The 42,944-nt window shown below is 63.5% G+C and carries 43 protein-coding genes and 9 tRNA genes; 31 read left to right on the forward strand and 21 right to left on the reverse strand.

Annotated elements, in window-relative coordinates:
- Positions 1-83 precede the first annotated feature (83 nt).
- Positions 84-1,385, forward strand: coding sequence for a rhodanese-like domain-containing protein (locus BN1134_RS02000; RefSeq protein ID WP_042044961.1), 1,302 nt, complete (start codon positions 84-86; stop codon positions 1,383-1,385).
- Positions 1,386-1,440: 55 nt separating this feature from the next.
- Here BN1134_RS02000 and BN1134_RS02005 read toward each other — a convergent pair whose 3' ends face one another.
- The 4 genes from BN1134_RS02005 to BN1134_RS02020 form a co-directional block, all read right to left on the reverse strand.
- Positions 1,441-4,323: an HD domain-containing phosphohydrolase gene (locus BN1134_RS02005; RefSeq protein WP_042044962.1), complete on the reverse strand. Its 2,883-nt coding sequence runs from the start codon at positions 4,321-4,323 to the stop codon at positions 1,441-1,443.
- 132 nt (positions 4,324-4,455) lie between these two features.
- Positions 4,456-5,721 carry an alpha/beta fold hydrolase gene (locus tag BN1134_RS02010; protein WP_415857794.1) on the reverse strand — a complete coding sequence of 422 codons (1,266 nt, stop codon included), beginning with the start codon at positions 5,719-5,721 and terminating at the stop codon, positions 4,456-4,458.
- Between the two features lie 141 nt (positions 5,722-5,862).
- Positions 5,863-5,938, reverse strand: a tRNA-Asn gene (locus BN1134_RS02015).
- A 7-nt stretch (positions 5,939-5,945) separates the two neighbouring features.
- Positions 5,946-6,021 (reverse strand) — tRNA-Phe (locus tag BN1134_RS02020).
- Between the two features lie 187 nt (positions 6,022-6,208).
- Here BN1134_RS02020 and rraB point away from each other — a divergent pair.
- Positions 6,209-6,556 (forward strand): ribonuclease E inhibitor RraB, encoded by a 348-nt coding sequence (gene rraB, locus BN1134_RS02025; protein ID WP_042044963.1) that lies wholly within the window; start codon positions 6,209-6,211, stop codon positions 6,554-6,556.
- Between the two features lie 47 nt (positions 6,557-6,603).
- Here the strand turns inward: rraB and BN1134_RS02030 are convergent, their stop codons facing one another.
- The gene (locus BN1134_RS02030; protein ID WP_042045002.1) at positions 6,604-8,568 is read right to left on the reverse strand and encodes a putative bifunctional diguanylate cyclase/phosphodiesterase; all 1,965 of its coding nucleotides are present in this window, start codon (positions 8,566-8,568) and stop codon (positions 6,604-6,606) included.
- A 168-nt stretch (positions 8,569-8,736) separates the two neighbouring features.
- Between BN1134_RS02030 and BN1134_RS02035 the strand changes: the two genes are divergently transcribed.
- Positions 8,737-9,234, forward strand: coding sequence for a hypothetical protein (locus tag BN1134_RS02035; RefSeq protein ID WP_042044964.1), 498 nt, complete (start codon positions 8,737-8,739; stop codon positions 9,232-9,234).
- A 68-nt stretch (positions 9,235-9,302) separates the two neighbouring features.
- On the opposite strand, the gene BN1134_RS02040 is transcribed toward BN1134_RS02035, so the two are convergent.
- From BN1134_RS02040 to rsgA, 5 genes are read right to left on the reverse strand one after another with little or no spacing between them, the layout of a single operon-like run.
- Positions 9,303-9,707: a hypothetical protein gene (locus BN1134_RS02040; protein ID WP_042044965.1), complete on the reverse strand. Its 405-nt coding sequence runs from the start codon at positions 9,705-9,707 to the stop codon at positions 9,303-9,305.
- 3 nt (positions 9,708-9,710) lie between these two features.
- On the reverse strand, positions 9,711-9,962 hold the full coding sequence (locus BN1134_RS02045) for a DUF2960 family protein (RefSeq protein ID WP_042044966.1): 252 nt from the start codon (positions 9,960-9,962) through the stop codon (positions 9,711-9,713).
- 14 nt (positions 9,963-9,976) lie between these two features.
- Positions 9,977-10,213 carry a VF530 family protein gene (locus tag BN1134_RS02050; protein ID WP_042044967.1) on the reverse strand — a complete coding sequence of 79 codons (237 nt, stop codon included), beginning with the start codon at positions 10,211-10,213 and terminating at the stop codon, positions 9,977-9,979.
- Between the two features lie 3 nt (positions 10,214-10,216).
- Positions 10,217-11,083: an archaetidylserine decarboxylase gene (gene asd / locus BN1134_RS02055; protein ID WP_042044968.1), complete on the reverse strand. Its 867-nt coding sequence runs from the start codon at positions 11,081-11,083 to the stop codon at positions 10,217-10,219.
- A 23-nt stretch (positions 11,084-11,106) separates the two neighbouring features.
- On the reverse strand, positions 11,107-12,147 hold the full coding sequence (gene rsgA, locus BN1134_RS02060) for a small ribosomal subunit biogenesis GTPase RsgA (RefSeq protein ID WP_042044969.1): 1,041 nt from the start codon (positions 12,145-12,147) through the stop codon (positions 11,107-11,109).
- Between the two features lie 80 nt (positions 12,148-12,227).
- On the opposite strand from rsgA, the gene orn reads away from it, so the two are divergent.
- From orn to BN1134_RS02105, 9 genes are all read left to right on the forward strand, one after another.
- Positions 12,228-12,773 (forward strand): oligoribonuclease, encoded by a 546-nt coding sequence (orn, locus tag BN1134_RS02065; RefSeq protein WP_042044970.1) that lies wholly within the window; start codon positions 12,228-12,230, stop codon positions 12,771-12,773.
- Between the two features lie 141 nt (positions 12,774-12,914).
- Positions 12,915-12,990 (forward strand) — tRNA-Gly (locus BN1134_RS02070).
- 24 nt (positions 12,991-13,014) lie between these two features.
- Positions 13,015-13,090 (forward strand) — tRNA-Gly (locus BN1134_RS02075).
- Between the two features lie 22 nt (positions 13,091-13,112).
- Positions 13,113-13,188 (forward strand) — tRNA-Gly (locus tag BN1134_RS02080).
- 23 nt (positions 13,189-13,211) lie between these two features.
- Positions 13,212-13,287 (forward strand) — tRNA-Gly (locus BN1134_RS02085).
- A gap of 25 nt (positions 13,288-13,312) precedes the next feature.
- Positions 13,313-13,388 (forward strand) — tRNA-Gly (locus BN1134_RS02090).
- 25 nt (positions 13,389-13,413) lie between these two features.
- Positions 13,414-13,489 (forward strand) — tRNA-Gly (locus BN1134_RS02095).
- A 25-nt stretch (positions 13,490-13,514) separates the two neighbouring features.
- Positions 13,515-13,590 (forward strand) — tRNA-Gly (locus BN1134_RS02100).
- A 173-nt stretch (positions 13,591-13,763) separates the two neighbouring features.
- A complete protein-coding gene (locus tag BN1134_RS02105) occupies positions 13,764-14,219 on the forward strand; it encodes a hypothetical protein (protein WP_042044971.1) in 456 nt (151 codons plus the stop codon).
- A gap of 51 nt (positions 14,220-14,270) precedes the next feature.
- Here BN1134_RS02105 and ppgK read toward each other — a convergent pair whose 3' ends face one another.
- On the reverse strand, positions 14,271-15,029 hold the full coding sequence (ppgK, locus tag BN1134_RS02110) for a polyphosphate--glucose phosphotransferase (protein WP_042044972.1): 759 nt from the start codon (positions 15,027-15,029) through the stop codon (positions 14,271-14,273).
- 73 nt (positions 15,030-15,102) lie between these two features.
- Entirely contained in the window at positions 15,103-16,251 is a 1,149-nt protein-coding gene (gene queG / locus BN1134_RS02115) for a tRNA epoxyqueuosine(34) reductase QueG (protein WP_042044973.1), read from the reverse strand.
- Between queG and BN1134_RS02120 the strand changes: the two genes are divergently transcribed.
- The 10 genes from BN1134_RS02120 (at position 16,250) to BN1134_RS02165 (ending at position 26,672) form a co-directional block, all read left to right on the forward strand.
- Positions 16,250-17,758, forward strand: coding sequence for a bifunctional ADP-dependent NAD(P)H-hydrate dehydratase/NAD(P)H-hydrate epimerase (locus tag BN1134_RS02120; RefSeq protein ID WP_042044974.1), 1,509 nt, complete (start codon positions 16,250-16,252; stop codon positions 17,756-17,758). The genes queG and BN1134_RS02120 overlap by 2 nt on opposite strands.
- A 5-nt stretch (positions 17,759-17,763) precedes the next feature.
- Complete coding sequence (gene tsaE / locus BN1134_RS02125) at positions 17,764-18,222, forward strand: tRNA (adenosine(37)-N6)-threonylcarbamoyltransferase complex ATPase subunit type 1 TsaE (protein WP_042044975.1); 459 nt, start codon at positions 17,764-17,766, stop codon at positions 18,220-18,222.
- A 3-nt stretch (positions 18,223-18,225) separates the two neighbouring features.
- On the forward strand, positions 18,226-19,884 hold the full coding sequence (locus BN1134_RS02130; RefSeq protein ID WP_042044977.1) for an N-acetylmuramoyl-L-alanine amidase: 1,659 nt from the start codon (positions 18,226-18,228) through the stop codon (positions 19,882-19,884).
- A 3-nt stretch (positions 19,885-19,887) separates the two neighbouring features.
- Entirely contained in the window at positions 19,888-21,738 is a 1,851-nt protein-coding gene (gene mutL, locus BN1134_RS02135) for a DNA mismatch repair endonuclease MutL (RefSeq protein ID WP_042044978.1), read from the forward strand.
- A 1-nt stretch (position 21,739) separates the two neighbouring features.
- Positions 21,740-22,657, forward strand: coding sequence for a tRNA (adenosine(37)-N6)-dimethylallyltransferase MiaA (miaA, locus tag BN1134_RS02140; RefSeq protein WP_084214680.1), 918 nt, complete (start codon positions 21,740-21,742; stop codon positions 22,655-22,657).
- 74 nt (positions 22,658-22,731) lie between these two features.
- Entirely contained in the window at positions 22,732-23,001 is a 270-nt protein-coding gene (gene hfq / locus BN1134_RS02145; protein WP_042044979.1) for an RNA chaperone Hfq, read from the forward strand.
- Positions 23,002-23,054: 53 nt separating this feature from the next.
- Complete coding sequence (gene hflX, locus BN1134_RS02150) at positions 23,055-24,341, forward strand: ribosome rescue GTPase HflX (protein ID WP_042044980.1); 1,287 nt, start codon at positions 23,055-23,057, stop codon at positions 24,339-24,341.
- A gap of 47 nt (positions 24,342-24,388) precedes the next feature.
- A complete protein-coding gene (gene hflK / locus BN1134_RS02155) occupies positions 24,389-25,543 on the forward strand; it encodes an FtsH protease activity modulator HflK (RefSeq protein WP_042044981.1) in 1,155 nt (384 codons plus the stop codon).
- A gap of 4 nt (positions 25,544-25,547) precedes the next feature.
- The gene (gene hflC / locus BN1134_RS02160; RefSeq protein ID WP_042044983.1) at positions 25,548-26,429 is read left to right on the forward strand and encodes a protease modulator HflC; all 882 of its coding nucleotides are present in this window, start codon (positions 25,548-25,550) and stop codon (positions 26,427-26,429) included.
- Positions 26,430-26,483: 54 nt separating this feature from the next.
- Positions 26,484-26,672: a DUF2065 domain-containing protein gene (locus BN1134_RS02165; protein ID WP_042044984.1), complete on the forward strand. Its 189-nt coding sequence runs from the start codon at positions 26,484-26,486 to the stop codon at positions 26,670-26,672.
- A 44-nt stretch (positions 26,673-26,716) separates the two neighbouring features.
- On the opposite strand, the gene ispB is transcribed toward BN1134_RS02165, so the two are convergent.
- On the reverse strand, positions 26,717-27,688 hold the full coding sequence (ispB, locus tag BN1134_RS02170; protein ID WP_042044985.1) for an octaprenyl diphosphate synthase: 972 nt from the start codon (positions 27,686-27,688) through the stop codon (positions 26,717-26,719).
- Positions 27,689-27,930: 242 nt separating this feature from the next.
- On the opposite strand from ispB, the gene rplU reads away from it, so the two are divergent.
- The 6 genes from rplU to folA all read left to right on the forward strand — a co-directional run bounded on the left by rplU (position 27,931) and on the right by folA (position 31,716).
- Positions 27,931-28,242, forward strand: coding sequence for a 50S ribosomal protein L21 (gene rplU, locus BN1134_RS02175; RefSeq protein ID WP_042044986.1), 312 nt, complete (start codon positions 27,931-27,933; stop codon positions 28,240-28,242).
- A gap of 18 nt (positions 28,243-28,260) precedes the next feature.
- Positions 28,261-28,518, forward strand: a complete 258-nt coding sequence (gene rpmA, locus BN1134_RS02180; RefSeq protein WP_005345817.1) for a 50S ribosomal protein L27 — start codon at positions 28,261-28,263, stop codon at positions 28,516-28,518.
- Between the two features lie 141 nt (positions 28,519-28,659).
- A complete protein-coding gene (cgtA, locus tag BN1134_RS02185; RefSeq protein ID WP_042044987.1) occupies positions 28,660-29,844 on the forward strand; it encodes an Obg family GTPase CgtA in 1,185 nt (394 codons plus the stop codon).
- A 111-nt stretch (positions 29,845-29,955) separates the two neighbouring features.
- Positions 29,956-30,753 (forward strand): threonine/serine exporter family protein, encoded by a 798-nt coding sequence (locus tag BN1134_RS02190; RefSeq protein ID WP_042044988.1) that lies wholly within the window; start codon positions 29,956-29,958, stop codon positions 30,751-30,753.
- Positions 30,750-31,217 carry a threonine/serine exporter family protein gene (locus BN1134_RS02195; protein WP_042044989.1) on the forward strand — a complete coding sequence of 156 codons (468 nt, stop codon included), beginning with the start codon at positions 30,750-30,752 and terminating at the stop codon, positions 31,215-31,217. The genes BN1134_RS02190 and BN1134_RS02195 overlap by 4 nt, the downstream gene beginning before the upstream one ends.
- A 10-nt stretch (positions 31,218-31,227) precedes the next feature.
- Positions 31,228-31,716, forward strand: a complete 489-nt coding sequence (folA, locus tag BN1134_RS02200; protein ID WP_042044990.1) for a type 3 dihydrofolate reductase — start codon at positions 31,228-31,230, stop codon at positions 31,714-31,716.
- 57 nt (positions 31,717-31,773) lie between these two features.
- On the opposite strand, the gene BN1134_RS02205 is transcribed toward folA, so the two are convergent.
- Genes BN1134_RS02205 through lptD form a run of 6 tightly spaced genes read right to left on the reverse strand, consistent with a single transcriptional unit; the run spans position 31,774 to position 38,528 of the window.
- Positions 31,774-32,595 carry a symmetrical bis(5'-nucleosyl)-tetraphosphatase gene (locus tag BN1134_RS02205; protein WP_042044991.1) on the reverse strand — a complete coding sequence of 274 codons (822 nt, stop codon included), beginning with the start codon at positions 32,593-32,595 and terminating at the stop codon, positions 31,774-31,776.
- 6 nt (positions 32,596-32,601) lie between these two features.
- The gene (gene apaG / locus BN1134_RS02210; protein ID WP_042044992.1) at positions 32,602-32,964 is read right to left on the reverse strand and encodes a Co2+/Mg2+ efflux protein ApaG; all 363 of its coding nucleotides are present in this window, start codon (positions 32,962-32,964) and stop codon (positions 32,602-32,604) included.
- Positions 32,964-33,773, reverse strand: coding sequence for a 16S rRNA (adenine(1518)-N(6)/adenine(1519)-N(6))-dimethyltransferase RsmA (gene rsmA, locus BN1134_RS02215; protein WP_042044993.1), 810 nt, complete (start codon positions 33,771-33,773; stop codon positions 32,964-32,966). Before rsmA ends, apaG begins: the two co-directional genes overlap by 1 nt.
- Positions 33,770-34,753: a 4-hydroxythreonine-4-phosphate dehydrogenase PdxA gene (gene pdxA, locus BN1134_RS02220; protein ID WP_042044994.1), complete on the reverse strand. Its 984-nt coding sequence runs from the start codon at positions 34,751-34,753 to the stop codon at positions 33,770-33,772. The genes rsmA and pdxA overlap by 4 nt, the downstream gene beginning before the upstream one ends.
- Entirely contained in the window at positions 34,753-36,051 is a 1,299-nt protein-coding gene (gene surA, locus BN1134_RS02225) for a peptidylprolyl isomerase SurA (protein ID WP_042044995.1), read from the reverse strand. The genes pdxA and surA overlap by 1 nt, the downstream gene beginning before the upstream one ends.
- Before the next feature lie 26 nt (positions 36,052-36,077).
- Positions 36,078-38,528: an LPS assembly protein LptD gene (gene lptD, locus BN1134_RS02230; protein WP_042044996.1), complete on the reverse strand. Its 2,451-nt coding sequence runs from the start codon at positions 38,526-38,528 to the stop codon at positions 36,078-36,080.
- 174 nt (positions 38,529-38,702) lie between these two features.
- Between lptD and BN1134_RS02235 the strand changes: the two genes are divergently transcribed.
- From BN1134_RS02235 to djlA, 3 genes are read left to right on the forward strand one after another with little or no spacing between them, the layout of a single operon-like run.
- The gene (locus tag BN1134_RS02235) at positions 38,703-39,689 is read left to right on the forward strand and encodes an aminoglycoside phosphotransferase family protein (RefSeq protein WP_042044997.1); all 987 of its coding nucleotides are present in this window, start codon (positions 38,703-38,705) and stop codon (positions 39,687-39,689) included.
- A complete protein-coding gene (gene murU / locus BN1134_RS02240; protein ID WP_042044998.1) occupies positions 39,686-40,360 on the forward strand; it encodes an N-acetylmuramate alpha-1-phosphate uridylyltransferase MurU in 675 nt (224 codons plus the stop codon). Before BN1134_RS02235 ends, murU begins: the two co-directional genes overlap by 4 nt.
- A gap of 6 nt (positions 40,361-40,366) precedes the next feature.
- On the forward strand, positions 40,367-41,203 hold the full coding sequence (djlA, locus tag BN1134_RS02245) for a co-chaperone DjlA (RefSeq protein WP_042044999.1): 837 nt from the start codon (positions 40,367-40,369) through the stop codon (positions 41,201-41,203).
- Positions 41,204-41,255: 52 nt separating this feature from the next.
- Here the strand turns inward: djlA and BN1134_RS02250 are convergent, their stop codons facing one another.
- Positions 41,256-42,209, reverse strand: a complete 954-nt coding sequence (locus tag BN1134_RS02250) for a D-2-hydroxyacid dehydrogenase (RefSeq protein ID WP_042045000.1) — start codon at positions 42,207-42,209, stop codon at positions 41,256-41,258.
- 44 nt (positions 42,210-42,253) lie between these two features.
- The coding region (locus BN1134_RS02255) for a DUF3530 family protein (protein WP_042045004.1) at positions 42,254-42,944 on the reverse strand (691 nt) is incomplete at its 5' end.

Here is a 42,944-nt window from a genome sequence, read left to right on the forward strand (position 1 = left end):
GGCGGGAACCGCCGCACTGGAACGGTTTGCCGAGCGCCTCGGCCGCTCGATTTTCTGAATTGTTACGACTCAACGGGAGCATCATGTTCACTTCGCGCATCATTCGTCTGGCCACCCTGGGGTGTGCCGCCCTGCTGTGGCAGGGAGCCGTCGCCGCCGGCGAGCTGCTCACCCTCACCTTCAAGGAGGCGCAGGCCAAGCACGCCCGTCTCGTCGACGTGCGATCCAGCAACTTCTATCAGGGCTGGCCGATGGAGGGCGAGTCGCAGGGGGGCCACGTCAAGGGGGCCGTCAACCTCTCCGGTGACTGGAAGATCGATGACGATCAGTGGCCGCGCATCCTGGCCGAGAAGGACTTGGCCAAGGATAAGCCGGTCGCCCTCTACGGTGACAAGCGCCAGGTGGCCGAAGTCGCCCTGATGCTGGAGAAGCAGCACGGCTTCACCCAGCTCTATGAGCTGAGCGACTGGCAGAGCGCGCCGCGTGAGCGCCTCGCCCGCTGGCAGCAACTGGTTTACCCCCAGTGGCTCGAGGCCCTGCGTAAGGGGGAGAAGGTCGTGGCCGCTCCCAAGGGGGAGTGGAAGCTGTTTGAGGTGGGTTGGGGCGCCCCCAAGGCCTTCCTCATCGGCCACATACCGGGGGCCGGCTACATCGACACCAATCGCCTCGAATCCGAGCCGCTGTGGAACAAGGTCTCCGATCAGGATCTCGAGAAGCTGCTGCTGGAAAACGGCATTCGCCATGACACCACCGTCATCCTCTATGGCCGTAACACCATGGCGGCGGCCCGCGCCGCCCACTTCATGCTCTACGCCGGGGTGAAAGACGTGCGCCTGCTCGATGGCGGCTTCGATGCATGGACCAACCAGTATGTGCGCATGCTGCCGACCGAGACCGGCCTGCCCACGCGCTACGAGCCGGCCAAGGGCTTCGGGGTCACCCTTCCGCAGCATCCCGAGTACCTGACCGATGTACCGGGGGCCAAGAAGATCCTGGCCGAGCGGGACGGGGCGCTGGTCAGCGTGCGCAGTTGGCCTGAGTTCACCGGGGAGACCTCGGGCTACAGCTACATTGAGCCCAAGGGGGACATCAAGGGCGCCAAGTGGGGGCATGCCGGGGTGGATGCCAACGACATGAGCGATTACCACAACCCGGATGGCACCATGAAGGACGCCGCCCTACTGCTGACCATGTGGCAGCAGTGGGGCATCACGCCAGACAAGCAGACCGCCTTCTACTGCGGCACCGGCTGGCGCGCCTCCGAGGCCTTCTTCTACGCCTGGCTGATGGATTGGCAGCGGATCAGCGTCTTCGATGGTGGTTGGTACGAGTGGAGCATGGACGCCAAGAACCCGGTGGTCAGCGGCGAGCGCAAGCCGCAATAACGGGGTGAGAGAGTGAAACGAGGCCGGACAATGTCCGGCCTCGTCGTTGTTAGGGTCAGTGGGATGCTTGAGTCAGGTAGGGGCGGATGTCGACCTCGTCGATCTGCTCCGGGCGCAGGTAACGCTGGGCGTACTCGAGATAGATCCCCTTTCGCAGGAACAGCTCGAACAGATCCGGGTCGATGTGCTGCTCGCTGCGCATCATGGCCATGATACGCAGCGCCTCGGAGAGGGTCTTGCCGCGCTTGTAGGGGCGATCGACCGAGGTGAGCGCCTCAAAAATGTCGGCGATCGCCATCATCCGAGCCGGCATGCTCATCTGCTCCCGGGTCAGGCCGCGCGGGTAGCCACTGCCATCCATCTTCTCGTGGTGGCCGCCGGCTATCTCTGGCACCTGGCGCAGGTGGCGGGGGAAGGGGAGCTTCTCCAGCATGATGATGGTTTGAATGATGTGCTCGTTGATCTTGAAGCGCTCCTCCTCGCTCAGGGTGCCGCGCTGCACGCCGAGGTTGTGCAGTTCGCCGCGGTGGTAGAGCAGCTCTGGCACCGGCATGCGAAAACCCCAAGGATTGTGCTCGGGGATGCGCTCCCGCTGGCTGCGGTGGATGAGGTGCTCCGGTTTGTCGGCCAGCAGTGGCTCGCGCACCGGCAGGGTCATGGCCGGGCTTTGCAGCTTGCGGGTCAGCTCGTCGTGGGCGATGCCGATGCGATCGGAGAGGGTGCGCAGCCAGGTGCGCTGGGCGATGAGCTGTAGCCGCTCCCGCTTCTCGGGCGAGAGGTACTCGCTCCCCTCGTTGCAACTGGCGACGAAGGCGAACTCCTCGTCGAGTTGCGCCCACTGGCGATCCCGCTCCGTTTCTAGGGCTGCCCTGTGCCCCCCTTCCGCGATCCCCTGCCAGCAGGCGATCTCGGCATCGCGCTTGAGCACTTCAAAGCGCATCCGCACCTCGTGGATGCGATCGTAGAGGGTCTCGAGCTTGGTCGCCTTGTCCACCACATACTCGGGGGTGGTCACCTTGCCGCAGTCATGCAGCCAGGCGGCGATGTGCAGCGCCTCCCACTGCTCTTCATCCAATCCAAAATGGGCAAACGGCCCCTCTTGCTCGGCGCAGGCGGCCTGCGCCAGCATCTTGGTCAGCTCGGGCACCCGCTGGCAGTGACCTCCCGTGTAGGGGCTCTTGGCATCGATGGCGCCGGCAATCAGCTGGATGAAGGATTCGAGCAGCTGTTTTTGCTCCTGGATCAGGCGCTGGGTCGAGAGGGCGACGGCGGCAGAGCCGGCCAGCGCCTGGGCAAAGGCGAGCCACTCCGGGCTGATAGGCTGGCGCCGCTCGTCCAGTTGCAGCGCCAGCACACCGAGCAGCTCGCCGTCACGGTTGCGCAGTGGCAGGGTCAGCAGGGTCAGCGGTTGTGCGTATGCCGGCAGCAGGGGAAAGCTCGCCTGGCGCAGGGCGGGCTCCAGCGGACAGGTCAGGCGCTCTTCGCGCAGCAGGCGTGCCAGCAGGTGATCGCCCGCCAACGCGATCGGGGGATGGGGCTCGGCCGCCGTCGGCGGGCCTTGCCAGAAGCGCTGCGCCTCCTGCAACAGCTCCTGCTCACACAGGTAGAGGATCCCCCCCTCGGCGCGGGCCTGCGAGCCGAGCTCTCCGAGAACCCTGGCCAGCAGGGTCTCGAAGCGGGTCTCACTCGCCAGCGCAAGCGACAGCTCCATGAAGTGGTGAATGCTCTCCTTCATGCTGCCGATGGCGCTGGCCAGCCGCTCTATCTCGACGATGCGGGTATCGATGGCCAGTGGCTCACCAAACTTGAACTGCTCAATCTTGCGAACCTCCTCTTGCAGGATATTGAGGGGGCGCGATGCCAGCCGCGACAGCCAGAAGGCGACGGCCAGCCCGGCGCCGAGCAGCAATAACGAGATCTGCCAGGTCTGGCGGCTCGCCTGCATGGCGTCGGCCAGCAGCTCGGTATGGGGAGAGGCCATCAGCAGAGTGAGCGGTGGCTCCCCCTGCACGGCGATGCTCTGGCGCATCCCCTCCCAGAGGGTGCCGGCCGGAGCGTGAAAGGAGACCGGCTCACCGCTCTCCCGCTGTTGCAGCAGCGCCAGCAGTACCCCTTCCCCTAGCTCGCGCAGGGTGGGTAGGTGAGCCACTTTGTGCTCCCCTTCGGTGGCGGTGGCCAGCACCTGGCCTGTGTCACTGAGCAGGGCCAGCCGGCTGCCCGGCGTGGTGCGAGCTCGCTGCAACAGCTGACCGAACTGCTCCAGCTGGATGTCGCTGGCGGCGACCCCCATGCCATTGGCGGTGCGCTGGGCCAGGGTGATGCCGAGCAGGCCGTTGGTGGCAAAGGCGTAGGGGGCGGTCATCACGGGCGAGTGGGAGACGATGGCGGCCTGATACCAGTAGCGCTGGCGCGGATCGTAGCGGTAATCGGGCATGCTGCGCCGCTCCAGCAGCTGTAACTCGGCATCGAAGAAGAGAAACTCCCCGCGCTGCGGCGCGCCCGCCATGCTCTGGACGACCCAGGCTGAGCCGCTCGGGGCGGCCAGGCTGTGGGCCAGCGCCGTGCCGCTTTGATAGCGACGCACCAGAAAGAAGTCACCGCTGCGGTAACCGATATAGAGGGAGACCAGGGAGGGGTTGTTGGCGAGGGAGATGGTGAAAAAGCGCAGGTGCGCCAGCCGCTCTTGCAGCGAGGTGGCGGTCATGATCCCCTGCTGGGCCAGCAGCTCTGCGCTCAACTGCCCCCCTTGATAGGTATGCAACAGCTCGCGGGCCGTATTTTGGGCCACGGTTTGGTAGTGCTGGTGGGCGCTTTGCAGGGATTGGTGACTGGCTGCTCGGTACTGGTACCAGCCGCTGACGAGAGCGAAAACCAATAACAAACCGATGAAGAGATAGGAGAGGTGCAGGTAGAAGGGGATCGATCCGTGTCGTTTCATATCACTTTCCGTGGACGGCTGGCGCGTACTCACTATAGCCGGCGCCAGCCGTTTCGATCGTCACCCTATCGCGCCACGGTAAGGGGAGGTGGCGGGGCGAGCCGGCCTGCGCCCGGCTCGGGCTGCATCCGATCAGCGATCCCGGTTGAGGGTGATGAGGCGATCGAGGATACGCTCCCCGTCTGCTCGGATGCCGTTGTGCTCGTACTCGTTGGTGATCCAGACCCGGCTGCTGCCGAGCCCCTTGAGGGTGTCTCGGCTGTAGTCGAACTCCACGTACATGTCCTCGGCATAGACGGCGCAGGCGACCGGTACCGGGTTGGCTGCCAGACGCGCCCGATCGTAGAGGGGAGGCCAGTCGCGCTTCTCGGCCAGCAGGTGGGCCGATTCACGCAGGGGGCGCAGCTCCCTGAACTGCTCGAACATCCAGGGGTAGATCATCTCGCCGGTGAAGCGCAGCGCCTTGCCCGGTGCCCAGTTGAGCTCGGGGTGGCGTTGACGAACCCGCTCGGCAGCCCAACCGGTGGCAAGCCCTTCGGCATAGATGGATTCATGCAAGATGGTGAAGATGGGGTGGCTGTTAAAGGGCTGCATCCCCTGCAACTGGTAGAGGAAGGCCGGATTGAGCTGCTCACCGTCGAAGGCACCCTCCAGCAGGTAGTAGAGGGACTCGGGGCCACCGCTGGCGCCGAGATCCAGTCCCTGCTGCTGGAACTGCTCGACCGTCAGGCGTTGGCCGTTCGGCAGGCACACCTCATTGTGATGGAGGTGGGTGGCGAGGCGATCGAGCAGCCCCTGCATGGCGGGAAAGCGGGCGCAGAAAGCGTCTTGCTTGTCGGCCACCCGGCGCAGTGTCGCCTCGTAAACCTCGTCGGCCCGGCGCCCAAGCGGCGGGATGCCGCCCGTGATGTAGACCTCGCGCAGCGCCTCAGGGAACAAGGAGAGATAGGTGAGGCAGCAAAAGCCACCAAAACTTTGGCCGAGCAGGCTCCAGGGGCGCTCGGGGGAGAGCCGCGCCCGCCAGCACTCGGCGTCACGCACTATGCTGTCGGCGCGGAAATGGCGCAGGTAGTCGGCCTGCTCGGTGGGGGTGAGGTGAGCCAGCGCCTGGGCGCTGACCGGGGTGGAGTTGCCCGTGCCGCGCTGATCGAGCAGCAGGACGCGAAACTCTTGCAGAGCCCGCTTCAGCCAGCCGCTGCGCGCGGTCGGGCGCGGCGCCCCGAAGCCGGGCCCCCCTTGCAGAAACAGCAGCCAGGGCAGGTTGTCGTCCTGACGGCCCTTGTCGACCAGGGTGCGGGCAAACAGGGTGATCTGCGTCCCCTGTGGTTGCTGGTGGTCGAGGGGGACCGACAAGGTCATGGGGTGGCACAGCATGCCGTCGAGGGTATAGGGGGTCATGATTGCATCCTGACAGGAGGGGAAACCATGATAACGGGAGCCGGACGCGGGATCACCGGCTGCGTGAGGGGCCGCCAGCCGATCACGGTGCAGTGAGAGGAAAAACAAAAAGCCCGCTCGATGAGCGGGCTTTTCTAAATTTGGCTCCTCCGACTGGACTCGAACCAGTGACATACGGATTAACAGTCCGCCGTTCTACCGACTGAACTACGGAGGAAGAGTCGTGGTGCCCAGAGACGGAATCGAACCGCCGACACGGGGATTTTCAATCCCCTGCTCTACCGACTGAGCTATCTGGGCAACGGCGCGCATTAAACCCTTTCCTCCGTGTCCTGTCAACCGCAGCCACGATTTTTATCGTACAAATGGTGCGTTTGCCGGCTTTTTGCACACAGAGGCGATAAAGTGAACCGGGCCCTTCACCGCGATTGAGCGGGGGTCGTGGTTCGCGGTATGCTGGCGCGCAACTTTTTATCCTGGAGGCAACATGAGCCTGAACACGCAAGAGTGGCGCGAGGAGACCCTGGCCATCATCGACGAACTGCTGGCCGATGGCAGCAATCCGGAGGCGGAGTATGAGATTGAGCACCACTTTGCCAGCCAGGATTTTGACCAGCTCGAAAAGGCGGCGGTCGATCTCTTCAAGGCCGGTTACGAGGTGACCGACGCCGAGGAGATGGAGCTCGACGACGGCGCCACCATCCTCTGCTTCGACGCCATCACCCAGCGCCCGCTCAAGGTCGAGGCGATCATGGGCGACATCGACGCCATGCTGCCGATCGTGGCCAAGCACGGGGTGGAGTACGACGGCTGGGGCACCTACTTCCAGGAGTAAGTGCTCCCCCCTGCAAGAGGCCGCTCATCGAGCGGCCTCTTGTGTTTTCAGCGTTTGCCGAGGAAGCGGGTGGCGAATGCCTCTGCCGGCAGGGGCTGGCTGAACAGGTAGCCTTGCAGGCGCTGGCAGCCTGCGGCAATGAGCCAGTCGCGCTGGGCCTCGGTCTCGACCCCCTCGGCGGTGATCTGCATACCAATCTCGTGCGCCAAGCCGATCACGGAACGGACGATGGCGGTGGTGACCGGATTGCTTTCCAGTTCGCGGATGAAACTGCGATCGAGCTTGAGGTTGCTCACCTGCAGACGCGGCAGATAGGCCAGCGAGCAGTAGCCGGTGCCGAAGTCGTCGATGGCCAGCGGGAAGCCGGCGGCCAGCAGCTGGCGCAGGTTGTTGTCTATCTCGTCGGCATTTTCCATCAGCACGCTTTCGGTGATCTCGAGCTCGAGTGCGGCCGGCGGCAGTTGCCATGCCTGCACCGCCTGCAACAGCTCACGGCACAGGCTCGGCTGGCGGAACTGGAGCGGTGAGAGGTTGACCGACAGTCGCAGCTCGGGCTGCTGGGCACGCCACTCGGCGCACTGCTGGGCGGCCCGCTGGATCACCAGGCTGCCGAGGGCACCGATGAGGCCGAGCTGTTCGGCCAGCGGGATGAACTCGTCCGGTGGGATAGGCCCCAGTTCCTCATGGTGCCAACGGCACAGCACCTCAGCGCCGAGCAGCGCGCCGGTGCCGCTGGCGATGATGGGTTGATAGGCCAGGTGCAGCTGGCGGGCATGGATGGCCCGTGGCAGCGCCTGCTCAAGCAGGCGGCGGCGGCGGATCCGTCCCTCCAGCTCGGCATCGAAGCTAAAGAAGTGCTGACGGGTCTGCTTGGCCTCCGCCAGGGCCGCCTCGGCGTGGTGCAGCAGGCTCTCGACGGCATGGCTGGTTCCTTCGGCGATGCCGATGTGGCAGTCGATCTGGATGCGGTGCCCCGCCACCGAGTAGGGGGCAGCCAAGCGGCGGCGTAGCCACTCCCCCCATAACCGGCGCTCGGTGCCGAGCTGCTCTTGCGGCACCAGCAGGCAGAAATCATCGGCAGAGACCCGGCACAACTGGCTACCGACCGGCGCATGCAGTTGCAGGCGGGTGGCCACCTCACCGAGCAGCAGATCGGCGATGCGGATGCCGAAGCGGGCATTGATCTCGTGAAAGTGCTGCAAGTCGACCATCAGCAGGCAGACGGGGCGATCGTCGCCCTGCTGGGCGCGCTCCAAAAAGGTGGTCAGCTTGAGCAGGCCGGTCAGGCTGTCGAACTGGCGTGCCTGGCGCAGCTGTTGCTCGGCACTGCGCTGCCGGGTCACGTCGCGGCACAGGGATAGCGTGGCGGGTTCGCCCAGATTGGGCACTTCAAGGCGGGTGACTTCCAGCACATGGTGGTGGCCAAGCGCATCTTTCAGGGTGAGCTCGCTGGGGCCCTGAGTGATGTCGAACAGGGCGGGGGGCAGGCTACCCGGTTGCCGCCATGTGGCATGGCCACGGGGCAGATCGAAAAAGTCGAGCAGGGCCTGGTTGGATTCGAGCACGCTGCCATCGGCGCGAAAGAGCAGGATCAGGTCGGGAATGGCGTCGAGCAGTTTGCGTTGCAGCTGCTGGTGGGCACTGAGCGCCTCTTCCAGTCCCTTGAGGTGAGAGATCTCCTCGATGAGGCCAAACAGGCCGAGCGGGTTCCCCAGTTTGTCGTAGAAGGGCACCTTGTGGGTCTGGATCCATATCTCCCCCTCCTCTTGCTCGCAGAGCAGGTGCTGGCTGATGAGGGGGCGGCGCTCCTGCAATAGTCGGCGATCCTCCTCCCGATAGCGCTCACCCCAAGGGAGCTCGCTGTCATTGCGCCCGAGCAGGTCACGCGGGTCATCCACCCCGGCCTGACGGGCGAATTGACGGTTACAAAACAGATAGTTCCCGTGCAGATCACGGCAGAACAGGCTGAGTGGCAGGCTGTCGAGCACCTGCTGCAGCCAGTCGGGAATCATGGGGGAGGGCACGCTGTTACTCTGGCGGTGGCTTTGCGGCAATCTATGCCAGCCCTTCCTGCTTTGTAAAGAGTGCCGTTTCGATGGTGGGGGGAGCTGACAGTTTCTGACGTCCGGGTGATAATGGCCGCCTTGGCCACAGGGCCATGGATTCTGGTGAGAGAAGAGATGAAGAAGAGATATGGAGTCGGGCTGCTGGCTGCGCTGCTGGCAGGTTGTGCCGGCAATGATGGCCGCAACGAAGATTACCGCTACACCGCACCGCAGGCGCTGGCGACCAACAATACCCAGACCATGCAGATCCCGGTTGATCTGGTCTGGTCCCGTGCCGAGAAGTGGTTCCAGGAGCACGGTCTGCAAATCGAGAACAGCCAGCGTGGTGCCGGTCTGATGACCGCCAACCTGCAACAGGCCGCCGACGGCCTGAAGTGGCTCGACTGCGGCACCATGGGCGCCAAGGTGGTCGCAGGTGACCCCAATGTGCAGGTCAACCTGATCATCACCCAAAGCGGTGACAGCAGCGTGGCCACCGTCAACGTCAAGGGCAACACCCAGCTCTTCTACGTGGAAGCCTCTGGCGACCGCGTGCCGGCACCCTCCCTCACGCCGGTCTGCGTGTCGCGTGGCGAGCTGGAAAACAGCCTGTTTGCCTCGCTCGGCGACTGAGTCGGGAAGGAAAAAGAAAAGCGGGGCATTGCCCCGCTTTTCTTTTGTTGTCTGAGGCTCGCAGAGCGCTAGCGGGCTCCGTAGTTGTGAAAGCGGGCGTAGCCATCTTCGCTTAGCACGTAACCACTGCCATGCAGCAGTGACCAGTCGCCACTGCCCCAGCTGGGTTTATCCCCCTGATTCTGGCGCGGCAGCATGATGGAGTCGCGCTCCGGCAGATAGATCTCGGCCTCGCTGCGATCCCGGGCGACCAGTACCCAGGCGCTGCGCGAATCGCCGTGGTTGAGGGAGCCGAGCTTGACGGCCTGTTCGGCCGGAATGAGGCACTGCCCCATCAGTTGTGACCAACGATAGCCCTCGCTGCGCACGCAGCCGTGCCGATCGGTGATCTGAGCGCTCTCTCCCCAGCCGGGGATCAGGCTGCATCCTTGCAGTACGGTAATCAGTGCAACCATCCCTGTTGCTCGGCGCATCGCTTACTCCTGTTCGTCCCTCACGATGGCGATGTCGCTGAATCCCAGCTCGCGAAAGTAGTTCTCGCGAAACTCCTTGAGCATCTTGCGGTCGCGGCGGCTGATGTTGACCACCTGCTCCTCCATGGCGCGGTAGCGCGCCAGATCGATACCCTCGGCAGTGGCAATCGCATCGTAAATGCTGTGGTGCTTGTCATTGGCATAGCCAATCGACTTGAGCTGTTTACGATAGCGGTAGGTAATGGTGAATGCCATGATCGCTCTCTGATTTATGACTTTTGCCAGATGCCCGCCTGCTGGCGGGTTAGCAGATAGAGGGCCTCGACTTTCTCGCGGGCCCAAAGGGTGCGGCGCAGGAAGGTGAGGCTCGACTTGATGCTGGGGTCTTGAGTAAAGCAGCGGATGGGGATCTGCCGACCCAGTTCGGGCCAGCCGTAGTGCTCCACCAGTTCGGTGACCATGGTGGCGAGCGTTATCCCGTGCAACGGGTTGTTCGGCTGGCTCATGGATTACCCCTTGAGGCGGGCAAACGGGGCGCCCATGCGGGTGACCACGCCCGGTTGCAGGTGTGGTTCGAACTGTTCGAGCATGCCCGGTCCAAACAGGCAGACGACGGTGCTGCCGAGTTTGAACAGCCCCATCTCCTCGGCTTTTTTCAAGGTGATGGCCTGCTCGCCGGGGTAATCCCAGCGCTTGACCTCTTTGCGGCCACAGGGGGCGATACAGCCGGCCCAGCTGGTTTCGATGCTGGCGACGATGGTGGCGCCGACCAGCACCATGGCCAGCGGCCCGTGCTCGGTGCGGAAGGTGGCGACCACCCGCTCGTTGCGGGCAAACAGATTGGGCACGTTCTGGGCGGTCAACGGGTTGACCGAGAAGAGATCCCCCGGCACGAACACCATGCTCTCCAGCACGCCGTCCAGCGGCATGTGGATGCGGTGGTAATCCTTGGGCGCCAGGTAGATGGTGGCGAAGTCACCGTCCTTGAACGGGGCCACCAGATCGTCAAAACCACCGAGCAGTTCGCGAGCGCTGTAGTCGTGCCCCTTGGCCTGGATGACGCGCCCCTGGCGGATGGGGCCGAGCTGGCTGACGGTGCCATCGACCGGCAGGGCCAGGGTCATGGGGTCTTCTACCACGGGGCGCATCCCCTCTTTCAGCGGCCGGGTGAAGAAGTCATTGAAGCTCTTGTAGTGGGACGCCTCTTCGTGCAGCGCCTCACTCATGTTCACGCCATAGCGCTTGACGAAGGCTTCGATGATGCGGGTGGTCAGGCTGCCGGCTTCAGCGGCGGCCAGTTTGCCCACCAGGCGGGAGAGGAGATGTTTGGGCAGGCAGTACTGGCCAGCGATTTTCAGGTTGTCAGTGATGCTCATGATGCTCGTCTTCACAGGTAGATTCAGAGGCGGGCTTGCTGCCGGCCGTGGCGGGTTTCCTGCATCGATTCCAGGATCCGGTGATAGTTGCTAAAGCGCTCGCGGGTGATCTCGCCCCGCTCAACCGCCTCGCGCAGCACGCAGCCAGGGTCATCCTTGTGCGTGCAGTCGCGGAACTTGCAGCCACCCAGGTAGTCGCGAAACTCCACGAAACACCAGGTGACCCGCTCCGGCTCGAGGTGCCAGAGGGAGAATTCACGAATGCCGGGGGAGTCGATGAGATCGCCGCCGCTCGGGAAGTGGTAGAGGCGCGCCGTGGTGGTGGTGTGCTGGCCCAGCCCGGAGACCTCGGAGATCTCGCCGGTCAGCACGTCCAGCCCAGGCAGCAGGGAGTTGGTGAGCGACGACTTGCCGACCCCCGACTGGCCCACGAAGATGCTCACCTTGTCGGCCAGGGTGGCCTTGAGGGCATCGAGCCCCTCGCCGCTTTGGCTGCTCACCAGCAGCACCGGGTAACCGAGCCGGCGATAGACATCGAGTTGTCCCTCGACCGTGGCGCGCTCGGCCTCGCTCAACATGTCGACCTTATTGAGGACGATGAGGGGCGGGATCTCCACATCCTCGGCGGCCACCAGATAGCGGTCGACGATGTTGGTGGAGAACTCCGGCACCACGGCGGAGACGATGATGATCTGATCGATGTTGGCCGCGATCGGTTTGACCCCGTCATAGAAGTCGGGACGGGTCAGCACCGAGTGGCGCGGATGCACCGCCTCGATGACGCCGGGCGACCCTTCCGCGTTGCCCGGCCGCCAGATCACCTTGTCGCCGCACACCACGCTACCGAGGGTACGGCGCAGGTTGCAGCGGCGGGTGGTGCCGTCGTGCGACTCCACATCGGCATGCTGGCCGAAGCGGCTGATGACGATCCCCTCTTCGGGGGCGCCCAGCAGGCTGTCGTCGATCTGTGGCGCCCGATCCTTTTTCAAGTCGTTCAGGCGCTTGTCGCGGTTGGCTTGCACCCGCCGCTGCTGTCCCAGATTGAGTTTCGCTCTCTTTGCCACGCGATTCGCCGTTTTGCTGCTAAAAACAAAGCCAGTATGATACATGCAAATTCACAAAATGCCGCCAAAGAGTAAGCAAGATGACCGTTTCAGAGCAGAATCTGGTGTGGATCGACATGGAGATGACCGGCCTCGATCCCGAAGAGAATGTGGTGCTGGAGATCGCCTCCATCGTCACCGACAAGGATCTCAACGTGCTGGCCGAGGGGCCGGTGATTGCCATCCACCAGAGCGAAGCCGAGCTGGCCAAGATGGATGAGTGGAACCAGAACACCCACGGTGGTTCCGGCCTCATCGCGCGGGTCAAGGCCAGCCGCCATGACGAGGCGGCGGCCGTGGCCGAGACCCTCGCCTTCCTGCGCCAGTGGGTGCCCGAGCGCACCAGCCCCATGTGCGGCAACAGTATCGGCCAGGACCGCCGCTTCATGGTCAAGCACATGGCAGAGCTGGAGGCCTTCTTCCACTACCGCAACGTGGACGTCAGCACCATCAAGGAGCTGGTGCGGCGCTGGAAGCCTGAGATCCTCGGCGAGTTTACGAAGCAGGGCACCCACCAGGCGCTCGACGATATCCGCGAGTCGGTGGCCGAGCTGCGTTTCTACCGTGAGCGCGTCTTTACCATCTGAGTCGGGGTTGGCGGGGGGCTCGCCAGTTCGGCGAGCTTTTAGGCAGTCGTGCGGGGCATACCGAAAAAGCCCTTGCAATTGAAGTGCCCCCTCGTATAATTCGGCTCCCGTGCAGTAGCGCAAGTCGCGCCGCTGTGCGTTGCGGGAATAGCTCAGTTGGTAGAGCACGACCTTGCCAAGGTCGGGGTCGCGAGTTCGAGTCTCGTTTCCCGCTCCAAAATATCGTTGATGATGCCGCGTTGCGGGAATAGCTCAGTTGGTAGAGCACGACCTTGCCAAGGTCGGGGTCGCGAGTTCGAGTCTCGTTTCCCGCTCCAATCATCACGGTGACAATCTGTTGCGGGAATAGCTCAGTTGGTAGAGCACGACCTTGCCAAGGTCGGGGTCGCGAGTTCGAGTCTCGTTTCCCGCTCCAAACATCGCCGGTGGCACTCCGTTGCGGGAATAGCTCAGTTGGTAGAGCACGACCTTGCCAAGGTCGGGGTCGCGAGTTCGAGTCTCGTTTCCCGCTCCAATCCACTGCGATGACAATCTGTTTTGCGGGAATAGCTCAGTTGGTAGAGCACGACCTTGCCAAGGTCGGGGTCGCGAGTTCGAGTCTCGTTTCCCGCTCCAAATCTCTTGCAGATGCCATTCCGTTGCGGGAATAGCTCAGTTGGTAGAGCACGACCTTGCCAAGGTCGGGGTCGCGAGTTCGAGTCTCGTTTCCCGCTCCAAGCATCTTGCAGATGACCCTCCGTTGCGGGAATAGCTCAGTTGGTAGAGCACGACCTTGCCAAGGTCGGGGTCGCGAGTTCGAGTCTCGTTTCCCGCTCCAAATTTTCTTCTCAAGTCGCCCCAGTTCTGCCAAGCAGAAAACATTCCTCTTTTCCCTTTTTGTCGCTTTATTCGCCATTGCCTTGACCTGCAGCAATCGGTCAGCCCCTGCCTGTTTGGCGGCCCTCCTGGCTTTTTTATACTGGGATGGGATGAAAAAGGGAGGAGACCGTCATGCGCTTCCAACAGATCAAGGACTTGCTGCTCTATATCGAGCAGGTACACCAGATGCTTTCCCGTCTCTATGGCCGCCTCGAGCGTCAGGCCGATGCCGAACGCAGCCGGCTGTTGCTGTCCTATCTGCGGGGCAGGGAGGATGCCGCCACCGGCCAGCTGCACGAGTATGCCAGCCAGCTTGGTGAGAGCGTGGCCGAGACCTGGCTCGAGCAGGGGATCTCCCACGACATGCTGGCGACCATCAACAGCACCACCTTGCCTGCCGACATGGACGGGGAGGCCATCATTGCGCTGGTCACCGGGTTCGAGCAGCAGCTGACCGAGGAGTTGTCACGCATGGCGCGCGAGTGCCCGACCGACGGCACTGCCGCCCTGCTCGATGCCCTGGCCACCCTCGAGCAGCAGCGTTTGACCCGCTTCGTGCATGGCGTGCATCGCTTCGACGACATGTGACCTAAAAAAACAGGGAGGCCTCGGGCCTCCCTGCTCGTTCCTGCGCCCGGCCTATTTACGCTTGCGCGCAGGGCTTTGGCGGGCGGCGGCATGCAGCGCCGCCCCGATGATGCCGGCCTGGTTGAGGCTGGCGGCGGGCACCAGCGGCGCCCGGGTGGCGATCTTGTCGATGAACTTGTCCATCTTGGCGGCACTGCCGCCGCCGAGGATGAACAGATCGGGGGAGAAGAGAAACTCGAGGCGTGCCAGATACTGGTTGAAGCGCTTGCCCCACTTGCTCCAGCTGAGATCCTCGCGCTTGAGGGCCGCGTCGGAGCAGTAGCGCTCGGCGATCATCCCCTCCAGCATCAGATGGCCCAGCTCGGTGTTGGGCAGCAACTGGCCGTTGACGAACACGGCGGTACCGATCCCGGTGCCGACCGTGACCAGGATGATCACGCCCTGCCGATCCTTGCCTTCACCAAAGCGCATCTCGGCGATACCGGCGGCATCGGCGTCGTTGAGCACGAAGCAGGGCAGGCCGGTGATCTCACGAAACAGATGCTCGACATCGGTCTCGACCCAGCTCGGGTCGATGTTGGCGGCACTTTTGGCGATCCCGTGCTGGATGGTGGCGGGAAAGCCGCAGCCGATCGGCCCCTTCCACTCGAAGTGTTCAACCAGTGCCTTGAGGGTATGGGCGACGGCCGCCGGCGTGGCGGGTTGCGGGGTTTGGATGCGGTGGCGCTCGCCAATCAGCTCACCGGTCGTGGTATCGACCAAACACCCTTTGATGCCGGAACCGCCGATATCGACACCCAATATTTGCATGCTTGACTCCTTGTCTGCGCCCATGGCGGCACAGAATGAAAAACCGGAAGAGGCTGCGCAAGGGGCAGCTTGCCTAGGCGTGATCCGGCAGACCTTTTTCGATGCAGCGGATCAATCGCTGCGTCTTCTTGTTTTCCGTATCGGCCCGTAGGTGCAAGGTGGCGAGCGCCCACTCGATATGCTCGGCCACCAGGGGGGAGGCTTCGGGCAATGCCTGCTCGAGGGCGGCGATCACCTCGGCGTCGGCGGGGCCATTGCCCAACGCGACCGCTAGGTTGCGGCGCCAGCGCTGATAGCCGATGCGGCGGATCGGGCTCCCCTCGGTGTGTGTGAGAAACGCCACCTCATCCCATGACCAGAGCAGCAGCAATGGCGGCCGGTGCAGAGTGGGGCGCGGCGCGAAGTCCGGCTCCGGGCTGGCGGCGGCGTAGCGGTTCCACGGGCAGATCAGCTGGCAGTCGTCACAGCCATAGATACGGTTGCCGAGCGCCGGACGCAGCTCGACCGGGATCGGCTCGTCGCTCTCTATGGTGAGGTAGGAGATGCAGCGCCGCCCATCCACCACATAGGGGGCGACGATGGCGCCGGTCGGGCAGAGGGTGAGACAGGCGGTGCATTTGCCGCACTGCTCTTTCTCTACCGGGGGGTCGACGGGCAGTGGCAGGTTGACGAGTAACTCCCCGAGAAAGAAGAAGGAGCCCACCTCGGCATTGAGCAGCAGCGAGTGCTTGCCCACCCAGCCGAGGCCCGCCTTGGCGGCCAGCGGGCGTTCAAGCAGGGGGGCCGAATCGACGAAGGGGCGAAAACCCAGCTCTCCGCAGGCGCGCTCGATCCGCTCGCCGAGCTGCTTGAGACGGCTGCGCAGCACCTTGTGGTAGTCGCGGCCGAGGGCGTAGCGGCTGATGTAGCCAAGACGCGGATCGCGCAGGGTGGCGGCAAAGCCCGCCTCGAAGGGGAGATAGTTCATGCGCAGCGAGATGACCCGCAAGGTGCCCGGCAGCAGCTCGTCAGGGCGGGCGCGCAGCATGCCGTGGCGCGCCATGTACTCCATGCTGCCGTGATAGCCGGCATCGAGCCAGGCTTGCAGGCGCGGCTCTTCAAGGTGCAGATCGGTATCTGTGATACCGGCCTGGTCAAAACCTAGCTCGCGTGCCCATAGCTTGATATGGTGGGCCAGAGCGTGCAGATCCGACGCGGGATCGGGCAGATCGGGAGCCGTCATGGGTGAGATCAAACAGGTCAGCAGGGAAACGGACGCAAGTTTACCACACAGCCTGTGGCGTGCCGAACAGATACGCCAGGCCGAGATCGCGCTGGCCGCCGCTGCGGGTATCTCCCTCTATGCACTGATGGAGCGGGCTGGCGGCGCGCTCGAGCAACATATTTTGCAGCGCTGGCCGGGTGTTCGGCGGGTTCTTATCTGCTGTGGTGCCGGCAATAACGGCGGTGATGGTTATGTGCTGGCGCGGCGCCTGCGCGAAAAGGGGCTGATGGTCACCGTGTTGGCGACCCGTGAGCCGGCTCGGCTCAAGGGGGATGCCGGCCGCGCCGCCGGTAGCTGGCTGGCGGCAGGGGGCAGTGTGCTGGGGGGTGATGCACCGGTGCCGGCGCCGGATCTGGTGATCGATGCCGTGCTCGGCACTGGCGTTGCGCTGCCGGTAGAGGGCGATCCGGCACGGCTCATCGCCCGTATCAACCTCTGGCAGCAAGAGGGGATCCCTGTGCTGGCGGTGGATCTCCCCTCCGGCCTGCAGGCCGATACCGGGTTGGTGTTGGGCGAGGTGGTACAGGCCAGCGAGACCCTCACCTTCATCGGCCTCAAGCCCGGCCTGCTGACCGGTGCCGGGCCCAATTGGTGCGGGCGGCTGAGCCTGGCGCCACTGGGGCTCGCCATCGACCGCTGGGGGGCGCCGGTTGCGCAACGCATCGACTACCCTGCACTGGCTTCGCAACTGGCGCCGCGCCGGCGCACCGCCCACAAGGGGGATCACGGCCGGGTGCTGTTGGTGGGGGGCAATGCCGGCATGCAGGGCGCCATCTTGCTGGCGGCCCGCGCCGCCCTGCGCGCCGGTGCCGGATTGGTGCGGGTTTGCCAGCACCCCTCGTTGCCAGCGCCCAGTCTGAGCCAGCCCGAGTTGATGCAGGCCGACCCTTCCGAGCTGGGGCCGGGTTGGGATTCGGTGCGGGTCATCGGCCCCGGTCTGGGGCAGGATGAGTGGGCGCGGCGCTGCTTTGCCGCTGCCCTGTGTCAAAACGAGTCGCTGGTGATCGATGCCGATGGCCTCAACCTGCTGGCGCAGCACCCCCTTCATCGGGATAATTGGGTGCTCACCCCCCACCCCGGCGAGGCCGCTCGTCTGCTCGGTTGCCGCGTGGCCGAGGTGGAGGCCGATCGCCTCGCCGCCGTGACGGCGCTACAGCAGCGCTATGGCGGTGTGGTGGTACTCAAGGGGGCCGGCACCCTGATCCACGACGGGGAGCAACTGCGACTGTGCAATGAGGGCAATCCCGGCATGGCCAGTGGCGGCATGGGAGATCTGTTATCTGGTATAATCGCCGCCCTGCTCGCCCAGGGGCTGCCAGCCGCTCAGGCCGCCGCGCTCGGGGTGGCCCTGCATGGCGAAGCCGGCGATCTGGCTGCAACCGAGGGGGAGAGAGGCATGCTGGCCTCGGATCTGCTGCCCTGGGTGCGCCGTCTGGTTAATCCGCAAATATCACAAGAACGATAGAGAACATGACAAAACAGTTGTTACTGTCGCTGTCCGATGAGGCGGCGACCGTGGCCCTCGGTGGGCGTCTGGCCCAGGCCTTGAGCGTGGCGACCACCGTCTTCCTGCACGGCGACCTTGGCGCCGGCAAGACCACCCTGACCCGTGGCTGGGTGCAGGGGCTGGGCCATCAGGGCAAGGTAAAGAGCCCGACTTATACCCTGGTTGAACCCTATGAATTGGCCGGTTGGCAGGTATATCACTTCGATCTCTACCGCCTCGCCGACCCTGAAGAGCTGGAGTTCATGGGGATTCGTGACTACTTCGCCGAGCGCACCTTGTGCCTGGTGGAGTGGCCCGAAAAGGGGGAGGGGTGGTTGCCAGCCCCGGATCTTGAGATCACCCTGCGTTATGTGGGCGAGCAGCGGGAGGCCGAACTGGTCGCCCGCTCTGCCGTCGGTGAAGCCTTGCTACAACGGATCTGATACGTGCGTTTTCTTGTCGCCTTTTTGCTTACTCTGACCGTTTTCCCCGCCTGGGCTAACCAGCTCAAGGGGGTGCGGATCTGGCCGTCGCCCGACAGCACCCGAGTGGTGCTGGACATGGCCAGCGCCCCCGATTACTCCTTTTCCACCCTGACCGGCCCGGATCGGTTGGTGATCGATATCAAAAATGCCAGCAACGGCACCAATCTGGCCCGGGTCGAGAACAAGAGCCAGCTGGTGCGGAAAATCCGTGAGAGCTCTCCCCTCAACAAGGGGGAGATGCGGCTGGTGATGGATCTCAGCAGCGCCATCAAGCCGGTGGTCTTCCCGCTGGCGCCGGCTGGGCCCTATGGCCACCGCCTGGTGATCGATCTTCCCTTCGAGGAGAAGGGGGCGGCGCAGGCATCCAACAAGCCGGTCAACCGCAACGGTCACCCCGACATCGTCATCGCCATCGATGCCGGCCATGGTGGGGAAGACCCCGGCTCCATCGGCTCGCGCCGCACCTTCGAAAAGCGGGTGACCTTGGGGATCTCCCAGCGGCTGGCGGCCCTTATCGATCGCGAGCCGGGTCTGCGCGCCGTGATGACCCGGCGCGGTGACTACTTCGTCGATCTCAACCGCCGCTCCGATATTGCCCGCCGGGCCAAGGCAGATCTGCTCATCTCGGTGCACGCCGACAGTTTCAACGACTCGCGTCCGCGCGGCGCCTCGGTTTGGGTGCTTTCGACTAACCGGGCCAACCGTGAGATGGGCCGTTGGCTGGAGCAGCAGGAGAAACAGTCCGAGCTGCTCGGCGGGGTAGGCAAGGTGATCTCCGAATCGGATCCCAACCCCTATCTGGCGCGCACTTTCCTCGATCTGTCGATGGACAAGTCGCGGGCTGAAGGTTATGACGTGAGCCGGCAGATCCTGCGCCAACTGGGCCAAGTCGCACGGCTGCACAAGCAGGTGCCGCAGCACGCCAGTCTGGCGGTGCTCAAATCCCCCGACATCCCCTCCGTGCTGGTCGAAACCGGGTTTATCTCCAACCACGAGGAGGAGAAGCAACTCGCTTCCGGCGCCTATCAGGAGAAGATCGCCCGCGCCATCTTCCAGGGGATCCGCACCTATTATCGTAGCCACCCGACCAAGGGGCCGATGCTGACCGGTAAGGGTCGACCGGCGGCCAGTCAGAGCACGGCCTCCACGGCTCGCCCTGCCGCCCAGGCTCCGGCGAGCGTCGCGCCGACTCGCTCAGGGAGTGGTACGGCCAGTGCCTCCGGCGCCGGGGTGATCAAGCCCTACAGCGAGGTGGCCAATACCCCGAGCCGCCCGGCCGCCAGTGCGGCGGGCCAGGGGGCGAGCGGACGCCACGTGGTCAAGCGCGGTGAGAGCCTCTCCCTGCTGGCCTTTCGCTATAACACCACCCAGGCGGCGCTGGTTGAGCTAAATAACCTGAAGTCCCGTGAAATCCAGGTGGGCCAGACCCTCAAGGTGCCGGCGGCGCGGGTCGCACCGGTGGCGGCCAAACCTCCGCTGCGCCATCAGGTCAAGCGTGGTGAGAGCCTGTCTCGGCTGGCCGAGCGCTATGGGGTGACCCAGGCGCGGCTGGTCGAATACAACAACCTCAAGTCGCGGGAGATCCAGGTCGGCCAGGTGCTGAAGATCCCGCAGGAGTAAGCCATGCCGATCCGAATCCTGCCCCCTATGCTGGCCAACCAGATCGCGGCCGGCGAGGTGGTGGAACGCCCCTCCTCCGTGGTTAAGGAGCTGGTGGAAAACAGTCTGGATGCCGGTGCCGATCGCATCGAGATCGACATCGAGAAAGGGGGCGCCAAGCTGATCCGCATCCGCGACAACGGCTGCGGTGTGCCCCAGGATGAGCTGGTGCTGGCCCTGTCGCGCCACGCCACCTCCAAGGTGGAAACCTTGGACGATCTCGAAGGCATTATGAGCCTCGGGTTTCGCGGCGAGGCGCTGGCCTCCATCAGTTCGGTGTCGCGGCTCACCTTCACGTCGCGCACCGAGAGTCAGAGCGAAGCCTGGCAGGCCCAGGCCGAGGGGCGTGAGATGGCGGTGACGGTGCGCCCTGCCGCCCACCCGGTCGGCACCACGGTGGAGGTGGTGGATCTCTTCTTCAACACCCCGGCCCGGCGCAAGTTCCTGCGGAGCGAGAAGACCGAGTTTGCCCACATCGATGAGCTGATCCGCCGTATCGCGCTGGCTCGCTTCGATGTCACCCTGATCCTGCGTCACAACGGCAAGGCGGTGCGTCAGTACCGCGCTGCCCAGACGGTGCAGGAGCAGGAGCGGCGTCTGGCCGCCGTCTGTGGTTCCCCCTTCATGCATCATGCGCTGGCGGTCGAGAGCGAGCACAGCGACGTGCACCTGCGCGGCTGGATCTGCTCGGCGCAGGGGGGCAGGCCGCAAAACGATCTGCAATACACCTACGTCAATGGCCGCATGATGCGCGACAAGCTGATCAACCACGCCATCCGTCAGGCCTACGATGCGCTGCTGCCGGCAGAGCAGCATGCCGCTTATGTGCTCTATATCGAACTCGATCCGCGCCAGGTGGATGTCAACGTTCACCCGGCCAAGCACGAGGTGCGTTTTCACCAGGCGCGGCTGGTGCATGACTTCATCTTCCAGGCGCTCTACACCGCCTTGCGTCAGCACGGAGACCCCGAGCTGCCGCTCGCCGAGAGCCAGGTTGAGCTCCCCTCCGCGCCGGCCCCCTCTTATCCCGGACAGGCCCCCCGCGCCGATTGGTATGGGGCTGAGCACGCCTACAAACCGGCCCCCGCGCTGGCAGAAGGCGCGCCGGCATCGGCGGGTCGTGCTGGCTATGGCGGGCGCGCGGAGCGGGAGGAGATCGATCCCAGGGCGGTGCGCGGCATGCAGGCGCTGCTTACCACCCTGCCGCCGGCCGCGACTGGCGCCGAGCCCTCTCTGCCAACCGAGGCGACGAGTGAGGCGCCGCTGCGCGCCCTCACTCTGGTGGCCGGCCGCCATCTGCTGTGGGAGCAAGGGGGCGAGCTGGCCCTGCTCTCGTTACGCCGGGCCGAGTGCGCACTGCTGCTGGGGCACCTGCGTGAGCAGTGGGGGCAGGGGCTGACCAGCCAGCCCCTGTTGCTGCCGGTCTCCCTCAAGTTGCCGGATTCCCTGCTCGAGCAGGTTGCTGTGAGGGGGGAGCTGCTGCGCCGCATGGGCTTTGAGTTGAAAAGCGGTGCCCGCGACACCATGATCCTGACCCGGGTGCCGGCGCTGCTGCGTAGCAGCGATCTGGCCCGCCTCTTCCCCGAGTTGCTACAACTGCTGGCCAGCCAGCCCGAGGTGCTAGGGGAACAGGAGGTCGAGGTGCTCTGTCGCTGGTTGCTCGAGCACGGTATCGCGGTGGCCAAGGTATATGATTTTGCGACCGCCAGCCGGCTGTTGCTGGAGCTGGCACAAGTGCCAGGCCAACTGGAGGACGTGCGCCTGATGCGCCGGGTCTCCCTGACCCCCCTGATGGAGGAGCTGGATCGTGGCTGAGTTGCCGCACGCGATTTTTCTGATGGGGCCGACCGCCTCGGGCAAGACGGATCTGGCGATGGCGCTCACCAGGGCGCTGCCCTGTGACATCATCAGTGTCGATTCGGCGCTGATCTACCGTGGCATGGACATCGGCACCGCCAAGCCGAGTCAGGCCGAACTGGCGGCAGCGCCGCACCGTTTGATCGATATCCTCGATCCGGCGCAGAGCTACTCGGCGGCGGATTTTCGCCGCGACGCCCTGCGCGAGATGGCCGACATCGCCGGGCGTGGCCGTATCCCGCTGCTGGTGGGGGGCACCATGCTCTATTTCAAGGCGCTACTGGAAGGGCTGTCGCCGCTCCCCTCGGCCGATCCCGAGGTGCGTCGCCAGCTGGAAGATGAGGCCGCGCGCCTTGGCTGGCAGGCATTGCATGACGAGCTCAAGCGCATCGACCCGGTGGCGGGGGCGCGCATCCACCCCAACGACCCGCAGCGGTTGAGTCGGGCGCTTGAAGTCTATCGGATCAGCGGCAAGACCCTGACCGAGCTGACCCAGATTCAAGGGGAGGCGCTGCCCTATCGGGTGAGTCAGTTCGCCATCGCCCCCGAGGAGCGTGGTGAGCTGCACCGGCGTATCGAGCTGCGCTTTGACCTGATGTTGGCAGGCGGGTTTGAGCAGGAGGTACGCCAGCTCTACCAGCGGGGCGATCTGACGCCGGATCTGCCTTCCATCCGCTGCGTGGGATATCGCCAGATGTGGGATTATCTCGCCGGTGAGGTCGGGTATGATGAGATGCGTTACCGTGGCATAGTGGCCACCCGTCAACTGGCCAAGCGTCAAATGACCTGGTTGCGTGGCTGGCCTGACGTCACCTGGCTGACCTCGGGCGCCAAGGATAATGTACAACGAGTGGTTGAGGCCGTTGGTGCGGCTTGACACTCCTTGTATAATCAGGTTGTTATATCGGCGAAAGACGATTTACAACTACAAACAAAATGAAGGAAAGAAAGATGGCTAAGGGGCAATCTCTTCAAGACCCGTTTTTGAATGCGCTGCGCCGTGAGCGTATTCCGGTTTCTATCTATTTGGTGAACGGCATCAAGTTGCAAGGCCAGATCGAGTCTTTTGACCAATTCGTTATCCTGCTCAAGAACACCGTGAGCCAGATGGTCTACAAGCATGCCATTTCCACCGTGGTACCGGCCCGTGCCGTCAACCATCACCAGCAAGCTGCCCCGGCCGGCCAGTCCGACGAGCCGCAGGGTGACAGTGAAGCCTGACCCTAACCGGGCTATCCGCTTGGATAGCCCAAGGACATTGAAGGAGTCAACGCTTGTTTGACCGTTATGAAGCAGGCGAACAGGCTGTTTTGGTGCACGTCAACTTCAGTGATGAGGGTGAAAGGGAAGACCTTGAAGAGCTGAAAATGCTGGTCAGCTCGGCCGGGGTCAATACCCTGGCCGTCATCACCACCAGCCGGGGTGCACCCAGTTCCAAATTCTTCGTAGGCAGTGGCAAGGCCGAAGAGATCGCCGATCAGGTACACATGCTCGGTGCCGATGTGGTGATCTTCAACCATGCCCTGACCCCCGCCCAGGAACGTAACCTGGAAAAACTGGTGCAGTGTCGCGTGGTCGACCGCACCGGCCTGATCCTCGATATCTTCGCCCAGCGGGCCCGTACCCATGAAGGTAAGTTGCAGGTTGAGCTGGCCCAATTGCGCCATCTCTCAACCCGTCTGGTACGCGGCTGGACCCACCTTGAACGCCAGAAGGGGGGGATCGGTCTGCGTGGCCCGGGTGAAACCCAGCTTGAAACCGACCGCCGTCTGCTGCGCGAGCGCATCAAGTACATACTGCGTCGGCTCGACAAGGTGGCCAAGCAGCGTGAACAGGGGCGCCGCGCCCGCAATCGCAACGAGGTGCCGACGGTCTCTTTGGTGGGTTACACCAACGCCGGCAAGTCTACTTTGTTCAACCAACTTACAGCTGCCAGCGTGTATGCTGCCGACCAGCTTTTTGCCACCCTCGATCCGACCCTGCGTCGCCTCGAGATAAAAGATGTCGGGGATGTGATTCTGGCCGACACGGTTGGATTCATCCGACATCTGCCCCATGATCTGGTTGCCGCCTTCAAGGCAACCCTGCAAGAGACCCGTGAGGCCGACTTGTTGCTGCATGTGGTGGACTGCGCCGACGATCAGATGCAGGACAACATCGACTCGGTACAGAGTGTGCTGGCCGAGATCGAGGCCGATGACCGTCCGCAGTTGATGATCTGCAACAAGATCGACAAACTGGCAGATCGACCCGTCGCGCTCGAAAGAGACGACACCGGCAAACCGGTGCGGGTCTGGCTGTCGGCACAGAGTGGAGCCGGCTGCGAGCTGCTTCAGCAGGCCTTGAGCGAACTGCTCTCGGGCACCATGGTGCATCACCTGCTGCGTCTGCCTCCTTCGGAGGCCCGTTTGCGCAGCCTGTTTTACCGGCTCAAGGGCATTGAGCAGGAGAGCTTCAGTGAAGAGGGGGACTGCCTGCTGGAAGTGCGCCTCGCGGTGGCCGACTGGAATCGGCTGCTCAAGCAAGAGGGCGATTTGTTACAACGCTTTATCAGCCATTGAGCCGATAAAGACCATTTTCCATCTGCATGACTTAATTGGAGACGCTGATGGCTTGGAATGAGCCTGGAAATAACGGCAAAGACCGTGACCCCTGGGGGAACAACGGCAAGAATCAGGGACCTCCCGATTTGGATGATCTCCTGCGCAATCTGAATCGCCGCCTGGGCGGTCTGTTCGGTGGCAATCGCAGCGGTGGCAGCGGTATGGGTAAGGCGGGTCTCTCCATCGCGTTGGCGGTGGGGGTCGTCGTCTGGGTGGTGAGCGGTTTCTACACCATCAAGGAAGCGGAGCGTGGCGTGGTGCTGCGTTTTGGCAACTACTCCCACTCTGTCGAGCCGGGTCTGCGCTGGAAGCCCACCTTCATCGACGAGGTTTATCCGGTCGATGTGGAGTCGGTTCGCTCCCTGCCGGCCTCCGGCTTCATGCTGACTCAGGATGAGAACCTGGTGCGCGTCGAGATGGACGTGCAGTACCGGGTGGTGGATCCGCAGGCGTATTTGTTCAGCGTGACCAATGCCGACGAGAGCCTGAGCCAGGCCACTGACAGCGCCCTGCGCTATGTGGTGGGTCACAGCACCATGGATGACATCCTGACCACGGGTCGTGAGAAGGTGCGTCGTGAGACCTGGGACAACCTGGAGAAGATCATCGAGCCTTATCACCTGGGCTTGCAGGTTGTTGACGTGAACTTCCTGCCGGCTCGTCCGCCGGAGGAGGTGAAGGATGCATTCGATGACGCCATCTCGGCTCAGGAAGATGAGCAGCGCTTCATCCGCGAGGCGGAAGCCTATGCCCGTGAAGTAGAGCCGAAGGCCCGTGGTCAGGCCAAGCGCCTGGAAGAGGAAGCCGAAGCCTACAAATCGCAGATCGTACTGCGTGCTGCCGGTGAGGTGTCCCGTTTCAACGAGTTGCTGCCTCAGTATCAGGCCGCGCCTAAGCTGACGCGTGACCGTATCTATCTCGAGACCATGGAGAAGATCTACCAGCAGGCCAACAAGGTGCTTGTCGATCTGCCCAATGGCAGCAACAGCATGATTTATCTGCCGCTCGACAAGCTGGGGCAAACGCCTAAGGCTGCCAAGAGTGCCGATGCGTCGAATGCGGTACAGAATGTCACCCCGACCAGCCAGACCGTGGTAGAGGGGGGCAACAGTGCCCCTGTACCGCTGCGTGGCGGGGATCGTTTCACGGGGAGGAATTGATCTGATGAAGAAACTGGCTATTGGGCTGGTTGCCCTGGTTGCCCTGATGGGCTTCACCTCGGTATTCGTGGTCAAGGAAGGTCAGCGCGGCATCGTCGTGCAGTTTGGTAAGGTGAAGCGTGATGGCGAAGGGCTGCCGCGCATCTACGAGCCGGGCCTGCACTTCAAGGTGCCCTTCATCGATGGGGTACGCCGCCTCGATGCTCGCATCCAGACGTTGGATGGTCAGGCTGACCGTTTCGTCACCTCGGAGAAGAAAGACCTTATCATCGACTCCTACGTGAAGTGGCGTATCGATGACTTTGCCAAGTTCTATCTGGCGACCGGCGGTGGTAACCAGGCGCAAGCCGAATCCCTGCTGCGCCGTCAGATCAACAACGGTCTGCGCTCCCAGATTGGTGGTCGTACCATCAAGGATATCGTCTCCGGCTCTCGTGGCACCGTGATGGAAGAGGCGCTGAAGAACTCGGCCCGCTCTGCCGAGCTGGGCATTCGGGTGGTGGATGTGCGTATCAAGCAGATCAACCTGCCGACCGAGGTCTCCAACTCCATCTATCAGCGGATGCGTGCCGAGCGTAATGCCGTTGCCCGTGAGCATCGCTCTCAGGGCCGCGAGAAGGCGGAGGTGTTGCGTGCCGATATCGATCGCAAGGTCACCGTGATGATCGCCGAGGCTGAGCGTAAGTCACGCCAACTGCGTGGTGAAGGGGATGCCGAGGCGGCCAAGATCTACGCCGAAACCTACAAGAAGGACCCGGAGTTCTTCAACTTCGTGCGCAGCATGGAGGCCTACACCAAGAGCTTCTCCGGTGGCGATGACATCATGGTCATCAAACCCGACAGCGAGTTCTTCCGCTTCCTCAAGCAGCCGCAAGGCGCTCAGTAAGCGAACCTGTGATGGGGGCCTGCATGTCAGGCCCCTTTTTTATGGAAGCCATGGATGAAGAGTCTGCTCATTGGTTTTGGGTTGATGCTGCTGTTCGAAGGGCTTGGCCCTCTGCTGTTTCCCCGTTTGTGGCAGCGGGTGCTGCGCCAGATAGGGGAGTGGCCTGCGGCCAGCTTGCACCGCTTGGGGGGCGCGCTGGTGGTCAGCGGCCTGGTGATCCTCTGGATGGTCATGCGGGAATAAAAAAAGAGAGCCTCGGCTCTCTTTTTTTATGGGGAAGCGGCGGATCAGGCGCTGCGCTGCACCGCCATGTGAGCCAGCATCTCCAACGCCTCACGATGAGGGCCAGCTGGCAGCGGTGCGAGGGCAGCAATGGCCTTGTCGGCCTCCTCGCGGGCCCGCTGGCGGGAGTAGTCGAGGGCGCCGGTGCGCTCCAGCGTGGCCAGAACGCGCTCCAGATGGTCCATGCCGTTGCGCAGCTCGATGGCATCGCGGATCAGCTGGCGCTCCTCTGCATTGCCGGCGGCCATGGCGTGCAGCAGTGGCAGCGTCGGCTTACCTTCGGCCAGATCGTCACCGACGTTCTTACCCATGTCCTTGCTGTCGGAGCAGTAGTCCATCACGTCATCGATGATCTGGAAGGCGGTACCGAGATACTTGCCGTAATCGGTCATGGCCTGCTCGATATCCGGTGACTGATGGGTGAGCACGGCCGCGAGGCGGGTTGCCGCCTCGAACAGCTTGGCGGTCTTGCAGTAGATGACCGTCATGTAACTCGCTTCGGTGGTATCCGGGTCATTGCAGTTCATCAACTGCAATACCTCTCCCTCGGCAATGGTGTTGGTGGCGTCGGCCAGAATCTCCATGATGCGCAGATTGGAGAGTTCTGACATCATCTGAAACGAGCGGCTATAGAGGTAGTCCCCCACCAACACGCTGGCGGCGTTACCGAACATGGCGTTGGCGGTCTCCCGACCGCGGCGCAGATCGGACTCGTCCACCACGTCATCGTGCAGCAGGGTGGAGGTGTGGATGAACTCTATGATGGCGGCCAGTTTGATATGGTCATTGCCGTCATAACCCAGGGCGCGGGCGGCGAGTACGGTAAGCAGGGGACGCATCCGTTTTCCGCCAGCGCTGATGATGTAGTAGCCGAGCTGGTTGATCAGGCTGACATCAGACTGCAACCGGTCGATGATCAAAGCGTTGACCGCCGTCATGTCGGCATCGGCCAGCGCGCGAATTCCCTGTTGGTCCATAGTTCTCGTTGTCTTGACGGCAGTCGTGACTGCCCTAGATTGCGGTTGCGGGGATTTTACACGAATTCACTATGGGTTACAGTTAAGCGTTTGGTGTGCCGGCAGAGGTGCGCACAAAATAAACTTTCTTTGAAATTGACCTTGCTTGAGCGGATCAATTTGCGTAAAATGCCGGCCCATTGTTATTCAGTTTTTGTGCACGTCTGCCAAGAGCAAAAGATGTGCCTATACGGAGTTAAAAAATGTACGCGGTATTCCAAAGCGGCGGAAAACAACACCGTGTAGCCGAAGGTCAAGTCGTTCGTCTGGAAAAGCTGGACGTCGAGACCGGTGCTGCCATCGAGTTCGATAAAGTTCTGATGGTTGCCGAAGGCGACACTTTCAAGGTTGGCGCTCCCTTCGTAGAAGGCGGCAAGGTAACGGCTGAAGTCGTTGCCCACGGCCGTGGCGACAAGGTCATGATCATCAAGTTCCGTCGTCGTAAGCACCATCGTAAGCAGATGGGCCATCGTCAGTGGTTCACTGAAGTCAAGATCACTGGCATCAGCGCTTAATCTTAAGGAGTCCGATAAATGGCACACAAAAAAGCTGGCGGTTCTTCCCGCAACGGTCGCGATTCCGAAGCCAAACGCCTGGGCGTGAAGCGTTTCGGTGGCGAGTCTGTACTGGCTGGCAACATCATCGTTCGTCAACGTGGTACCAAGTTCCACGCTGGTGACAATGTTGGTCTGGGCAAGGACCACACCCTGTTCGCTACCGCGAATGGCAAGGTGAAGTTCGAAGTTAAAGGTCCGAAGAACCGTAAGTACGTCAGCATCGTTGCTGAGTAATTACGGACCGCAAGGATCCGAGGCCCCGCCAACTGGCGGGGCTTTTGTTTGTGCAGGAAAACGGAACGCGAAGGGTTCTCCCCTGACAGCGGGCATTACTATAATGGCGTATCGGTTTTCGAGTTGAGGTGATGGTTATCCATGAAGTTTGTTGATGAAGCCCTGATTCGGGTCGACGCCGGTGACGGTGGCAACGGTTGCGTGAGCTTCCGTCGTGAGAAGTACATCCCCAACGGCGGGCCAGATGGTGGCGACGGCGGGGATGGCGGTGACGTCTACCTGATGGCCGATGAGAACCTCAACACCCTGATCGACTACCGTTTCGAGCGTTTCCACGCCGCCGAGCGCGGGGAAAATGGTCGGGGCGCCAACTGTACTGGCCGTCGTGGCAAGGATTTGATCCTGCGCGTCCCGGTTGGTAGCCGTGCGACGGATGAAGATACCGGCGAACTGCTGGGCGATCTGACCCGTCACGAGCAGAAGCTGCTGGTGGCCAAGGGGGGCTTCCACGGCCTCGGCAACACCCGTTTCAAGAGTTCGGTCAACCGAGCTCCGCGTCAGAAGAGCAACGGCACCCCGGGTGAAGTACGTAATCTGCGCCTTGAACTGCTGCTGCTGGCCGACGTTGGGATGCTGGGTCTGCCCAATGCCGGCAAATCCACCTTCATCCGCGCCGTCTCTGCCGCCAAGCCCAAGGTGGCTGATTATCCCTTCACCACCCTGGTGCCGAACCTCGGTGTGGTGCGTGGGGAGAATAGCCGCTCCTTCGTCATCGCCGATATTCCGGGGCTGATCGAGGGGGCTGCCGAAGGTGCCGGTCTGGGCATCCGCTTCCTCAAGCACCTTGAGCGCTGCCGCGTGTTGCTGCACCTGGTCGACATCTGCCCGTTCGATGGTTCGGATCCGGCCGAAAATGCAGTGACCATAGTCCAGGAGCTGGAGAAGTACAGCCCCGAGCTGGCCGCCAAGCCGCGCTGGCTGGTGTTCAACAAGCTGGATCTCATCCTCGAGGAAGAGGCGCAGGAAGTGATGGATCGCGTTAAGGATGCACTCGGTCACGAAGGCCCCACCTACGCCATCACCGCCATCAGCAAGGAAGGGACCCAGAAGGTCTGCTACGACATCATGGATCTGCTGGACACCATGCCGCGCCAGATGGAGCAGGACGCCCGTGACGCCATCGAGAAGGCCGAGTTCAAGTGGGATGACTACCATCGCAACCAGCTCGCCCAGATCGAAGAGGCGGCCGCCGTTGACGACCTTGACGATGATGACTGGGACGATGAGGATGATGACGGGGTCGAAATCATCTATGTTCGAGACTGATCCTCACCAGAAGCCGCCTCTCATGAGGCGGCTTTTTTGTTTTAGTGCAATCCTCCCTCACGCTGGCTGACGTAGAATGAGCCTTCTCTACTGGCAAGGACTTCAGGGAAGATGAAACAGGTTAGTCCAAGGCGGGTACTGTCGCGGGAGCAGCAGACAGAAGTGACCCGCATCATCGTCAAGGTGGCTCAGATGCTGGCCCAGTTCGGGGCAGAGAGCCGCATCATCGAACAAACCACGGTCCGCATCGGGCTGGCCCTCGGCCTTGAGAGCGTCGAGATGGCCATCTCGTCGAGCGCCATCGTGGTCACCAGTCTCTATGCGGGCAGTTGCGTCACCACCACCCGACGGGTGCGCGAACACGGCATCAACATGCAGGTGGTGTGCGAGATCCAGCGGATCTGCATCCTGGTCGAGAAGGAGCTTATCGGTGCTATCGAGGTGCGGCAGCGGCTCGAGGCCATCGTGCCCTTCCACTACCATCCCTGGCTGGTGGTGCCCATGGTCGGTCTCTCCTGCGGCGCTTTCAGCCTGTTGTTTGGCGGTGACTGGCCGGTCTTTCTCATCACCTCGCTGGCGGCGGCGGTGGCCATGCGGGTACGCCAGCTGATGGCGCGCCATCATCACAGCCCGCTGATCAATTTCGCCGTCACCGGCTTCATCGCCACCCTGCTTGCCTCGAGTGCCACCTTCTTCGGCTGGGGTGAGCAACCCTATCTGGCGATGGCGGCCAGCGTGCTGCTGCTGGTGCCGGGCTTCCCGCTCATCAATGCGGTCTCCGACATGGTGAAGGGCTACTTCAACATGGGGCTGGCCCGCTGGGGCACGGCAACCCTGCTCACCATGAGCGCTGCGCTCGGTATCCTGCTGGCCATGTCGGTGACCGGGATCTGGGGGTGGAAGGTATGATGGATCTGCTCTGGCTTCTGGCCAAGGACGCCTTCTGGTCGGCCATCCCCGCAGTGGGGTTTGCCATGATTTTCAACGTACCGCCGCGCCTGCTCAAGTATTGCGCCATGGGCGGGGCGCTGGCCCACAGCCTGCGCACCCTGCTCATCCACTCCGGGGGGCCGATCGAGTGGGCCACCCTGGCGGCGGCCACCACGGTCGGTTTTGTCTGCGTCTACTGGGCGCGTCGTCTGCTGGTGCCGCGCCCGGTGTTCAGCGTGGCCAGCATCATTCCGATGATCCCCGGCAGCTTCGCCTTCAAGGCGATGATCTCTATCGTCGAGCTCAACATCAACGGCTTCTCCCTGACCTTGCTCGAGAGTGCGCTGGAGAACGGCCTCAAGGCACTGTTCATCGTCGCAGCATTGAGCTTCGGTCTGGCGATCCCCTCATTGGTCGTGTACCGTAACCGGCCCATAGTGTGAGGGAGATGCGATGAAGATAGCCATGATTGCCGCCATGGCCCGGGATCGGGTGATCGGCCGCGACAACGCCATGCCCTGGCATCTGCCGGCGGATCTGGCCCATTTCAGGCAAGTGACCATGGGCAAGCCGATCCTGATGGGGCGGCGCACCTTCGAATCGATCGGACGCCCGCTGCCGGGTCGCCGCAATCTGGTGATCAGCTCCAATCCGGACTATGCCCCCGCCGGGGTCGAGGTGGTGGATTCCATTGAAGCGGCGTTTGCCGCTCTGGCGGAGTCGCCGGAAGTGATGGTGATCGGCGGGGGTCGGCTCTATGGCCAGTTGCTGGATCTGGCCGATACCCTCTACCTGACCCACATCGAGCTGACCGTGGAGGGGGACACCCGCTTCCCCGACTACCACCAGCTCTCATGGCGTCAGGTGGCCGAGGAGTCACACCAGCCCGATGAGCGCAACCCCTATGCCTACCGCTTCGAGACATTGGAGCGGTTGCGCTGAGAAGCGTAAAAAGCGCAGAGGCCACCCTAGGGTGGCCTCTTTGTCATGCCGCGCCTGTCACTTGGCGTGAACAGGGCAGGGGGTGGCGATGAGGGCATCATCCTCGTAGCGCCACAGGGTCAGGCTGTTACCCCAGACACAGCCGGTGTCGAGCGCCTTGATGTCGGCCACGGCGCACTGACCCATCAGCGCCGCCCAGTGGCCGAAGACGATGATGGGATCATCGACGTGGTGCTCGCGCTGCTCGAACCAGGGGCGCAGGCCGGGGGTTGACTCCTTCGGCCCCAGCTTGCACTTGAAGTCGAGACGGCCGTCGAAGTAGCAAAAACGCATCCGGGTGAAGACGTTGATGATGTAGCGGTAGCGCTCGATCCCGGTCAGCTCGTTGCTCCAGCTGTCGGGGTGATCGCCGTACATGTGCTTGAGCAGCCACTGGTACTGCTCTCCTTGCAACAGGCTTTCGACTTCACGGGCGCACTGGCGGGCCAGGGTCACGTCCCAGGCTGGTGAGAGGCCGGCGTGCACCATCAGCAGCGGATGCTCGGGGTGTTCGGCCAGCAGCGGCTGGAAGCGCAGCCAGTCGAGCAGCTCGGCGGCGTCGGGCGCCTTGATGATGGGCTCGATCTTGTCTTTCTTCTTGAGCGTGGCGTGGCCGCCCGCCACTGCAAGCAGATGCAGGTCGTGATTGCCGAGCACGGTGACGGCCCGCTCGCCGAGGGATTTGACGAAGCGCAGCACGCTGAGTGAATCGGGGCCGCGGGCGACCAGATCACCGCACAGCCAGAGGGTATCCTCGGTCGGATCGAACTTGGCAAGGTCCAGCAGACGGCGCAGATCGTCATAGCAGCCCTGGACATCGCCGACAAAACAGTTAGCCATGAAGCCTCAGTTGATGATGTGGGGTACCGCCAGGGTGAAGGGGGCGATGGGAGCTTCAAACTCCTCACCCTCTTCATCCTGCATCAGATAACTGCCTTCCATGACCCCCAGCGGGGTATCCAGCGGGACACCGCTCTGGTAGCTGAAGACCTGGCCCGGTGCGATGATGGGCTCCTCGCCAACCACGCCGGGGCCTTCCACTTCGATGTGCCGTCCTTCGCCATCGGTGATGAGCCAGCGACGGCGCAGCAACTGCACCGACAGGCTGCCGTGATTCTCGATCTCGATGCGGTAGTTAAACTGCCACGGAGATTGGCTCCCCTCCACGTAGGAGGGGAAGGCGTATACCCTGACATCGTGCTTTTCCATCAGGCCGCCTGTTGATCTGCCAGCCAGTTGGCGATCATGACGAACTGCTCCACCGAGAGGTTCTCCGGGCGCAGGTTGCCATCGATGCCCAGTCCGGCCAGTTGTTCGGCGGTGATGAAGTTGGAGAAGCAGTTGCGGATGGTCTTGCGGCGTTGGCCGAAGCCCTCGGTGCAGACCCGGCTTAGCAGGCGCACGTCCTTGGCCACGAAGGGTTTCTGCTTGTGGGGCATCAGGCGAACCACGGCGGAGTCGACCTTGGGGGCCGGCTTGAAGGCGCCGGGGCCCACTTCCAGCACCGGGATGACCTGGCAGTAGTACTGGGTCATCACGCTCAGGCGCCCATAGGCCTTGCTGCCGGGGCCGGCCGCCAGACGCAGTACCACTTCCTTTTGCAGCATGAAGTGCATGTCTTGCACCTGCTCGGCGTATTCGCACAGGTGGAAGATCAGCGGGGTCGAGATGTTGTAGGGCAGGTTGCCGAAGATGCGCAGGGGGCGGCCCGGCTGCATCAGGGTGCTGAAGTCGAAGCGCATGGCATCGGCCTCGATCACTGTCAGCTTCTTGGAGAGCACCGGGTGCTCGCGCAGGCGAGCCGCCAGATCGCGGTCGAGCTCGACCACGGTCATGTGGTCGATCCGCTCGCAGACCGGCTCGGTCAACGCGGCCAGACCCGGGCCGATTTCCACCAGGTTTTCACCCGACTGGGGATAGATGGCATCGACGATCTGGCCGATGACGTAGCGATCGTGCAGGAAGTTCTGACCGAAACGCTTGCGGGCCGTATGGCCCATGTGCACCTTACTATTCATGTTCTCTTTTCTACCATCTTGATGGCGTGGTGGATGGCGGTCAGTAGACTGCCCGTGTCGGCGCGGCCGGTGCCGGCCAGGTCGAGGGCGGTGCCGTGATCCACCGATGTGCGGATAAAGGGGAGGCCCAGGGTGATGTTGACCGCCTTGCCGAAGCCCTTGTACTTGAGCACCGGCAGTCCCTGGTCGTGGTACATGGCGAGTACCGCATCCGCATCCTTGAGGTATTTCTCCTGGAACAGGGTGTCGGCCGGCAGCGGGCCGACCAGATCCATCCCTTCGTCACGAAGTTGCGCCAGCGTAGGCTCGATCACCTCGATCTCTTCGCGGCCGAGGTGGCCCCCCTCGCCGGCGTGGGGATTGAGGCCGCACACATAGATGCGCGGCCGGGCAATGCCGAACTTGCTGCGCAGATCCTGGTTGAGGATCCGCACGATGCGGGTCAGTTTGGCCGGGGTGATGGCCTTGGCGACGCTGGCCAACGGCAGGTGGGTGGTGACCAGCGCGACGCGCAGCCCCTCGGTGGCCAGCATCATCACCACCTCGGCGGTGGCGGACTGCTCGGCAAAAAACTCGGTATGGCCGCTGAAGGCGACCCCGGCCTGATTGATGATGCCCTTGTGTACCGGGCCCGTCACCAGGGCGGCGAACTCGCCGCTCAGGTTGCCCTCGCCGGCGCGGCGCAGGGTTTCCAGCACATAGGCGCCGTTGCCTGCATCGAGCCGGCCCGGCTCGCTCGGCACGCCAAGCGGCACCGGACAGACGGTGAGGGTACCGGGGGCTTGCGCCTTGGGCGGCTCTGCCGGGTCATAGGGCTGCAACTCGATCTTAAGCCCGAGCCGCTCGGCCCGTTCCGCCAGCAGGGCAGGGTCAGCCACCGCCACCAGTTGGTGCGGCCAGCCTTGTCCGGCGATCTGCAAGATGAGGTCGGGGCCTACCCCGGCCGGTTCGCCGGGGGTCAGGGCGATACGGCAAGTCATCAGCTGCGGCCATCCTCGATACGGATGTAGGCGCTGTCACGCAGCTCGTCCATCCAGCTCTGCACCTCTTCGGAGAAGCGGCGGTTGTAGATGAGCTGGTAGGCACGCTGCTCCATGGCCTTGTCGGTGGCGTCCTGGCTGCGGCGATCCTCAACCTGAACGATGTGCCAACCGAAGCTGGTGCGGAACGGCTGGCTGATCTGGCCCGGTTGCAGGCGGTTGACCATGTCGCGGAATTCCGGTGCATACATGTCGGGAGAGGCCCAGCCCAGCTCGCCGCCCTGAACGGCAGAGCCCGGATCTTCGGAGTACTTCTCGGCCAGCTGGGCGAAGGTCGCCTTGCCGGTCTTGAGATCGTTGAGGAAGCCGTCGAGCATCCCCTTGGCCTTGTCCTCGCTCAGGATGATCGAGGGCTTGATCAGGATGTGGCGGGCCTTCACCTCGGTCAGGTTGACCTGCTGCTGGCCCTTGGTGTCGAACACCTTGATGATGTGCAGGCCGGCGCCGGAGCGCAGCGGGCCAATGATGTCACCCTTGCCGGCCCCCTGGACCGCTTCGGCCATCAGGGTCGGCATCTCCTGCGGGCTCATCCAGCCCCAGTCACCCCCTTCCAGAGCTTTGGGGCCGTTACTCTCGGCGATCGCCAGCTTGCGGAAGTCGGCACCCTCCTTGAGGGCGTTGAGCAGGCGCAGGGCCTTGGATTTGGCCGCATCGAGCTGTTCGGCGCTGGGGTTGTCCGGCAGGGCGATCTGGATATGACCGATGTGGTACTCGCTCTGTTGTTGCCCTTGCTGCTTGATGACATCCACCACCTGCTTCACCTCCTGATCGGAGATGTTGATGCGGCGGCGCACCTGGTTGCGGCGCACTTCGCTCATCAGGATCTCGCGGCGCACCTCTTCGCGGTATTGGGCATAGCTCATCCCCTCGCGATCCAGCTGGGCACGCATCTGCTCCATGCTCATGCGGTTGTCGGCGGCGATGCCGGCGATGGCCTGCTCGAGCTGGGTATCGCTCACCCGCAGGCCCTGGCGGTCGGCCAGTTGCAGCACCAGGCTCTCTTGGATCAGGCGATCCAGCGCCTGGCGGCGCAGGGTGGCGTCATCGGGCAGGGACTGGCCCTGCTCCTGGGCGGAGATCTTCACCTTGCGCACCAGTGCATCCTGCTGGCTGGCCAGCACCACGTCCTTGTTGACCACGGCGAGGACGCGATCGATGAGCTCGGGGGCTGCCAGTGCCGACGAGCTCAGGGCGCCAAGGGTACCTGCGGTCAGCAGGGCGATCAGGGTCTTTTTCATATCCATCTCTCAGGGCTGAACCAGCATCACTGCTGGTCTTTCAGATTGAACGGGCGAACATAGGGGAGCAGCTCGGTATCCAGAGTGACGCTGCGGCCACCGGTACCCACGCTGCCAAGCCCCTTCATTTCAAATTGCAGACCGATGGTGCGCTCGGAGGTCGGCGTCATGGTCACGTTATCCGGCTTGTTATGCCACTCCATGCTCAGGTTGATACTCCAGCAGCAGGAGTCGTACTTGATGCCGAGCTTGCGGTCGATGTTGATGTCCTGCTCCACGTCGCGGTAGTAACCGCCGTAAGCCTGCCACTGGCGATCGATGGGGGCCATCATGACCAGGCCGACCTGGTACAGATCCTTGGCCATGTTGCGATTGAAGGGGTCTTCCAGGTCGTAGTTGCCGTCCTTGATGAAGCGGTAGTTGAGCTGACTGACCAGACGATCGGCATCGGCGCGGTACTCGACCGCGGCGTTACCGGCGTTGAACTCGCCGTGCTCGGTGTCGTACTGGGTGCCGGCGTGGGCAAACCAGTTGTCGGTGACACGGGCATCCCCTTCGAAGGAGAGCAGGGAGCGCGAGCTGCTGCTCGACGAGTCGGACGGGTAGAGGCGAACCTTGGGCGGCGTCATCTCGAAGGCCTGAGCCACCGCCAGACGCAGTCGCTCATCCCCCACGTTGTCGTAGACCCGGCTGGTCAGGCCGGTGGTGATGCGGTTGGCGTCGCTGATACGGTCGAGGCCGGCGAAGCGGCGATCGCTGAACAGGCTGTAGTAGTCCTGACGCATGTCGGTCGAGTCATAGATGCCGATCTCGTCCTGATTTTTGTACGGGACGTAGAGGTACTGCACCTCGGGCTCCAGGGTCTGGGTGCCCTTGCCGTCAAACCAAGCCAGGGTGCGATCGAAGTTGAAGCCGCCCTTGAGACGCAGTGAGGGCAGAGTGCGGCTGATGGTGCCGTCCTTGAGGGTCAGCTGACCGTCTTTGGTGAACAGGTTGCGGTCATAGGCATAGAGCTGGCCGGGGTCAGGGACATCCTGGTTGTAGCTGGTATACATCAGCCGGTACTGGCTGGTGAGGTAGTAGCCGGGGGCATCCACCAGCGGCATGGTCAGGGTTGGTGCCAGGTGCAGACGGGTGGCGGTGTAGCGCTCGCCGGTCTGGGCGGCGGTCGCCTGATTGCCGCTGTAGTCGAACTTGGTCAGCTCGTTGTTGAGGGCAAAGTCATACCAGCTGCCCTGATGGTAATAGTTGTGGTTGATGCGCGGCAGCATGGAGTGGGGCAGCCGGGTGGTGGGCAGCAAGATCTGGTAGCTGCGCGCCTCGGTGGTGAGGTTCCAGTTGTCCTGGTAGTAGCCGGCGCGGAACGACTGCTGCAACTGGTTGTCGACCTGCACCCCGACCTTGGGGCTGAAGTCGTTGAAATAGTTGAAGTCGTGATCGCGAACCTTGGTGTAATCCAGGTTCATGCGCAAGGCGCCGTCCATGAAGCTGGAGCTGTGGCGCGCATTGAACAGGTAGCGGTGACCGTCATCCAGATAACGATTCAGGCTGTCCAGATCGTCGTACTGCTTGTCGCTGGCCAGGTTCTCCGCATACAGCGAGCCGCTGTGGCGCGGGTCCAGCATGTAGCGAAACTCCACCTGCTCCATCAGACCACGGCGATCCATGAAGCGCTGGGTGATGGTGGCGTCGTAGTTGGGCGCGATGTTCCAGTAGAAGGGCTGGATGAGCTCCATCCCGTTGCCCGAGCTCTGGGTATAGCCGGGGTAGAGCAGGCCGGTCTTGCGCTGGTCCTTGATCGGGAAGTTGATATAGGGGAAGTAGAAGACCGGGTAGTCATACAGCCAGAGGCTGGCGTTCCACGCCTCGCCGAACACCTCGTTCTGGTCGATGTCGATGCTGCCCGCCTTGAGCGTCCACACCTCCTGGCCCGGCGGGCAGGTGGTGTACTGGGCCCCTTCCAGGGTGATGTTCTGGTTGTCGTTGGTCATGGTGACCCGCTGGGCGGAGCCACGCACCGGCGAGCCGTGTACCTGGTACTTGCCCTCTTCCAGCTCGGAGTTCTTGGTGTCCAGGTTGGACTTCAGCGTCTTGTCGCTGGTGACGGTGATCTGGCCATCGCTGTAATAGATGTTGCCGATGGCAATCACGTCCTTGGTCTGCTGGTCGAGCTGGGCATAGTCAGAGTCAAACTTGCGCACGCCCTGGCGCACCTTGACGTCGCCCTGATAGACGGCGGTGCCGCCCTGTTTGGCTTCCAGTCGGTCGGCATCGACCTCGACCGGCAGCGCGTTGGCGTCCACCCCGGTCGGCGCCTTCTCCACCTTGGGCACATAGTCGTAGCAGAGGCCGTCCAGCATACCGGTGGCCGGCGGGGTCGGCAGGGAGGCGGCCCATCCCGCAGTCGGGGCAAGCACGGGAACCAATCCCAGAGTCAGTGCAAGGGGGCCGGTGATGCCCGCAGTCCGTTTGGTCATGAGATGAAGACTCGAAATTCGAATGGTGACAGCCTAAACAAGACACGCATTTTACGACAGGATTGGCTGAGTTGACATTGCATGTCATTGCTTTATGTTAGCCGGCAATCATAAAGCATTCCGACGGCCAGGGCTAACCTCCCGCTGAGGCCGCCCATTCTGGTTCTAGTTCCCATGCATGATCGCGCAGTTTTGCTCACCTTATGGGCCCGCCAACAGGTGGCGGATGATGCCCTGACGCTCACCCTCATCTCTGGCGATGCCAGCTTTCGCCGCTACTATCGCGGCGCCGGCCTCATCTGGGTGGATGCCCCGCCGAGCACCGAAAAAAACCGTGAATTTGTCCGCAATGCCGCGGCATTGGCGGCCGCCGGCGTGCGGGCGCCCGAGGTGAAGGGGGTCGACTACGAGCAGGGCTTGCTGTGCGTGACAGATCTTGGCGACACCGCGCTGCTCAATGTGCTGAATGAAGAGAACGTGGCGAGCTGGTATGGGCGCGCCATCGACCTGCTGCCGGCCCTGGCACAGGTCGAGCTCGAACTCGAGCCCTTCGATGCGCCCTTCATGGCCCGTGAGAACGCCATTTTGCCGGAGTGGCTGCTCGGTCATCACCTGGGGCTGACGCTGTCGGAGGAGGAGCAGGCCCTGCTGGCCCGCACCTTTGCGCAGCTCACCGCCAACAACCTAGAGCAGGTGCAAGGGGTCATGCACCGCGACTTTCACAGCCGCAACCTGATGGTGTACGGCGAGCCGGCGCAGGGCGAGCTGGCGGTGATCGATTTTCAGGACATGGTGCTGGGGCCGGTGACCTACGATCTGGTCTCCCTGCTCAAAGATTGCTACGTGCGCTGGCCGGATGCGGTGATCGAAGAGGGGATGCAGCAAGGCTTCTCGGTATTGGGGCAGGCCGGTCTGCTCGGGGCGACCGACTACGCTACCTTCCGCCGTCAGGCCGATCTCACCGGCATGCAGCGTCACCTCAAGGCGGCCGGCATCTTCGCCCGGCTGCATCACAGAGACGGCAAGTCCGGCTACCTCAAGGACATCCCGCGCACCCTCGATTATGTGGTCGAGGTGTGTGAGCGCTATGGCGAGCTGGCCGAGTTCGGCCACTGGCTCACGCGCCGCGTGCTGCCGGCCTTGCCGGAGGCGCGCTCATGAAGGCGATGATCCTGGCGGCCGGACGCGGCGAGCGGATGCGCCCGCTCACCGATAGCCTGCCCAAGCCGCTGCTGGCGGTGGGGGGCAAACCCCTCATCGTGCACCACATCGAACGACTGCGCTCGGCCGGCATCACTGAGCTGGTCATCAACCACGCCTGGCTCGGCCACAAGCTGGTCGAGGCGCTTGGCGACGGCGCCGCCCTCGGGGTCCGCATTGCGTGGTCGGCAGAGCCGAGTGCGCTGGAAACCGCCGGCGGCATAGTGCAGGCCCTGCCCCTGCTCGGCGACGCGCCGTTTCTGGTGCTCAACGGCGATACTTGGCTCGATCTGGATTACGCCCCCCTCATCCGCCAGCCACTGGGCGAGGATCTGGCTCACCTCTGGCTGGTGGACAACCCGCCCCAGCATCCGCACGGCGACTTCTCGTTGCAGGCGGAGCGGGTCATCGACCGACCCGGTCTCACCTTCAGCGGGGTTGCGCTTTATCATCCGGCCGCCTTTGCCGGCCTGGCACCGGGGGCGCGCAAGCTGGCGCCGCTGCTGCGCGAATGGATGGCGGATGGCCGGGTCGGTGGCAGCCACCTAAAGGGGGATTGGCGCGATATCGGCACGCCCGAGCGGCTGGCCCAACTCGACAGCGAACTGCGGGCCCGCGGGGCCGCGAGGTAACTTCTCATGCGTATCTGGGGCAAGGTGCTCGGCGCCTTCTTTGGTTTTCTGCTCGGCAATGTCTTCGGTCTGCTGATCGGCCTGTGGATCGGCCATCGCTTCGACACCGGCATGGGGTTGCAGGCGGGCTTTCGCCGCCGCCCTTCCGAGCAGCAACAGGCCATCTTCTTCCACGCCACCTTTGCGGTGATGGGCCACATTGCCAAGGCGAGCGGCCAGGTGACCGAGAGCGAGATCCGGGTCGCCTCCAACCTGATGGATCGGATGCGCCTGACCGGTGACCTGCGCGCCCGCGCCCAGGACTCCTTTCGTCAGGGCAAGGCGGGGGACTTCCCGCTGCGCGCCACCCTGGCTGAGTTTCGCGAGGCCTGCATGGGGCAGCGCGACATCTTGCGCTTCTTCCTCGAGGTGCAGTTGCAGGCCGCCTTCGCCGACGGTAAGGTGCCGCCCGAGGAGCGTCAGATCTTGCAGATCGTGGCCGAGGAGCTCGGCTTTAGCCGCTTCGAGCTGGAGCGGATCCTGGCCATGGCGGAGGCGCAGATGCACTTCTACCGGGACGGTGGCTCCCGTAGCGGCAGCCAGCAGCAGGGCTGGGGGGGCCAGCAGGCCAGCCGCGAGCCGCCGCGCGATCGGCTCAAAGATGCCTACCAGCTGCTCGGGGTGAGTGAGGGCGATTCGGATCAGGAGGTCAAGAAGGCCTACCGCAAGGAGATGGCCAAGCACCACCCGGACAAGCTGGCCGCCAAGGGGTTGCCCCCCGAGATGATGGAGATGGCCAAGCAGAAGGCTCAGGAGATCCAGAGCGCATGGGAGATGATCCGCGAGGTGCGCGGCATCCGCTAGACGCCCTTTCGCCACGAAAAAGACCACCCTTGGGTGGTCTTTTTTTATCCCTTCACACCAGCTGGCGCAGTGGCGTGCCGGCGGTGAAGGCGTCGATGTTCTCGATGACCTGATTGGCGAGGCGCTGCATGGCGCCGGCGCTGGCCCAGGCCACATGAGGGGTGAGGATGAAGTTGGGCAGGGCGAGCGCCTGCATCAGCGGGTGATCCGCCGGGGGCGGCTCCTGGCTGGCCACATCGAAGCCGGCGCCGCCGAGGTGGCCACTGCGCAGCGCCGCCAGCAGCGCCTGCTCGTCGACCAGCCCGCCGCGCCCCACGTTGATCAGCAGGGCGCCCGGCTTCATGGCGGCCAACTCGGCGGCACCGATGAGGTGGCGGGTCTGCTCGGTGAGCGGGCAGTGCAGGCTGAGGATGTCCGAGCTTTGCAGCAGCTCGTCAAGCGGCAGGCGATCCGGGGTCGGCTCGCCGCCGCGCAGGCTGGTGGCGTAGCGCACGGTTAGGCCGAGCGCCTCGGCACGGCGACCCAGATCCCGGCCTATGGTGCCGCGCCCTATGATGCCGAGCTGGCGTCCTGCCAGATCCATGATGCCGTGATCGAAGAAGCAGAAGCGGCCGCTCTCCTGCCAGCGGCCCGCGGCCAGCGAAAGCTGCCATCCCTTGAGGTTGCGTGCCAGCGCCAGCATCAGGGCCAGGGCATGCTCGGGCACCGAGGGGCCGGCGTAACCCTGTACGTTACAGACGTGGATGCCACGCTCGCGGCAGGCCGCCAGATCGACGTTGTCAGATCCCGTGGCGGCCAGCACGATCAGCCGCAGCGCAGGCAAGGCGGCCAGTTCGGCGGCGCCGAGCCGCACCTTGTTGACGATGGCCACGCTGGCCCCTTGCAGCCGTTCAACCACCTGAGCCGGCGTCGTGGTTGGGTATTCGATCCAGGTGTGGGCGCAGGCGGGGCGGCCGAGCCGCACCGAGGGTGCCAGGGTGTCGCGGTCGAGAAAGACGATCTGCATGGAGCCTCCTTGGGGTGAGGCTCCATCATGCCAAGGAGGGGGCCTCAGAGCCAGCCGAGGTGATGCAGCCACCCCTGCAACTGGCCTGGGATCTCCTCCGTGTCGGCCAGGGCGTAGGGGCGATAATCGAGCTTGCTGCCGCGCTTGCTCTCGATGCGGCGAGCCTCGGCGGCCGAACGCGACCAGAGTGAGCCCTCCTCCCGGTAGAGATCCAGCACGGGGGCCGGGGCCCGCGCCACATCGCGCGCCAGCACCAGGTTGGCGGCCGAGTCGGGGAAGGCGGCATCGAGCAGCACCAGGGCGTCGGGGGCCGGCAGCTGCTCGCTGGCGATGAGGTTGCTGACCCAGGCGGCGGCCGAGCCCTGGGCCAGGATCAGGCGAAAGCCCCCCTCTTGCAGCTTGGCCTCGCTCAGACGGGTGATCCGATCGCTCAGGTAGTGGCGGAAATCATCGCGCAGCTTGCTCTTTTTCTCGTCTGCCGGATTGAGGGCCCCCTGATTGGAGTGGGGCAGCAGCAGCAGGGTGTCGAACCCCATGGTGGTGAGGGCGGGGGAGAGTTGCCACAAGGTGGCACTGCCCTGCCACTCGGGCAGCAGCAGTACCAGGCCCAGGTAGTGCTCGCCCCTGTGTTCGGCAAACAGCACCTGATCCTGTTCGAGCTGCTTGCTGGCCGGGGTGCGCTGCCAGTCCTGGCGCAGCATGCGATCATCCGCGCTGGTTGGCGGGGGCGGCGCC

Source organism: Aeromonas simiae, from assembly GCF_000820125.1.
Lineage (GTDB): Bacteria > Pseudomonadota > Gammaproteobacteria > Enterobacterales > Aeromonadaceae > Aeromonas > Aeromonas simiae.

Bases quoted from the DNA above. Each gene is read 5' to 3' on its own strand.
- BN1134_RS02000 (WP_042044961.1), top strand. From the start codon at position 84: ATGTTCACTTCGCGCATCATTCGTCTGGCCACCCTGGGGTGTGCCGCC.
- BN1134_RS02005 (WP_042044962.1), bottom strand. From the start codon at position 4,323: ATGAAACGACACGGATCGATCCCCTTCTACCTGCACCTCTCCTATCTC.
- BN1134_RS02010 (WP_415857794.1), bottom strand. From the start codon at position 5,721: ATGACCCCCTATACCCTCGACGGCATGCTGTGCCACCCCATGACCTTG.
- rraB (WP_042044963.1), top strand. From the start codon at position 6,209: ATGAGCCTGAACACGCAAGAGTGGCGCGAGGAGACCCTGGCCATCATC.
- BN1134_RS02030 (WP_042045002.1), bottom strand. From the start codon at position 8,568: ATGATTCCCGACTGGCTGCAGCAGGTGCTCGACAGCCTGCCACTCAGC.
- BN1134_RS02035 (WP_042044964.1), top strand. From the start codon at position 8,737: ATGAAGAAGAGATATGGAGTCGGGCTGCTGGCTGCGCTGCTGGCAGGT.
- BN1134_RS02040 (WP_042044965.1), bottom strand. From the start codon at position 9,707: ATGCGCCGAGCAACAGGGATGGTTGCACTGATTACCGTACTGCAAGGA.
- BN1134_RS02045 (WP_042044966.1), bottom strand. From the start codon at position 9,962: ATGGCATTCACCATTACCTACCGCTATCGTAAACAGCTCAAGTCGATT.
- BN1134_RS02050 (WP_042044967.1), bottom strand. From the start codon at position 10,213: ATGAGCCAGCCGAACAACCCGTTGCACGGGATAACGCTCGCCACCATG.
- asd (WP_042044968.1), bottom strand. From the start codon at position 11,083: ATGAGCATCACTGACAACCTGAAAATCGCTGGCCAGTACTGCCTGCCC.
- orn (WP_042044970.1), top strand. From the start codon at position 12,228: ATGACCGTTTCAGAGCAGAATCTGGTGTGGATCGACATGGAGATGACC.
- BN1134_RS02105 (WP_042044971.1), top strand. From the start codon at position 13,764: ATGCGCTTCCAACAGATCAAGGACTTGCTGCTCTATATCGAGCAGGTA.
- ppgK (WP_042044972.1), bottom strand. From the start codon at position 15,029: ATGCAAATATTGGGTGTCGATATCGGCGGTTCCGGCATCAAAGGGTGT.
- BN1134_RS02120 (WP_042044974.1), top strand. From the start codon at position 16,250: ATGGGTGAGATCAAACAGGTCAGCAGGGAAACGGACGCAAGTTTACCA.
- queG (WP_042044973.1), bottom strand. From the start codon at position 16,251: ATGACGGCTCCCGATCTGCCCGATCCCGCGTCGGATCTGCACGCTCTG.
- tsaE (WP_042044975.1), top strand. From the start codon at position 17,764: ATGACAAAACAGTTGTTACTGTCGCTGTCCGATGAGGCGGCGACCGTG.
- mutL (WP_042044978.1), top strand. From the start codon at position 19,888: ATGCCGATCCGAATCCTGCCCCCTATGCTGGCCAACCAGATCGCGGCC.
- hfq (WP_042044979.1), top strand. From the start codon at position 22,732: ATGGCTAAGGGGCAATCTCTTCAAGACCCGTTTTTGAATGCGCTGCGC.
- hflK (WP_042044981.1), top strand. From the start codon at position 24,389: ATGGCTTGGAATGAGCCTGGAAATAACGGCAAAGACCGTGACCCCTGG.
- hflC (WP_042044983.1), top strand. From the start codon at position 25,548: ATGAAGAAACTGGCTATTGGGCTGGTTGCCCTGGTTGCCCTGATGGGC.
- BN1134_RS02165 (WP_042044984.1), top strand. From the start codon at position 26,484: ATGAAGAGTCTGCTCATTGGTTTTGGGTTGATGCTGCTGTTCGAAGGG.
- ispB (WP_042044985.1), bottom strand. From the start codon at position 27,688: ATGGACCAACAGGGAATTCGCGCGCTGGCCGATGCCGACATGACGGCG.
- rplU (WP_042044986.1), top strand. From the start codon at position 27,931: ATGTACGCGGTATTCCAAAGCGGCGGAAAACAACACCGTGTAGCCGAA.
- rpmA (WP_005345817.1), top strand. From the start codon at position 28,261: ATGGCACACAAAAAAGCTGGCGGTTCTTCCCGCAACGGTCGCGATTCC.
- cgtA (WP_042044987.1), top strand. From the start codon at position 28,660: ATGAAGTTTGTTGATGAAGCCCTGATTCGGGTCGACGCCGGTGACGGT.
- BN1134_RS02190 (WP_042044988.1), top strand. From the start codon at position 29,956: ATGAAACAGGTTAGTCCAAGGCGGGTACTGTCGCGGGAGCAGCAGACA.
- BN1134_RS02195 (WP_042044989.1), top strand. From the start codon at position 30,750: ATGATGGATCTGCTCTGGCTTCTGGCCAAGGACGCCTTCTGGTCGGCC.
- folA (WP_042044990.1), top strand. From the start codon at position 31,228: ATGAAGATAGCCATGATTGCCGCCATGGCCCGGGATCGGGTGATCGGC.
- BN1134_RS02205 (WP_042044991.1), bottom strand. From the start codon at position 32,595: ATGGCTAACTGTTTTGTCGGCGATGTCCAGGGCTGCTATGACGATCTG.
- apaG (WP_042044992.1), bottom strand. From the start codon at position 32,964: ATGGAAAAGCACGATGTCAGGGTATACGCCTTCCCCTCCTACGTGGAG.
- rsmA (WP_042044993.1), bottom strand. From the start codon at position 33,773: ATGAATAGTAAGGTGCACATGGGCCATACGGCCCGCAAGCGTTTCGGT.
- pdxA (WP_042044994.1), bottom strand. From the start codon at position 34,753: ATGACTTGCCGTATCGCCCTGACCCCCGGCGAACCGGCCGGGGTAGGC.
- surA (WP_042044995.1), bottom strand. From the start codon at position 36,051: ATGAAAAAGACCCTGATCGCCCTGCTGACCGCAGGTACCCTTGGCGCC.
- lptD (WP_042044996.1), bottom strand. From the start codon at position 38,528: ATGACCAAACGGACTGCGGGCATCACCGGCCCCCTTGCACTGACTCTG.
- BN1134_RS02235 (WP_042044997.1), top strand. From the start codon at position 38,703: ATGCATGATCGCGCAGTTTTGCTCACCTTATGGGCCCGCCAACAGGTG.
- murU (WP_042044998.1), top strand. From the start codon at position 39,686: ATGAAGGCGATGATCCTGGCGGCCGGACGCGGCGAGCGGATGCGCCCG.
- djlA (WP_042044999.1), top strand. From the start codon at position 40,367: ATGCGTATCTGGGGCAAGGTGCTCGGCGCCTTCTTTGGTTTTCTGCTC.
- BN1134_RS02250 (WP_042045000.1), bottom strand. From the start codon at position 42,209: ATGCAGATCGTCTTTCTCGACCGCGACACCCTGGCACCCTCGGTGCGG.